The following is a 54404-nucleotide window of genomic DNA, read 5'->3' on the forward strand; positions in this document are numbered from 1 at the left end:
GCGGATCGCCAGCTGGCTCGCGCTCTTCCCGCGCCCCTAGCCCCGGTCGCGCTCACCGGCACCGCTCGGCGCAGCCGAGCCCTCTTCGGCAGCTCCCCCTTCGTCGCTCCAGTCGCGCCGAGCGCCATCAGAGCGCTTCGGGTCCGAGACATGGCCCTTGGATGCCAGACCCTCCCCCGGGACCGGGTGCCCTTTTTCAGGAATGTGCTTTTCTCCCATGGATTCTTCCCTCTCGTTGCGCTAGCGTTCGGGGGCGGTTTCCGGCTCCGGCGGGACCGGCGGAGCGGTCGGATCGAATGGCGGGTCAGTCGGCCCCGTGGGGTCGATGACCGGACCGTCCGGAGCGGTGGGGTCGCTCGGGGGTGCGATGGGCCCGGTGGGGTCAGTGGGATTGATGGGTGGGTCGGTGGGATGGCGGTTGAACATCTTTTCCTCTCCTTGATCATCGCGCCGGCGGTTTGACTCCCGCCGACTGAACGTCTTTTCACGCTACCCACCGTTCGGGCAGGCGAAACGCAAACTTCCGGATTCCAAGGCGATTGCCAGTCTTGGCGCACGCCAGGCCCAGGTGGCGGCCATCCTTTCACGCAACTGCACGTATACCCCCACCCCTATTTTTGACATACCCCCGGGGGTATAGTTTATGGTGGATTCAGACACCCCAACGAAAGGACATCCCATGCTTCTGGAACGCTTCTACGACGAAGACCTGGCACAGGCCAGCTACTTCATCGGCTGCCAGGCCAAAGGCGAAGCAATCGTCATCGATGCCCGCCGCGACATCTCCGAGTACCTGGCGCTTGCAGCCAAGAACGGAATGCGCATCGTTGCGGCAACCGAGACCCACATCCACGCCGACTACCTCTCCGGCACCCGCGAGCTGGCCGCAGCCACCGGCGCCACCACCTACGTCTCGGGCGAAGGCGGAGCCGACTGGCAGTACGGCTTCGAGGCCGAGCGCCTGATGGACAAGGACACCATCAAGCTGGGCAACATCACCGTGACCGCACGCCACACCCCGGGCCACACCCCGGAGCACCTGTCATTCCTCGTCACCGACGGCGCCTTCAGCGACCAGCCAGGCTACATGTTCTCCGGCGACTTCATCTTCGCCGGCGACCTAGGCCGTCCCGACCTCCTGGACGAGGCAGCCGGCGGCGTGGACACCCGCTTCGCCGGAGCCAAGGACCTCTTCGCCTCGCTGAAGAATGTCTTCCTGGAACTGCCCGACCACATCCAGGTCTACCCGGGCCACGGCTCGGGCAGCGCCTGCGGCAAGTCACTGGGCGCAGTACCATCCACCACCGTGGGCTACGAGCGCAACTTCGCCTGGTGGGGCAGCTACCTGGCCAACAACGACGAGGAAGGCTTCATCGCGCAGCTGCTCGACGGGCAGCCGGATGCCCACGCCTACTTCGCCCGCATGAAGCGCCAGAACCGCGACGGTGCCAAGGTGCTCGGCCCCCTGCCTGAGCTGGTCGAGTTCACCGCGGAGCAGATCATCGAGCAGACCGCAGCGAACGACGCGGTCTTCGTGGACACCCGCGGCCACGTGGCAGTGGCTGAAGGCACCGTCGCCGGCGCACTGGCCATCCCTGCCATTTCCAAGATGGCGAACTTCGGCGCCTGGGCCTTCGATCCGGAAGCCGACGACCGCCAGCTGATCCTCTTCGCCGAGAACCTGAAGGCAGCCGAGGAAATGCGCGACCACCTGATGCGCGTGGGCATCGACGCGGTCTCCGGCTACGCCACCACCCTCGAGGGCCTGCCGGCCTTCACCCCGCCGAGCGTGGACCCGGCCGATCTGGAGAACTTCGAGCACGCCCTGCTGCTGGATGTTCGCGGCCGCAGCGAATTCAATGCCGGAGCCATCCCGAACGCCAAGCACATCTCCGGCGGCCGCGCCCTGTGGGCCCTGGACGAGCTGCCTACCGACGGCAAGATCGTCACCTACTGCCAGAGCGGCCTGCGCAACTCGATCGTCGCCAGCGCCCTGCGCGATGCCGGGTACGACGTGGTCGAGCTGACCGGCAGCTACGCCGGCTGGGACGCGGCCATGAACAAGACCAACGCCTAACCCACCCCCACCACGAAGGAAACACCCCCAAGCATGAGCACCCCCATCGATGTCATGGACGCGCCAACCCTGAAGAAGCTGCTGGCTTCAGATGAGTCCGGAGTGGCAGTCCTGGACGTACGCACCCCCGCGGAGTTCGAGACCGTGCATATCCCAGGCTCCTACAACCTGCCGCTGGACCTGGTGTCGGAACACGCCCATGATGTGACCCGCAAGCTGGGCAAGCAGATCGTGCTGGTCTGCCAGTCCGGCACCCGCGCCTCCCAGGCGCAGCAGAAGCTGATCGACATCGAGATCGAAGCCGGCAGCGTGCTGGAAGGAGGCATCGCCGCCTACGAGAAGTCAGGCGGCGAGGTGGTGCGCGGCACCCAGCGCTGGGCCATGGACCGCCAGGTCCGCATGACCGCAGGTTCGCTGGTGCTGCTGGGCTTCCTCGGCTCCAAGCTGATCAGCCCCAAGCTCGGCTACCTGTCGGCGGCCATCGGAGCGGGCCTTGCCTACTCCGCTGCCAGCAACTCCTGCGCCATGGCCAGCCTGCTGTCCAAGATGCCGTGGAACCAGATCAGCACCGCCGGCAAGGCCAACCCCCTGGCCCAGATCCCCAATGCCGGGCAACTGCTGAACCCGAACGGCAAGTAGGAGGCGGCAGTGGAACCAATAATGATTCTGGTCCTGGCCCTGTCGGTTGTCGTCGGTCTGACCCTGGGTCTGCTGGGTGGCGGCGGTTCCATCCTGATGGTTCCACTGCTCACCTATGTCGCGGGCATGGACGCCAAACAGGCCATCACCACCTCGCTGTTCGTGGTGGGTGTGACGTCGCTGGCTAGCCTGCTGCCGCATGCGCGAGCCCGCAACGTCCGCTGGGCCCCGGGCCTGGTTTTCGCTGCGGCAAGCATGAGCGGCGCGTTCCTCGGCGGACTGGCCAGCGCGGCCATTCCCGGCGCGGTGCTGATGGTGGCCTTCGCCGTCATCATGCTGGCCAGCGCCAGGAACATGATCCGCGGGCGGAAGAAGGGCTCCGGTGCCGAGGCCAAGGGCCGTTCGCTGCTGATGTACATTCCCGTCGGCCTGGTGGTCGGCCTGGTCACCGGCCTGGTGGGAGCCGGCGGCGGATTCCTCATCGTCCCGGCCCTGGTGCTGCTGGCAGGCCTGCAGATGAAGCACGCGGTAGGCACCTCCCTGCTGGTCATCTCGCTGAACTCGGCCTCCGGCATGCTGGGGCACCTGAACTCCACCTCCGTCAACTGGCCGCTGACCCTGTCCATTACGGCAGCTGCGATCATCGGCTCGCTGATCGGAGCGCGACTGACCGCCATGGTGCCGGAGAAGAAGCTGCGCCGAGGATTCGGCTACTTCGTCCTGGTCATGGGCGTCTTCGTCCTGTCCCAGGAGCTGCCGCATCCGGCAGGACTCATCCTCGCCATTGCCGCCGCAGTCGCCGCGCTTATCTGGGTGCTCTGCACCAAGATCCCTGCGCTGGCCACGATCTGCCCCTGGCGCAAGGCCCCTGCTCCGCTGGCACCGGCTGCGGACTAGCTCACATCTACCCAAGGAGTACCCATGAAACCGCTAGAATTGACCGAGACGAACTTCGCTGAAACCGTCAAGTCCTCCCCCATGCTGCTGGTCGACTTCTGGGCAGCCTGGTGCGGCCCGTGCCGCAACTTCGCGCCCGTCTTCGACACCGCTGCCGGCCTGCACGAGGACGTGACCTTCGGCAAGGTCAACACCGAGACGCAGCAGAACCTGGCGGCCGCCGCCCAGATCACCTCCATCCCGACGCTGATGGCGTTCAAGGACGGCGTGCTGGTTTACTCCCAGCCCGGCGCACTGGACTCCCGCGGCCTGGAGGAACTGATTACCTCGCTGAAGAACCTGGACATGGAAGCCGTGCACGCCGAAATGGCCGACGCACAGAAGTCCCAGTCTTAATCCCGGGGTCCGCCCCACGGTCTTTTTCGAAATGGAGCACATCATGCGCAACGCAGACGACGCCACACGCAAGCGAATCCTGAACCGCTTGAAGCGGGCCCGTGGCCAGCTTGACGCTGTCATCAACTCGGTTGAGAACGACGGCAAATGCCGCGATGTGGTTACCCAGCTGTCTGCCGTGTCCACCGCGCTGGACCGCGCAGGATTCGCCATCGTCTCCTCGGCCATGCAGCACTGCCTGGTTGATCCGGAGAAGACCGCCGAAGCAGAAGACGGCTTGACCGTCGAAGAGCTGGAAAAGCTCTTCCTTTCACTTTCCTAGTATTTACGGCTTACAAGCCAGAGAAGGAGGCATCTCATGTGCCGACAGGTTTCATGCAAGAAGTGCGGCAAGACCACCTGGGCCGGGTGCGGCCAGCACGTTGACTCGGTCATGCGCGGCGTTCCAGCCCGCGACCGCTGCCAAGGCCACGAGAACGAGCCGAGCAAGGGCTTCTTCGGTCGCCTGTTCGACCGCTAAACCCGGCCTATGCCCCCGTGCGGACCTCCACCCCGAGGTCCGCACGGGGCCGCTTCATTTAAGCGGTTTGCAAGGAGCAGGGGCGCGGCCCGACGACATAGTCAGCTCGCAGTTACCCTGCGCCCGCGTTCTTTGGAATAATCCGAAGCACTGACCAGGTGCGTGCCGCATGCCGGATGCCCGCAAGCGAAGGCGGCATTCACCGCAGGTCCCCGGATGAAACCCCAAAGGAAAACAAGCTCCATGACTGCAAAAATCCGTATTGGCATTGCCGGCTACGGCAACCTCGGCCGCGGCGTACAGGCCGCCATCGCGAAGAACCCCGACATGGAGCTGGTCGGCGTCTACACCCGCCGCGACCCGCAGGAACTGCAGCTGGCCAGCCCCGCGCCGCGTTTCGCCATCACCGAGCTGGAGCGGCACACCGATCAGATCGACGTGCTGATCCTGTGCGGCGGCTCGAAGTCTGACCTGCCGGAGCAGGGCCCGAAGTACGCCGCACTGTACAACACCGTGGACAGCTTCGACACCCACGCACGCATCCCGGAATACTACGAAACCGTGGACGCCCCGGCCAAGGCCGCCGGCAAGACCGCGCTGATCTCCGCCGGCTGGGATCCGGGAATGTTCTCGATCAACCGCGTCTACGGCGAGGCGCTGCTGCCCGACGGCGAGACCTACACCTTCTGGGGCCGCGGCCTGAGCCAGGGGCACTCCGACGCGGTGCGCCGCGTCCCGGGTGTCGCCGGCGGCGTGCAGTACACGATCCCCAGCCAGGAAGCCATCGACAAGGTCCGCGCCGGCCTGCGCCCAACGCTGAGCACCCGCGAAAAGCACCAGCGCGAATGCTTCGTGGTGCTCGAGGACGGCGCCGACGCCGAAGCGGTGCGCGAGGCGATCGTCACCATGGAGCACTACTTCGACCAGTACGACACCACGGTTGAATTCATCGACGCCGAGACCCTGGCCCGCGAGCATGCGGACATGCCGCATGGCGGATTCGTCATCCGCTCCGGCAACACCAGCGATGAGCAGAAGCAGGTCATCGAGTACTCGCTGGCGCTGGGCTCGAATCCCGAGTTCACTTCCAGCGTGCTGGTGGCCTACGCCCGGGCCGTGCACCGCATGAACCAAGCCGGTCTCACCGGTGCGCAGACCGTCTTCGACGTCGCCCCGGGTCTGCTCTCGCCCAAGTCGGCCGCGCAGCTGCGTGCCGAAATGCTCTAAACTCGCACCAGAGGATCACGCCATGCCGGCAACCGGCATGGCGTGGTCTGCTTAAGCTGCGGACCGTCCGCTCAGATCCGGATGTAGGCAGCGCCGTCCAGCTGCCCGGCGGCCAAGGCGACCACCGCCGAGGGCACCGTGCCCAAGCCTTCCTGCAGGTCGTCAGCTGTGATGCCGTTGCGGCTCATGCCCAGTTCGCAGGCGAAAACCTGTGTACGGCTGGCCGGGTCAATGGGCTCGGCATCCTTGCGCACCCCGGCCAGCGCCTTGCCGTTCACGATGACGCTGATCCGGGCATCGGGCAGGGATTCGCCCAGCGTCGCGAGCGCCGCCACGGCCCGCGCGATGTCCTCCGGTCCCTGGGTGGCGTGCAGAAGCACGTGCCGTTCTGCTGGGCCGTTCATCAGACGGCCTCCTTCGTTCGGAAAAGCCGCTCGCTGAGCCAGCTGCGCTCGTTTTCGTTCAGCGGCCGCGGGGTGAGCTTGTCCTCGGCGAGCGCCACCATGACGTTGCTGCCGTCGAACACGGGGGCTCCGTCCTGGAACCCGATATGCCGCACCACGAAGGACTTGGTGCCGATACGCTGGACACCGACCCGCACCATGACGCTGGAGGTGTAGTAGACCGGTCGCAGGTAGTCCAGGTTCATCGAGGCGACCACCAGCCCGTGGGGAAAGAGGTCCGACTCGCCATGGCGGCCCGACCAGCGGATCCGCGCTTCTTCCACGAGTGTCACCACGCGGGCGTTGTTCACATGTCCCAGGCTGTCCTGGTCGCTCCACCGCAGGTGGATTTCCACTTCTTCCCCGTCCTCGGGGAGATTTTCACTTCGACTCATGTGGCTCATTGCAACAAACATTCACTTTCTATGCATCTTCAATGACGTACTGCCGCATCCTTCTCCCAGGCTTCAATGGGCCCCGGGACCACGGTGAATAAGGGATGCAGGGGAATCTGCCCGACACCCAACGAGTCCAAGTAAGTCGCGCGCGGCGGGTCGCGCTGCTGCAGTTTGCGCAGCAGATGCTCCGCCTCGAATCCGATCTGTCCGGTGCTCACTGGCACAGAGCCCGCATGCTCCGGCAGTGCGGGGTACAGGACTTTGGCCGCGTCGAATTTGTAGCCACGCAGCTTCGCTTCTTCCAGCAACCCCTGCAGGTAGCCGCCGACGGTCTCCAGCGGGTCGGATTGCCCGCGCAGCCGGATCAGCTGCGGATGATTTGCATAGCCCTGGGTCTGGCCGGCGAGCACCTTCTGGGCCAACAGGCTTTCGCGCCAGCAGGCTACCAAGCCCTTGGAATCCAATAGGGACGGGTGAAGTGACCACAGGCGCATGCTTCAAGTGTAGTGTCGGCACCCCGCGCCACCACCTGGCCGATCCACCCGCATTTTCGCCGTTCAACCACTCTTCGATTGCCCGAGGGCCACCGGGCCCAGGTCGGCAACCGTCTGGGCGAAGGCCCTCAGGTCGCTGGCGAAGGCTTCGGGCTGTTCCATCGCGCCGAAGTGTCCGCCGGCTTCATGTTCGGTCCAGTGCACCAGCGGGAACCGCCGCTGGTACCACGCCCGGGGTGACTTGAGGATTTCTTGGGGGAAAATGCCAGCCCCGGTGGGGACCACGACCTCGCCGGCCGCCCCGGTCCCGTTTCGCAGCGCCAGGTACTGCTCCCGGTAGAAATGCATGGCCGAGGAAATCGTGTCAGTGAACCAGTACACGGACAGGTTCGCCAAACTTCTCCCGGCTCACCGCATGGCGCACGTCCCTGATGCCGTCGCGTTCGCAGTCGGTCCACTGGTAGAACTTGTCCAGGACCCAGGCGCACCATCCCGCCGGTGAATCGTTCAACGCGAAACCCAGCGTTTCCGGGCGGGTTTTCTGGATCTCGAAGTAGCCGCGGCCATCCAGCGCGTTGAATTCGTTGCCCTTGAGCCACTCCCGTTCGTGGTCCTGCACCAGGGCCATGGCATCCGGCACATCGCCCGGCGGGATTGGGTGCGTCAATGTCACATGCAGTCCCAGCACCCGCTGGGGATAGAGCGATGCGATGTGCGTGGCCAGCAGCGTGCCCCAGTCTCCCCCGTGCACGACGAACTGCTCGTAGCCCAGCTCCCGCATCAGCGCAGCCATCCGATGCGCGATACGGACCGGGGTCATCCCCGGTTCTCCGATCCCGGGAGAAGCCCCGAAGCCCTGCAACGACGGTGCCACCACGTGGAATGATTCCAGTTCCGCCGATTCCGGGGCGGACAGCTTCGGAATGACCTCGAGGAACTCGACGATCGAGCCAGGCCAGCCGTGGAGCAGCAGCACCGGGACGGCGTCCTCCTGCGCCGAGCGGGAGTGCAGGTGGTGGATTGGCAGCCCGTCGATGGACGTCAGGTAGTTGGGGACCGCATTGATCCTGCGTTCGGCGTCCTCGAAGTCGAAGCCGTCGCGCCAGTAGTCCACCACGTCGCGCAGGTAGTCCTGGTCGACTCCGAAATCCCAGTTCTGCGCGGTGAAGCGCCGCGGCCAGCGAGTCTGTGCGATGCGGGTTCGCAGTTCGTCCACCGCGTTTGCCTCGAAGCGGAATTGATAGGGAATGCTCGGCATTCGGTGCACCTCTCGTGGACGGGCGGGGGCGCAGCCCTTGGGGCTGCGTCGTGCCAGCCTAGCGGCTGCCGCCGTTGTGGAGAGCTGGAATACCGGCTATCACGGTTCAAGCCAGCGCCGGCTTGACGCAGGCGCTCGGGCGGAAGCAGGGCATCCCGATACCTGGCGAAGGAACCGGCGCAACTTGGCGATGCAGTTGATGTCCGGCGCACTGCGGGCGCAGACCCGCCGCGCATTGCCCTCGCTGGCTCCGCAAAAAGAGAGAATCCGGCCAGGGCTTTACGTCAGCCGATCAGCTTTGGGGGAATTCGATGATCTCGCTGCGGATCAGGAATCGTTTGCCTTCGGGAGCCTCGACGGAGAAGCCCGAGCCGCGGCCGGCCACCACGTCTACGGTGAGCTTGGTGTGCTTCCAGTATTCGAATTGCTCCTTGGACATCCAGAAATCGATGTCGCCCAGGGTGCCGCCGGAACCGTCGTCAAGACAGAGCACTCCGAGCAGGACGTCGGATCCTCCGGTGCGGAATTCGCCGGCCGGATAGCACATCGGCGAGGAGCCGTCGCAGCAACCGCCGGACTGGTGGAACATCAGCGGGCCGTGGATGCCCCACAGCTTGCGCAGCAGTTGAAGGGACTCATCGGTGAAGGCGACGCGGGAAAATTCCTCACCGGCAATCGCCGCACGGGTTTCGGTAATCGTGCTCATGACTCGCTCCTCTGGTCTTCGGGATCACTGGCCTTGGCTTTAAGCTCAGTGTCCTCCAAACGTCTCCGGGAGTCCATGCCCCTGTGGCCCGGCAGACGATGTCATGCCGGGCCACAGGGATTTGGGGGGAGGTTGGGTTATTCGGTTGGGTTGGGTTGGTTAATCGGTTGGGGTTGGGGGTTGGATGGTTACTTGGTGTAGTCGATCACGACACGGCCATCGATCTTCGCATGGCGCATTTCGTCAAAGACCGCGTTGATGTCTTCCAGCGGGCGGGTGTGGAAAGTCGGCTTGATCTTTCCTGCCGCATAGAAGTCCAGCGCTTCGATCATGTCCTGTCGGGTGCCGACGATCGAACCGCGGATCGTCAGGCCCTTGAGGACGATGTCGAAAATCGGGGCCGGGAAGTCGCCGGCCGGCAGGCCGTTGAAGACGATGGTTCCGCCGCGACGGGTCATGCCAATGGCCTGGCCGAAAGCCGCCGGGTGGACCGCGGTCACGAGCACGCCGTGGGTTCCGCCGATCTTTTCCTGGATCACGGTGGCGGGATCCTGCGCAAAGGCGTTCACCGTGAGTTCAGCTCCGTGCTTGGTCGCCAAGGCCAGCTTGTCATCGGCGACGTCGATGGCGACAACTCGCATGCCCATGGCTACCGCGTATTGAACTGCGATGTGGCCCAGGCCGCCGATGCCGGAGATCGCAACCCATTGGCCGGGGCGCACGCCGGTCATCTTCAGGCCCTTGTAGACAGTCACGCCGGCGCAGAGCACCGGGGCGATCTCATGCGGGTCCGAGCCTTCGGGGATGTGCGCGGCGAACTTCGCGTCCACCAGCATGTACTGCCCGAAGGAGCCGTCCATCGAATAGCCGCCGTTGGACTGGGATTCGCACAAGGTCTCCCAGCCCGTGCGGCAGAATTCGCAGCTGCCGCACGCGCTGGCCAGCCAGGCGTTGCCGACGAGGTCGCCTTCCTTGACCTCGGTGACTCCTTCGCCGACCTTGACGACGGTGCCGACACCCTCATGGCCCGGGATCAGCGGAAGCTTGGGCTTGACCGGCCAGTCGCCTTCGGCGGCGTGCAGGTCGGTGTGGCACACGCCCGAGGCGATGAGCTTGACCAGGGCCTGGCCCGGGCCCGGCTCGGGGATCGAGGTGTCGGCTACTTTGAGTTCTTCGCCGAAGCCTTCAACGATGGCAGCTTTCATGGTGCTCATGGGGAAAGTCCTTTGCAGTGTTTTTCGAAGACCGGGGCCGGTCCTGGAGCTGGTGCTCCGGAACCGCCCCGAGCCTTCGGGGTCTGTGAAACTGTCGGTCGTGCGTGGGGATGGTGACAGAGGATGGGGGATGGGCTGCGTTGGGGTATCGCAGTTTAGAAGAAGCCGAGCTTGTCTTCCGAGTAGGAGACGAGCAGGTTCTTGGTCTGCTGGTAGTGATCTAGCATCATCAGGTGGTTTTCGCGGCCGATGCCCGAGGACTTGTAGCCGCCGAAAGCCGAGTGCGCCGGGTAGGCGTGGTATTGGTTGACCCAGACACGTCCGGCCTGGATGTCGCGGCCTGCGCGGTAGGCGGTGTTGCCGTTGCGGCTCCACACGCCCGAGCCCAGCCCGTAGAGGGTGTCGTTGGCAATGGCCATCGCATCGTCGTAGTCCTTGAACTTCGCCACCGAGACCACCGGGCCGAAGATCTCCTCTTGGAAGATGCGCATGTTGTTGGTGCCTTCGAAGATGGTCGGCTGCACGTAGTAGCCGCCGGACAGGTCGCCGCCCAGGTCCGCGCGCCCGCCACCGGTGAGCAGCTTGGCTCCCTCGGCCTTGCCGATGTCCATGTAGGACAGGATCTTTTCCAGCTGGTCGTTGGAGGCCTGGGCACCCATCATGGTGTCGGTGTCCAGCGGGTTGCCCTGCTTGATGGCCTTGGTGCGGACCACGACCTTTTCCATGAATTCGCCGTAGATGCTTTCCTGGACCAGCGCGCGCGACGGGCAGGTGCAGACCTCGCCCTGGTTCAGCGCGAACATCGTGAAGCCCTCCTGGGCCTTGTCGTAGAAGGCGTCGTCCTTGGCCGCCACGTCCTCGAAGAACACGTTCGGCGACTTGCCGCCGAGCTCCAGGGTGACCGGGATGAGGTTTTCCGAAGCGTACTGCATGATCAGGCGGCCGGTGGTGGTCTCGCCGGTGAATGCGATCTTGCGGATGCGCTTGTTCGAGGCGAGCGGCTTGCCGCACTCGACGCCGAAGCCGTTGATGACGTTCAGCACGCCGGCCGGAAGCAGGTCGCCGATCAGTTCCATCAGCACCAGGATCGATACCGGGGTCTGCTCGGCAGGCTTCAGGACGATCGCGTTGCCGGCGGCCAGCGCCGGGGCGAGCTTCCAGACGGCCATCAGCAGCGGGAAGTTCCACGGGATGATCTGTCCGACAACACCCAGCGGCTCGTGGAAGTGGTAGGCGGTGGTGTTGTCATCGAGCTGCGAGAGGCTGCCTTCCTGGGCGCGGATAGCGCCTGCGAAGTAGCGGAAGTGGTCCACTGCCAGCGGCAGGTCGGCGTTGAGGCATTCGCGGATGGCCTTGCCGTTGTCCCAGGTTTCCGCGACGGACAGCATTTCAAGGTTTTCCTCGATGCGGTCTGCGATGCGGTTCAGGACCAGGGCACGGTCCGCCGGGCTGGTCTTGCCCCAGGCCGGTGCCGCCGCGTGCGCCGCATCCAGTGCGATTTCAACGTCTTCGGCGGTGGATCGTGCGACCTCGCAGAAGGACTTGCCGGTAACCGGGGTGATGTTTTCGAAGTACATCCCCTTGGCCGGAGCAACCCACTGGCCGCCGATGTAGTTCTCATACCGCGACTTGAAGTTGACCAATGCTCCATCGGTGTTCGGGTTTGCGTAGATGCTCATGGCTGCGTGACTCCTTCGTCTCTTCGCTTCGTGCCGGTGGCTGGATGCCTCGCCGTCTTGGTATGTGACTCTAGTCACTTAAACGTTGCGAGAAGGTTGCACAACGTTGCAACGCTGCGCAGCGGTGTCAGGAAGTGCACCGGCTCCACGACATGACCCGACCCGCACTCCCCGCGGCAAGCGCCGTGGCATCGGGCCGTGTCGCGAAAAAAACGCGAACGAACTCCGGGATCGACTACCCGTCCAGCGCTTCAATCTCGGCGACAACCAGTGAACGCGCCGGCGAATCCAGCGGCAATTCACGCAGGGCGGCCAGCAGCAGTTGAGAATCCGCGCTCTGCCTTCCAAGCCGCAGCAACTGCTGTGCGGTGCCGCGATCCAGCACCATTTCCCGCAGGGCAATCTGCGCGCGGTAGCGAAGCGCAACGATGCCAGGGGCCTGCGAGCGCACGAGGATCTCGGCGGGATACAGCTGCAGCGCCCGTTCCAGATCGCCCTCCTCCATGGCCTGCCAGAGCATGGTCAGCGTGGTTTGCAGTTCCCATTCCAGGCGGTAGGGGCGTGCGGCGATGCGGCGGTCAGGCGAATCAGCGAGCGCCTTGCGCAGTCGCACCAGCTCGGAGCGCAGGGTCCCTTCGGAAGCATTGTCGGGCTGCTCGAAAAGCTCTTCGACCAACTGGGCGCTGTTCAGTCCGCGCGGATGGGCCGCAAGTATGGTCAGGATCTCCGCATGGCGTAGGGACAACGGCTTGCCGGAAAGCCGCGGGCCGTCACTGGCGCACAAATCGAGGAAATCCTCATCCGCCCGCTCCTCAGCCAGTGACGGAAGAAGCAGCTGCCCCTCAGCCGCAGCCACCGCCGCCTGAAGCAGCGGCAGCGAATGCACGGCAATCGCATCAGCACCGCCGGTCAGATCAACCGCGCCGATGATGCGGCCGGTCCGCGGGTTGCGGATCGGCACCGCGGAACAGTTCAAGTGGTGCACGTGCTCATAGAGGTGCTCAGCGCCGGAAACCTGGACGCCGCTTCCCGTCGCAAGCGCCAGCCCTGGAGCCGACGTGCCCACCGAAGATTCGCCCCAGTTCGCGCCCGCGCTGAACCCGACATTTTCAGCGCCGTCCATGGCTCCGTGGTTGCCGGCAACCCACAGCAGCGTCCCCTGCGCGTCGGCAAGGGCCACCAGAAGATTAGCGTCGCTGGCGGCGGGAACCAGCAGCTTTTCGAAAACAGGCCAAATGCGCTGCAGTTCGCTGCGCTCCCGCGCCAGACGAAGGCTGTCGTCACTGAGCATCGAGGGATAGCTGAATTGCGCAGGGTTCGAGAGGGATCGCCGCCACGACTCGCGAACGACGTTCCTCAATGGAAGCGCGTCAAGGTCAGCAAGATGCGACCCCAAGAGCTCGTGCGCTTTGCGCGCTTGGCTCGCCGCAGCCGACCAGTCCATGCCAGTTTCGCCCACCGTGACTCCAGATACCTGTAAAAATTCAGCGTAACGCAGGTCACTTTCCCATGCGTACCTTACACACTAGGGCATGCGGGTGGGGATTTGTAGTGATCATCCTGTTGATCCGCTCCACGGCCCCTGGACTCCGCGCACGAAACGGCGGCGTCGCCGCTGGTCGGACGCGATCCATAGGAGACTTAACACCTTGCACAATAGGTGATTTATCTCCTCTTTAAACACAATGCTGGCTCCGGAGAACTAATTTGATTCGCCCTCTTCCCTCTGGCGCGCAGCGGGGGTAATATACAACCAAATGGTTGTATATGAGTTGAGCGATGAACAGGTAAACAAGGTCTTCCGCGCCTTGGCAGACGCCACACGACGAGACATCGTGCGGCGGACGTTAAGCGCCGAAGTGCGCGTGAGCGACCTGGCCGCGACCTACGACATGTCGTTTGCCGCGGTGCAGAAGCACGTGGCCGCCCTTGAAGCGGCGGGCCTGGTTACCAAGATCGCACGTGGCCGCGAACGCATCGTCCGCGGGCAGCCGGACACCATCCGACACGTCCAGGAACTGCTAACCGCCTACGAGGACATCTGGCGTCAGCGCATCAGCCGGCTCGATGACTTCCTCGCAGATGAAACCGACTAAGGATTTCGCCATGCCTGTCACCTCCGTACTCAAGGACCCGGAAACGCTGACACTGACCGTTCACGCCAATTTCCCGGTCCCCGTTTCCCGGCTCTGGGATGCCTATCTCGACCCCCGCCAGATCGAAAAGTTCTGGGGCCCGGTTGAATACCCTGCCACCTTCACGCGCCACGACGGCGCGGTCGGAGGCCGGAGCAACTACTACATGACCTCGCCTGAAGGCGAGCAGTTCCACGGATACTGGATCTGGAACGAGGTCGTCGAGCACAAGTTCTTCGAGGTCACCGACGGTTTCGCCCATTCCGACGGATCAGTGAACGAAGACCTTCCCGCCACCCGCACCGTCTTCAGCTTCGACTCCCACGAGGAGGGGTCCAAGCTGACCATCACCGCCAACTTCGACTCGGCCGAGGAGCTCGAGCAGGTGGTCGTCATGGGCATGATCGATGGCACGCGTTCGGCCATGAGCCAGATCGAGCAGGTGCTGATCGACCTGCGCAACTACGCGCAGACCTTCGCCACCGAAGCCCAGCTGCTTTCCGACACCCAGGTGCGCGTCAGCCGCCTCATCCGCGGCACCCAGGAGCAGGTCTGGCGCGCACACCACGATCCGGAGCTCATGAAGCGCTGGCTGCTGGGCCCCGACGGCTGGCAGATGACCGAATGCATCCTGCCCAAGGAGGTGGGAGACAGCTACCGCTACTGGTGGGAGCCGAATTCCGGCGTCGAAGGCCAGGGGTTCGGATTCGCCGGCGTTTGCCTGTCCAGCACCCCGCGCAGCTTCGAATCCTTCACCGAGCAGATGATCGACACCGACTACCCGGCAACAGTCAATGAAACGACGTTCACCCCGGTGCAGTCAGGCACCCTGCTCAGCCTGGTCATCACCTACCCTGACCCCCAAACCCGCGACATGGTGCTGGCCACCGGAATGACCGAGGGAATGGAGGCCAGCTACGCACGCCTTGAATCACTGCTCTGAGCGATACGCCCCACAATCGCGATAAGGGCCGGGGCAAATGTGAAACACTTAGTGTCATGAGTACCCACAATGTGCGCGCAGGCCTGGACAAGCAGGCGAATCAGGTTCAGGAAATGTTCGACAATCTTGCTCCAAAGTACGATCTGCTCAATACCCTGATGACCGGCGGCATTGTGAACTACTGGCGCAAGATCACCACCGAGGCGATCGCCCCGAAGCCCGGAGAGCGCATCCTGGATCTGGCAGCCGGCACCGGTACCTCGTCCGTGCCGTTGGCCAAGGCCGGCGCGCGCGTGACCGCGTGCGACATGTCCCACGGCATGCTCGCCGAGGGCCGCAAGCGCTACCCCGAGCTGGAATTCGTCTACGGCGACGGCCACGATCTGCCATTCGAGGACAACACCTTCGATGCGGTGACCATCTCCTACGGCCTGCGCAACATTGACGACACCGAGAAGGCGCTGTCCGAGCTGCACCGCGTCACCAAGCCCGGCGGACGCATTGTGGTTGCCGAGTTCTCCACCCCGACCGTAACCCCGATCAAGGTCGCCTACCAGCAGTTCCTGCCGCGCGTGATTCCAGCCCTGGGCTACATGGTCTCGCCGAATCCTTCGGCGTACGCCTACCTGGCCGAGTCCATCGCCGCCTGGCCGGGCCAGGAAGAGCTGGGCCGCAAGTTCGTCAACGTGGGTTGGAAGAACGTCGAGTACCGCAACCTGACCGGCGGCATCGTCGCGGTGCACCGCGCGTGGAAGTAAGCTGAACAGCAAGTTGTGAATCGGGGCATGCCTGGCGGCACGCCCCGATTTTTTCTGCCCAGCCCCACGGCCGGGTGCGCCTGTTACACTCGAAACCATGGATCTCATCTGCGCATAGCCTCGAACAGTCTCGCGCCCCATTCAGCGGCGCACGTTCATTCACGGCTTCCGGTGCAGATTTCCGTTTCCCCGGTTCCCCAGCTGTTGCCACGAACCCTCCAACGACGTCTTTTCCCGGTTGCCTCCTCAGCCTTCACAGGAGCCACCATGGCCTTGACCCCACCCATCACCCTGACCTCCCTCAGCTTCTGTTGGCCAGACGGCGAGCAGGTGCTCTCCCAGCTTGACGGCACCTTCCCCGCCGGCGCCAGCGGCTTGATCGGTGCCAACGGCAGCGGAAAATCCACCCTGCTCAAGCTGATCGCCGGGCGCCTGGCCCCCAGCTCCGGACAGGTTTCGGCGGCTGGCGACGTCGCCTACCTGGCGCAGAACATCACCCTGCAATCGGACGCAACGCTTGCGGACCTGCTGGGCATCGCCCCTGCCTACCGCGCGCTGCAGGCCATCGAGGCGGGCAGCGTCGCCCCGGAGGATTTCGACGCCGTCGGCTCCGACTGGGACCTTGAAGCCAGGATCCAGGCCGAACTGACCCCGCTGGGCTTCGGCGGCCTGGACCTGTCGCGCCGGGTCGACGAGCTGTCCGGCGGCGAAACCATGCTGCTGGCGGTCCTCGGGCTGCGCCTGGCGCGCAAGCCCGTCACGCTGCTCGACGAGCCGACGAACAACCTCGATGGCCAGACCCGGCAGCTGCTGTACGGGCTGCTGCGCACCTGGCCCGGAACACTCGTCGTAGTGAGCCACGACCTGCAGCTGCTGGAGCAGATGCAGCACACCATCGAACTGCATCACGGACAGCTGCGCTTCTTCGGCGGCCCGTACAGCCTGTACCAGGAGCAGCTGGCGACCGAGCAGCAGGCGGCGCTGCAGGCGGCCAAAACCGCCAGCTCCGCGCTGAAGGTGGAAAAGCGGCAGCGCGCCGAAGCGGAGACCAAGCTGGCGCGCACCAAACGCAAGGGCCGCGCCGAACAGCTCGGCGGCAACATGCCGCGCATCCTGGCCAACTCCCTGAAGCAGAAGTCCGAGGCGAACGCCGGCAAGACCCGCGCCCAGTACGAGGCGAAAATCGACGCCGCGCAGCAGCACGTCGACCAGGCGCAGTCAAGGATCAGGGAGATCGAGCACATCAACCTCGAACTTCCCGATCCCGGGCTGCCGGCCGGGCGGCGGGTGCTTGAGCTGGACGACGGCACCAGCTGGCATCTGCTGCAGGGCCCCGAGCGCGTGGCGCTGACCGGCCCCAACGGCGCGGGCAAGAGCACGCTGCTGCGGCAGCTGCTCTCCGGAGCCGAGCCCTCCGACGGGATCAGCGGAACTCTGCATGTGGACCGGGTGGGCTACCTGCCCCAGCAGCTGGCGGGACTGGACGATACGCTCAGCGCCCTGGACAACGTCCAGCGCGCGGCTCCGGACGTCCCCTCCGGGACCATCCGCAATACGCTGGCCCGGCTGCTGCTGCGCGGCGCCAGCGTCGACCGCCCGTTGGGAACCCTCTCCGGAGGCGAACGGCTGCGCGTCTACCTGGCCTGCCTGCTGGTAGCGATTCCTGTGAATCAGCTGCTGATTCTGGACGAGCCCACGAACAATCTGGACATCGACAGCGTGCGCCAGCTGGCCGAAGCCCTGAATGCCTACCGCGGCGCCTTGCTGGTAGTCAGCCACGACCAGGACTTCCTCGCGCAGCTGGGACTGGACTACGCGCTCAGCCTTGATTCCGCGCGGAATCTGGCCAAGGTCGAGGTCCCAGGGGCGTGATTCATGCAGGAAGCCCGCGTAGACTTGAATAAAGCACAACGCCCAGGACCGAAAGCAGTTCAACCATGTCCTACCCGCAGCGCACCGTAGAAGTCGTCGACGCCGGCTTGGTCATCGACCAGTCCGCCACCTTGCTCTGGGAGGATATCCGACGAGCTTTCATCTACGACGCGGGGACGGAAGCCGAGGATCTGACCTGCGCCGAGTTCCACCTGGCCGAGGGCTACAGCGTGGAAATCAACAGCCAGATGCCCGGCTGGGCCCACGCCATCGAGCACCTGCCGGCACGCATCGACAACCTGGTCGACGAACGCTGAGCACCGCCGCGGCCCCGCTGGACCGCGGCACCCCCGAATTCCGGCTCGCATCGAGCCGATCCTAGGAGTTTTCCCATGGCAACCATTGTTTTATTCCACCACGTCCAGGGCCTGACCCCGGGAGTCCAGGCAATGGCCGCGGAACTGCGGGCCGAAGGGCACACCGTGCACCCGGTGGACCTGTTCGCCGGCAAGCTTCCCAAGGATCTGGAGGCTGGCATCCTGCTGGCCAACAAGGTCGGCGAGGACAAGATCCAGCAGCGCGTGGACAAGCTGTTCAAGAACCTGCCCGACGAACTGGTCTACATCGGCACTTCCTGGGGCGCGGCCCTGGCCCAGCAGTGCGCGCAGCAGCGTCCGGGCGCGCTGGGCGCCGTCCTGCTCGAGTCATTCGTGGACCTGGATGCCGAATGGAGCTTCGGCCCCTGGCCGACCGCCGTGCCGGTGCAGATCCACGGCATGGACAACGACCCGTTCTTCGCCCGCGAGGGCGACCTGGAGGCGGCCGAACGCTTCGTCAACGACCAGGGCGAGGGGCTCGCGCAGCTGTTCACCTACCCCGGCGACAAGCACCTGTTCACCGACAGCTCGCTGCCGTCCCACGACCCGCAGGCTCGCGCGCTGGTCATGGAGCGCATCAAGAAGTTCCTGGCCGACATCTAGGGCCATCAACCTGCCCGGCAATTCCCCCGCCCACTAGAATCTTGATATGCGAATCGAGCGTTTGTTCCGTTTCCCAGTCAAGGGCCTGCCCGCCGAGGAGCTCACCCGCGCCGCGGTGAGCGCCGAGGGCGGGGTAGCCGGGGACCGCGCCGTCGCACTGGGCAACGGCAGCACCCCTGTCGCGGACGGGCAGTGGCAGTCCTGCGGCTCCTTCACCGCGCTGAAAAACGACACGTCCCTGCAACAGTGGCAGGTCGTCTCCGCTCCCCCATTCATCACGGTGACAGCCCCGGCGGCCACGGGGGCCGCTCCCTTCACCTTCGACTCCTCCGATGCCGGCGAGCGCTCGGCGGCCGCTGACTACATGGCAGTGCACATCCCGGCGCAGGGAGGCCATGCCCGCACCCTGGTCGCCGCCTCCCACGGGATGTTCGATTCCCGCCTCTCTGGCATCTCGCTGATCAACCCCCGCACGGTCGAGGCGCTCTCGAAGGCCGCGGGCGTCACGCTGGATCCGCTACGCTACCGCGGCAACATCCTGCTGGACGGGGTGCCGGCCTTCGGCGAGTTCGAGCTGATCGGCAAGGTCCTGCGTATCGGCGAGACCCGGATCGCGATCACCAAGTCCATCGAGCGCTGCCCTGCCACGTCGGTCAATCCCGCCACCACGCAAGTGGACGTCAACGGGCCGCGGCTGCTGGCAAGCCATTTCGGGCACCTGCACTGCGGCGTCTACGGCACGGTCCTGGCCGGCGGGACGCTGCAGGCAGGGGACGAGATCCGCATTGATTCCGAAGACCGGCGCGCGCTGGCATTGGCGCCTGCCAAGCGCACCCCGCGCTACCTCGAGGTCATCGAGCGCCGGCAGCTGGACGGCGATGCGGTGGAAATTTCGCTGCGCGACCCGCACGGCTGGATCGCGGCCCACGACGAGGCGGGCACCCATCTGCGGGTGCACCTGCCCGACCCGCTGTGGCGCAACTACACCATCACCGCGGTGCACCGGGACGTCATCAGCATCGCCGTGCGCACCGCCGGAACCGTCTCGCAGAAGATGGCCGGCCTGCGGGCCGGGGACAAGCTGCTGGCTTCGGGACCCCACGGCACCATGACCGCACGCCGCGTGCTGCACGGCCGCACCGCGCTGCTCACCGCCGGCATCGGCATCACCCCCGCCCTGGGGCTGCTTCGCGGAGCCGGCCAGGCACCTGAATTGAATGAACTGCGATTGTTCCATGTGGAGCGCGGGCCCGGTGGCGAGCTGTTCACGCGCGCTGGCGCCTTGGCCCGCGGCCTGGGGCTGCCCGCCCGGATCAGCCACGTCGATTCCCGGGCAGGCCGGCCAACCGCGGCGCAGCTGGCCCAGGCCATCGAGTCCTGCGACAGCGTGGTGATCTGCGGCCCGGCCGGATTCACCCAGCTGGCACTGGAGACCTGCGAGCTGGCCGGCATCGCGCCGCAGCACGTCCACCGGGAAACCTTTGCCTCCCCCGCCGCCGACCTGGGCGAGCTGCTGCAGCAGTACGCCCCGGCACGGATTTTCTTCTCCTCCGGCGCGGCGGGATTCACCTGGCGCCCGCAGGACGGCACGCTGCTTGAATCGCTGGAGGCCCGAGGGCTCACCCCGAACAGCTCCTGCCGGGCAGGGTCCTGCGGCGAATGCGCACTGACGCTGCGCCGCGGCAGCGTCGGCTACCCGCTGGATCCCAGCGCCCGGGTGGCGGAGAACCAGATTCTGGCCTGCATGGCGGCTCCCGCCGAGGACCTGGAACTGCAGCTCTAGGCATGCGGAGCTACTCTCTGGGGTCCGGCCTGAGCGAGTCGAAGAATTCGGAAATCGCCTTCATGATCGCCGCTGGTTGTTCGTCGACTATGAAATGCCCGGCGTCCTCGATAATTTCCAAGCGCACATCAGTCCCATAAATGGAAGTATCAGCGAAAGCCCTGCGCACGACTGCCGGTGGGAACCCAGCATCCTTGGTTCCGAAAATGAACAATGATGGCATGGCAAAGCGTTCAGCCCTGTAGCTGCCTCGTATTATCCGCATCAGCTCCGGGAGGACCATACGGCGGCAAAGGGGCACGGCGGCCCGTGCGGAGTTTTCATGGCTCATCATTGCCTGATACTGGTCGACCACTGCCTGGTCCAGGGGCTGGACCATGAAAATCGGCGAGAAGAAATGGCGGGTCATTCGTCCCGAGCGCATGAGCCAGGGACCGAGCTTCGGCATGGACAGCGCTTCCTGGTGCCACAAGTGCCTCATGCCTGGCATCATGCCCAGATCAAATCGCATTTGCGGAGGCGGCACGGCAATCATCACGTGACTGGTTATTCGTTCCGGGTAGTGCATCGCCAGCTGGAATGCAGAAACGGCTCCCATGTCCTGGCTCACCATGCGAACCTCGCCCAGATCCAAAACGTCGAGCAATTCCAGGATGTCTCGAGTTCGGCGGGTCCTATCGATGTCCCGGTACGGCAGGCGAGTCCATCCCTCACCGCGAAGGTCGGGCGCGATGGCCCGATACCCCTGAGCCGCAAGTGCCGGCATGATTTCTCGCCATTGCCACCACGTCTGACCGAATCCGTGCAACAGGAGCACCGGGTCGCCGGACCCCATAGCCGCCACGTGCATCTGCCCACCGGCGACTTCCAGGAATTCGTGGTCGACCCCAGCCACCACCGGCATGGCCGGCCATGCTTGGCTTTCCGTAGTCATTTTGTATCCCACCACAGTGAAATTCTTGGGATCCTTCTCACCGCCGTGTTGCCGCGCGCCAAGCAATCACGCATCGGGGACCGCGGGAAGGGACCCAGGCTTATCGACTAACCTTGGCCAAAAGCCAGGGCGCATGCTCGCGCTCGGGTCATTTGGAAGGACCCGCAGGAGCACCCGAGGGTTTCCTGTCGCCTAACGCCCAGACCGGCTCGCGCCAACAACATGGCGTATTCAACTTTGAGAGCTTTGCCCACTCTCACACAATACTACGTCCACAATGAATTGTCACTATGATTATAGTGATGGAGAATGAAATTATGGAGACTTCCACTTCCAACCCAAGTTCCCGGGCAGAGCGGGCCTTGAACGCAGCACTTACGCTCCTCGGCGAGCAAGGAGTGCGGGCACTAAGCCATGCCCGCGTCGACCAGACAGCCGGGCTGCCAGCAGGATCGACATCCAACTATTTTCGTACCAAGCAGGCATTGCTCGAGGGCGTCGCATCGCACCTTGCCCAGCGCGAACGCGAGGATTTCGGCCAAGCTGCGCCAATCCTCGAGCGCGCGGAGGCAGAGGAGGCATTCACCAGAATGCTGGAAACCCAAAGCGGGATTTTCCGCAGCAGGACGCTGGCCCGCTACGCGCTGTTCATCGACTTGGCCCATTCTCCGGAACTTGTTGCGCCGCTGAAGGACAACCGGAGGGTCTTCGAACACTGGACAACCGCGACGCTGGCCGCCCTGGGCGCCAAAGACCCCCTGGGCTGCACGAGATTCATCATGGCCACGCTCGACGGCGCACTGCTGCACCGGATCACGGTCGACGACTCGCTGGATTTCGCGCCGGTCATCCGCCGCGCCCTGGCCGCCTGCCTCGATAGCTAGCCTCCTGCCGGAACACGGAAAACCCCGCCTCCTCCGGTGAAACCGGGGTGGCGGGGTTTTGTCTGGTGCGCCCTGCGGGGATCGAACCCGCGACCAATGGATTAAAAGTCCAGTGCTCTACCAGCTGAGCTAAAGGCGCACGGCCTACGGCCAGAAACCATATTACCTGAAGTGCCCGTCCATCCTTAATCGAGGCCGATCCACGTCGCAAGCAGCGGAAAACGCCAAGGATAAGGGAGTAACCTAGTCGCCATGAGAGGTGCACGTTCCGGATCGCAAACCGCCCACGAGTCGGGGTACCGGCATCACAAACCCCGCCCCTTCGCCCCGATCGACTTCGAGCCCTATGAAGGCGGGGCCGATCCCGCGCGGGTATCGGAGGCCGCGCACCTGTCCGCGCGCGCCTTCGTCCAGCAAGGGCTGGCCAACGACGACCCGGAGGTCACCCGGAGGCTGATTGCCGTCGCCGAGGACGAGGGCATCGAGGTGCTCGCCGAACTCTGGAGCGAGGCCCCGGCGCATTCGCTGCCCGGCGCGCTTTGGCGCCTGTACGCGGTCCGCACCGCCACCTTGAACATGCCCGACGTCATGGCCGCACGGTTCTCCGCCGGAGCCCACCGCGCAGAGGTCGAACGCATCGTCGCCGGCGCCGCCGAGCCGCCCAGCGCCGAGGAGCTGAAGAAGATGACCAGCTCGATTCTCTCAGGGGCCTTCAACGGGGACTTCGCCCACGCCCTTGAGCGCACCGCCGCCTACTGCAGAGTGCTGGCCCTGGGCATGACCGAGCACGCCGACGCCGCGGACCTGGCCAGCAGCGAGCGCGGCACCAACCTGACCTTGCGGGCGCGCTCGCTGGACAACACCGCCAAGGATCTGGAGATCTGCGCCCGAATGTGGCGCCAGGGCACGCTGGACTAGCAACAAAAATCGGCTCCGCCTCCCTGTGGCCTTAGGATTGGGACGGCAGAATTCCTCAAGCGAAGGGCCGGTGCGTGGGCGCAAACAACAAGGCGGCATCCTCGGGCGCCATGCGCTGGCTCCTGGTGCTGATTGCCACCGCGCTGCTGTCCCAGACGGCCTTGAACGTAATCCGCCCGGTCACGACCTACAAGCTCATTGCGCTGGGTTCCGGTCCGGTGACGGTTGGCGCGGCCACGGCCGCCTTCGCGCTGCTGCCCTTGGTGACAGCGATTTCCATGGGCCGGCTCAGCTCCCGCATGCGCCAGATCCGCTACCTGATGCTGGGCGGCGTCGTCCTGCTGGCGCTCGGCGGCGCTGGCATCGCCCTGTCCCCCAACGCGCTGCTGGTCGCGGCCGCCAGCGCGGTGCTGGGCATGGGGCACCTGATGTTCACCATCGGCGGCCAGTCCTCCATCGCACGCTTTTTGCCCGACAGCGAACTGGATAAGGGATTCGGCTGGTTCACCGCCGCGTATTCCGCCGGCCAATTCCTCGGTCCGCTGGCCGCAGGCCTGATCCTGGGCACCGGCACCGCGGCCGACTCCCCAGAGCGCATCGCCAGCATCAGCCTGTCACTGTGGATCGGTGCCGGCTGCTCGCTGCTGGCGGCCCCGCTGCTGCTGGCCAATTTCCAGCCGTCGACCACCAAGAACACCGCTTCCGCGGCATCGGCCCGCCCCAAGACCTCCGCCTGGGCCATCCTGCGGGTGCGCGGCATGACCTCCCACATGCTCGCGGCGCTGACACTGCTGTCCATGCTGGACATCCTCACCGCCTTCCTGCCGCTGGTCGCCGAGCAACATAACGTCACACCTGTGGCAGTTGGTGTGCTCTTGGCCATCCGCGGCTGCGCCTCGGTGGTCTCGCGCCTGGTGATCCCGCAGCTATCCGCGCACTTCAGCCGCCCGGCCCTGCTCACCACCAGCTTGTACCTGGCGGCCGCCACCATCGCCATCGCGCCGTTCTTCATCGACTCGCTGTGGATCTCGGGCGCCGCGATGCTGGTCGGCGGTTTCTTCCTGGGACTTGGCCAGCCGCTGACCATGACCATGATCTCCACCTCGGTGGAACCGGCCGACCGGGGTGCCGCGCTGGCCCTCCGGCTCATGGGAAACCGGCTCGGACAAGTAGGTTTGCCGATTATCGCAAGTACCGTGGCGGCTGGCATGGGCCCTGCCGGGGCGATCTGGTTCTGCTGCGCGCTGCTGGGGATCAGCGGAATCGAGAAGTCGCTGCGGCGATAACGTGAGAAACGGCACGCCGTCGGGCAGGCGGTTGACAGCAAGCGCTTCAAGCGAGAAAACTAGGAGTCGGTGCCGGGCTGCTGGTAACCCCGGGCTCCAAAACTCTGCCGCCTAGAGCGGCCTTCCGCCGAGAGGCGTTCCCGGTCCGGCACCACCACAATTCTTGTGTTCACTTCAACGACGTAAACTGTTCTGCATTGGTACCTGCCCGCATGCCCTAGTCGAATGGTGCGCCGTACAAAGTGAAGTTCCAGATTTTTCCCTCAGCCTCTCGCGGCATTGAGCTGCTGCGCGACCTCGCCGCAACGATTCGACGCTCGGTCGCCAGCGTTTCCGAGATGATCGGCAACCCCGAGGGGCGCCCCCAGCAGCTGCGCGACCTGGCCGCGGCGGAGGCCGAGGCCTCCGACCTGGTCCACGCGGTGCTGACCCACCTGCGAACCAGCTACATCAGCCCCTTGCCCCGCGAGGACATGTACACGCTCTCGAGGCTGCTGCACGAAACCATGGAACAGCTGCGCGGCACCGGAGAGCTGATCATGAACATCGGCACCACCCCGCTTTCTGAGCGCTCCTCGGAGCAGCTTGAGCTCATCTCGCAGCTGGCCGACCTGGCCTCCGACTCCGTCCAGCACCTTGGCAACCTGGACGACCTGGAAGACAACTGGCTGCAGATGGTGCAGTCCTCCAAACGCGCGGCGAGGACCCACCTGGTGTGGGTGGATGAAATCGCGGGCTTCTCCAAGGCCAGCACCATCCACCGCCACCAGCGCGTGGCCGACCACCTGATGCTCACCGCCAACACCCTGCGCCAGTTCGCCGATCACCTGGGCCGCGTGCTGGTCAAGGAGTCCTAAGACCCATGACCGTTATTTCGTCCCTTACCGCCGTTGCGGTGGTCCTGACCCTGGGCTACGCCGTGCTCAATGGTTTCAGGGACGCCTCCACAGCGGTGGCCGCCGCGGTGCGCACCAGGGCGCTGACCCCGGTGGTGGCCGTCGTGGTGGCATCGTTCTTCGCCTTCCTCGGCACCATCGCCACCTCGGGATTGAGCACCGCGCTGGTCGACGCGCTGAACTTCAACGTCCCGGACGGCATCGACGGGCTGAAGCTGGTGATCTGCGGCCTGCTGACGGCCGGTGCCTGGGGGCTCTACTGCTGGTGGCGCGGCCTGCCCATGAGCTCGACCCATTCGCTGCTCTCCGCCCTGGTGGGCGCCAGCGGCGCCGCGGCCTTCATGGGGGATGCGTCGATGTCCGGGGCCTGGGCGCTGCTGGTTGGCTCGGTCCTGCTGCCGCTGCTGATCTCCCCGATCATCGCCTACACCCTGTCGTACCTGGTGGTGATCCCGGCGATGTGGCTGGTTCGGCACGACACCTCGCGCACCGTGAACGAGGTCTCGCGCGCCGGCCAGGCGGTCACCGCCTGCGCCTCGGCCCTGGGGCTGGGCCTGCAGGACGGCCAGCGCACCGGCGCGCTGATCGCGCTGGTGCTGATCACCGGGGACGCCATGGACCCAGGGCCGGTCACCTGGGCCATCCAGCTGTCCGCCGGCGCCGCGTTGTCCTTCGGCGTGCTGCTGGGCGGCTGGCGCATCACCCACACGCTGGGACGCCGCCTGGTGAACTTCGACCCGATGCGCGGAATGATCGCCCAGGGCGTCTCCGCCATCATGCTGTTCGTCGGCTCGCTGGTCTTCCATCTGCCGCTGTCCACCACCCAGACCGTCACCAGCGGCATCGTCGGCGCCGGCAAGAACCAGGCCTTCGAGTCGGTCTTCTGGCGCAATGTCGCCAGGGTGGCCTGGCACTGGGTACTGACGCCCGTGGTGTGCGTCTTCGGCGGCGCGGTGCTCACGCTGGCCATCAGCCCGCTGTTCTAGCGGTTTTCCCGGCGACTGGCCGGGCTAGTCCGGATCCGGCGTGAACAGGTCCTCGATGGGGCACCCGAACAGCGCGGCCAGCTTGAACGCCAGCGGCAACGAGGGGTCGTAGCGGCCCTTCTCCAAGGAGATGATGCTTTGGCGCGAGATCCCCAGCTCGTCGGCGAGCGCCTGCTGCGACAATCCCCTGTCCTTGCGCCGTTCGGCCAGTGAATTGCGCACTAGCCCTCAGCCCGCTTGCTCAGCTGCATCCGGATGCCGAAATCCACCATCGCCAGGACCACCAGGCCCGCGAGCACCAGGTGCAGCGGCCAGCGCAGCGTCAGGTCGATGGCGACCTCCAAGACGCTGAGCACAGCCGCGCCCGCACCCAGCAGCACCAGCATGTCGCGGAACACCCCTGCCGAAGCGCGTTCGCTCCAGCGGTATTCCACCGAGTCCTCGACGTTGCGCGGCGCGTCGCGCATGGTCCCGCGGTCAACCAGCAGCACCCAGAGCAGCGCGGAGAACGGGAGCCAGAAGCTGAACCCGAAGGCCAGCAGCGTGGCAAGGAACCGCTCCTCGGGCCCCGCGGCGGCAACGAGCGCGGCAACACCCAGCGCGGCGGCCAGGCCTCCTCCGAAGCTCAGCAAAAGCAGTGTGCGGGTGTTCCCGCCCGAACGCATGCGGCCCCAGGCCGACTTCTTGATCTCGGTCATCGCTCTTCCTCCTGTCGGTTCTTCCTCGTGGCATCAATCTATAGTTAAGCTTCCTTTACAGTCAAGGTTGCTTTACATCAAGGTTTAAAAACCAGCGGCGCACCTTTCGGTGCGCCGCTGGCGGTGATCCCCTCCAGGATCCCCGGAAGACCCCCCTTCCGGTTCACCTACCGGCCTGCTGACGGCAGGCGGTAGACGAAATCTTTATCCGAAGCGTCCTGAGACGTAGTCTTCGGTGGCCTTCTGCTCCGGGTTGGAGAAGATGGCGGCGGTGTCGTTGTACTCGATGAGCCTGCCCGGCTTGCCGGTGCCCGCGATGTTGAAGAAGGCGGTCTTGTCGCTGACGCGCGCGGCCTGCTGCATGTTGTGGGTCACGATCACCACGGTGTAGTCGTTCTTCAGCTCATTGATCAGGTCCTCGATGGCCAGGGTGGAGATCGGGTCCAGGGCGGAGCACGGCTCGTCCATCAGGATCACGTCGGGCTTCACCGCGATGGTGCGGGCGATGCACAGGCGCTGCTGCTGGCCGCCGGAGAGGCCCGAGCCCGGCTTGTCCAGGCGGTCCTTGACCTCGTTCCACAGGTTCGCGCCGCGCAGCGACTTCTCCACCAGCGCGTCGGCGTCGGACTTGGAGATCTTCTTGCCGTTCAGCTTCACGCCGGCCAGCACGTTGTCCTTGATGGACATGGTCGGGAACGGGTTCGGGCGCTGGAAGACCATGCCGATCTGGCTGCGCACGGTCACCGGGTCGACGCCCGGGCCGTACAGGTCGTCGCCGTCCAGCAGGACCTCGCCCTCGACGCGGCCGCCGGGGATGACCTCGTGCATGCGGTTCAGGGTGCGCAGGAAGGTGGACTTGCCGCAGCCCGACGGGCCGATGAAGGCGGTGACCGACTTCGGCTCGATGTTGATGGACACGCCCTCAACTGCGCGGAACTTGGAGTAGTAGACGTTCAGGTCGTTGACGTCGATGCGTTTTGCCATGGTGTTTATCCTTGAAAATTCTTGGGGTGTCGAGGGCCGGAGCGCTGGCTCAACGGCCCTTCTTTGGAGCGAAGAGCTTGGCGATCAGCCGGGCGGCCAGGTTCAGCGCCATGACCATGAGGATCAGCAGCAGGGCAGCTGCCCAGGCGCGCTGGATCGACGGGTCGACGTTGGTCGGGCTGGTCGGCGTCATGATCTGGTAGTAGATGAACGTGGGCAGCGTGGACATCCAGTTGGCGAACACGTTCAGGTTGATGTTGCTGGCGATGCCGGCGGTGACCAGGATCGGGGCGGTTTCGCCGATGACGCGGGCGATGGCCAGGGTCACGCCGGAGGCGATGCCGGAGATCGCGGTCGGGATGACCACCTTCAGGATGGTGCGCCAGCGGCGCACGCCCAGCGCGTAGGAAGCCTCGCGCAGCTCGTTCGGGACGATCTTGAGCATTTCCTCGGTGGAGCGGACCACCGTCGGGATCATCAGCACGCTCAAGGCGACGGCCGCGACGATGCCCATGCGCGAGTTCGGGCCCAGGATCAGGCCGAAGAAGGCGGCGGCGAACAGGCCTGCAACGATGGACGGGATGCCGGTCATCACGTCGACGAAGAAGGTGATGGCGCGGGCCAGCGGGCCGTTCTTGCCGTACTCGACCAGGTAGATGGCGGTGAGCATGCCCACCGGCACCGAGATCACGGTGGCCCACAGGGTGATCAGCAAGGTGCCCATCAGCGCGTGGTAGGCGCCGCCGAGCACCGGGGTGCCGTTTTCGACCGTCTGGTTGTCGACCGCGCCGGTCACGCCGTTCATGGAGCTGAACAGGAAGTGCATGTTCATGCCCGGCAGGCCCTTTTCCAGCACGGTGTAGAGCACCGAGGCCAGCGGGATCAGCGCCAGGATGAAGGAAGCGTAGATCAGGTAGGTCCAGGTCGCGTTCTTGCCGCGGCGCTTGCCCTCCACCACCGTGGTGGCCACCGAGGCGGCGATCAGGAAGATGACTGCGGAGTAGATGGCGAAACTCGCCACGTGGAAGCCGGTCAGCGTGGAGCCCGCCGCGCCGAGGATGATCGAGCCGCCGGCGATGGCCGGGATGGCCCACTTGGGCAGCTTGCCCTTGGCCAGCGAATTGCGCTTGCGGCTCGGAGGCGTTGGCTGCGTCGTGGTGTTGCTGCGTTCGGAAGTAGTCATGGCACTCATCAGTTGGCTCCGGAGAATTCCTTGTGGCGGGCGATGATTGCCCGGGCGATCATGTTCACGACCAGGGTGATCAGGAACAGGACCAGGCCGGCGGCGATGAGCTCGGCCAGACGCAGCCCGAAGGCCTCGGGGAAGTTCAGCGCGATCTCGGCGGCAATGGTCTGGTTGCCGGACTTGATCAGCGACGGGATGAGGTTGCCGGTGGAGAGCACCAGCGCCACTGCCATGGTCTCGCCCAGTGCGCGGCCCAGGCCGAGCATGGTGGCTGAGATGATGCCGGGGCGGGCGAAGGGCAGCACCGCGGTGGTGATCATTTCCCAGCGGGTGGCGCCCAGGGCCAGGGCGGCTTCCTCATGCAGCTTCGGGGTCTGCAGGAAGATTTCGCGCGACAGCGAGGTGATGATTGGCAGCACCATCACTGCCAGCACGATGCCGGCGGTGAGCATGGTCTTGCCGGTCTGGCTGGCGGGGCCTTCGAAGATCGGGATGAAGCCCAGGTTGGTGGCCAGCCAGTCGTAGCCGGGAACCAGCGCCGGGGCCAGCACCATGTAGCCCCAGGCGCCGTAGATGACCGACGGGATGGCGGCCAGCAAATCGATCACGTAGCCCAGCGGGCCGGCGATGCGGCGCGGGGCCAGGTGCGAGATGAACAGCGCCACGCCCAGTCCGACCGGGGTGGCGATCAGCAGGGCGATGGCCGCTGCGACGACGGTTCCGACGATGATCGGAGCGATGTAGGAGAAGAAGCCGGCGCCGCCGGAAATATCGGCCGGATCGGCCAAGAACGTCGGCAGGGCCTGGATGAGCAGGAAGACCGCCACCGCGAACAGGGTGATCAGGATCAGTACACCGGCGCCGAGCGCGGCGCCTGAGAAGATCTTGTCCCCGGCGCGGCCGGAAGTCGATGACTTGCTCGTCAAAGCATTGGTAGTCATTGGCTTAAGCCTTTACGGATATTGGAGGGGTGTTGCAGCTTGCGCTGCGGGGGTGGAGGGGGTTTGGTGTGGGCGGTTGCCCGCCCACACCGGATGCCGGTTTCCCGGCGGGGTGCTACTTGGCGACGGTGATGGAATCGATGGCAGCCGCTGCCTTCTCTTCCATGCTCGCCGACAGCGGGGCGTTGCCGGCCGATTCCGAAGCGGTCTTCTGGCCGTCGGCCGAGACGACGTAGTTGCCGAAGGCCTTCACCAGGTCAACGGTCGCCTGGTCCTTGTAGGTGGTGCAGAAGATGTGGTACGAGAGCAGCACGATCGGGTAGGTGCCGGCCTCGGTGGTGTCGCGCTCCAGGTCCAGGGCCAGGTCGTTCTTGGCGGCTCCCTCGACCGGGGTCGCGGTCTCCAGGGCCTTGGCTGCGGCCTCGGAGGAAATCTTGGTGTACTCGTCGCCGACCTTGACGTTCACGGTGGACAGGTCGCCCACCGCGGAGAAGTCGGCGTAGGTGATGGCGCCGTCGGTCGAGCCGGCCGTGGAGACCACGCCGGAAGTGCCCTTGGCGTTCTCCGACTGGATGTCCGATGGCCAGTCGCCGGAGACGTCGTAGGTCCACACGTCGCCTGCGGCGGCCTTCAGGTACTCCACGAAGTTCTCGGTGGTGCCGGACTCGTCATTGCGGTGCACCACGGTGATCGCGGTGTCCGGCAGGGTGGCGTCCGGGTTCTGCTTGGCGATGGCCTCATCGTTCCAGGTGGTGATCTCCTTCTTGAAGATCTTGGCGATGGTGGCCGCGTCGAGGTTCAGCTCCTTCACGCCATCCAGGTTGAAGGCCACGGCGATCGGGGAAACGTAGGCCGGGACGTTGAATGCGCCGTCCGGGCCGCAGACCTGCTTGGCCTCTTCTGCCTCTTCAGGCTTCAGGTAGGCGTCCGAACCGGCGAACTGCGCGCCGCCGGCCAGGAAGGCCTTGCGGCCGGCGCCCGAGCCGTCCGGCGAGTACTGGACGTTGGCCTGCGGGTTTTCGGCCTTGAAGCCGGTGATCCAGGCTTCCATGGCCGACTTCTGGCTCGACGCGCCGATGCCGGTCAGGGTGCCGGTGACTTCGGCGTTGGCGGCCGGGGCTTCGCCCGATGCCGACGCGCCGGCGCCGGTCGGGTTGTCCGAACCGCAAGCGGTCAGCGCGAGAGCTGCGACGGAAAGAACAGCAGCTGCACTGCCAAGACGATTGAGCTTCACGAGAGTTACTCCCCATAAGAGTCGGTAGATAAGAATCTGAACCTTCAGCGGTCATTTGTCCCGCTTCACTTACGAGGCTAAGGAGCCAAAGTAACCAGATCCCCCAGCGAAGGTGAACGAAAGGTTAACAACGCCTTTAACTTGCAGTGATCCTGATCACCGCATCTGCTGTGTCTCTGCCCCGGGAGCCTGCGCGGCTCATGAAAGACTAGGCTCATGGCCACCGCTCGCACCTCCGGCAGCAATCGCCGAGACCTCGTGAACTTCCTGGCGCGGCGCAACGCCGCCGGGCTGGCCCGCGCCGGGAACTCCCTGCCGCGGATCATCCGCATGACCCTCGGCGCGGTCGGCGCCTATTGGGTGGCCGACACGATGCTGGGGCATACCCAGCCGATCTTCGCGGCGACCAGCGCACTGATCTCGCTGGGCTTCGGCGGGGCGACCACCATCCGCCGCACCGCCGAGGTGGCGCTCGGGTGCACCCTGGGCGTGGCCCTGGGCGATACGCTGATGCACCTGCTCGGGCAGGGCATCTGGCAGGCGGCGGTGGTGATGTCGCTGAGCCTGGTGGTGGCCCGATATCTGGACTCGGGCCCGATCTTCTCCACCCAGCTGGGTATGCAGTCGGCGCTGGTGGTGCTGCTGCCGATCAGCGTGGACGGGCCGTTCTCCAGGTCCCTGGACGCGTTGACCGGTTCGGTGCTGGCGTTGCTGATCATCATCCTGTGGCCCTCGGACCCGCGCCGCACCCCGGTGGCAGCGCTCTCGGAACTGTTCAAGGAGCTCTCCGAGGCGATGCTCGAATGCTCCTGGGCGATCCGGGATGACGACCGCCGGGCGGCGTTCCACGCGCTGATCAAGGCCCGCGCCACCCAAAAGCACCTGGACCAGCTGCCCGGAGCGTTCAGGGCGGCCCAGGAAATCGCGATGCTCTCCCCGGCCGGGCGGCGGCACCGCGAGGAGCTCACCCGGCTCTCCGAACGCTTCAACCACTACGACTGGGCCGCCCGCAACGCCCGCGTTTTCGCCCGCAGGCTTTCCTCGGTGCTGAGCAACAGCGCGCTGACCCCGGAAGGATCCGCCAGCCTGGCGCCGCTGCTGCGCGAGATCTCCGAAGGTATCAATGCGCTGGCCCACTCGGTGCGCGAGCCGAATCTGGCCGGTCAGCGCAAGTTCGAGAAGGGCGCCCGCAGCCAGCTGGAGGCCGCCGCCGCGCAGCTCGACCCGCGGGCGCTGGGTGTCGAGGGCCTGCAGGGCGAAGGACTGGTGCTGCTGCTGCGCCCGATGCTGGTGGATCTGCTGGAAGCCGCCGGACGCGACCACGAGGCCGCCATCGAGGTGCTGCCCAAGTTGTCCTAGCCGGTCGCTAGCATTAACCCATGGCCAAAACTTCCACGCGCAGCAAATCCACCGCGAGCTACAAGTGCTCCGAATGCGGCTGGACCACGGTTAAATGGGTGGGACGCTGCGGCGAATGCCAGGCCTGGGGCACCGTGGAAGAGGTCGGTGTGGTCTCCGCGCGCACCGCCCCCGCGGCAAAGGTCGCGCATCCGGCCAAGCCCATTGCCCAGATCGACGGCTCCGAAGCCGCCTTCCGCCCCAGCGGGGTCTCGGAACTTGACCGCGTGCTGGGCGGCGGCCTGGTGCCAGCCGCGGCCATCCTGCTGGCCGGGGAGCCCGGGGTCGGGAAGTCCACGCTGCTGCTGGACGTCGCAGCCAAGGCGGCCCACACCGGGCTGAAGGTGCTCTACCTGACCGGCGAGGAATCCGCAGCGCAGGTGAAGTCCCGCGCCGAGCGCATCAATGCCGTCGCGGACAACCTCTATCTGGCGGCCGAAACCGACCTCTCGCTGGCGCTGGGCCAGATCCAGGAGATCAACCCGCAGCTGCTCATCCTCGACTCGGTGCAGACCTTCTCCTCCGCAGAGGTCGACGGCGCAGCCGGCGGCGTCTCCCAGGTGCGCGAGGTGGCGGCCTCCATCATCAACTCGGCCAAGACCCGCGGCATGACCACCATCATGGTCGGGCACGTGACCAAGGAAGGCTCGGTGGCGGGTCCGCGCCTGCTGGAACACCTGGTTGACGTGGTGTGCCAGTTCGACGGAGAGAAGCATTCCCGCCTGCGCATACTTCGCGCATTGAAGAACCGCTACGGGGCAACGGACGAGGTCGGCTGCTTCGACCTGAACGAGGACGGCATCGAATCGCTGACCGACCCCTCCAAGCTCTTCGTCACCCGCACCCGGAACCCGGTTCCGGGGACCTGCATCACGGTCACGCTGGAAGGCCGGCGGCCGCTGGTCGCCGAGGTGCAGACCCTGCTCTCGCGCGGCAGCGGGCCAGCCCCGCGGCGTGCCACCAGCGGGCTGGATGCGGCGCGCGCCCAGATGGTGGTCGCGGTGCTGCAGGCCCGCGCCCACATGGACCTGTCCTCCATGGATTCATACATCGCCACGGTCGGCGGGGTGAAGATCAGCGAGCCGGCCGCGGATCTGTCCTGCGCGCTGGCACTGGCCTCCTCGCTGAATGAGTTCCCGCTGCCGCAGGACTTCGTCGCCTTCGGCGAGGTGGGGCTGGCCGGCGAGGTCCGCCAGGTTCCGGAAATCGCGCGGCGCATCACCGAGGCCCAGCGTCTGGGCTTCTCCTTCGCCATGGCCCCGGCGACACCCGAGCCGCTGAAGAACATCCCGGACGGCATCCGCGTTTTCCAGGTGGAGAACATTGCCCAGGCACTGGATATCGCGTTCAACCAGAGGCAGAAGCCCACACGATAAAATGGGAGCTGCTGCCCGTTGAAAGGACGCACGTTGAAATCGCATCCCGCCCCCGAACTACTCTCCACCCTGGCCCGGATCGCCCCGGGCACCGAGCTGGCCCAAGGACTGGAACGCATCCAGCGCGGGCGCACCGGCGCGCTGATCGTGCTGGGGCACGACAAGGAGGTCGAATCCATCTGCTCGGGCGGTTTCCGGATCAACACGGACTACACCCCCACCCGACTGCGCGAGCTGGCCAAGATGGACGGCGCGATCATCCTCGACGCTTCGGCCCGACAGATCCTGCAGGCCGGGGTGCAGCTGATGCCGGATGCGGCCATCGAGACCCAGGAATCGGGCACCCGCCACCGCACCGCTGAACGCGTCGCGGTGCAGACCGGTTTCCCGGTGATTTCGGTGTCGCAGTCGATGCAGACCATTACCCTCTACGCCGCCGGCGAGCGCCATGTGCTCGAGCCGGCCGAACGCCTGCTGGCGCGCGGCAACCAGGCGATTGCCACCCTCGAACGCTACCGCCACCGGCTCGACCAGGTGACCAGCGCGTTGTCCGCCGCGGAGATCGAGGACACCGCCACGGTGCGCGAGGTGCTGGCGGTGCTGCAACGCACTGAGATGCTGCGCCGCACCAGCGAAGAAATTTCCCGTTCAGTGCTCGAGCTCGGCGCGGACGGCCGCCTGCTGGCCTCCCAGCACACCGAGCTGCTGGCCGGCATCCAGGTGGACAACCAGCTGCTGCTGCGCGACTACTCCCACGCCGAGGGGCAGGAACTGGACATCGAGGCGGCGCTGGAGAAGCTGCACGAGATTTCCGATGCCCAGCTGATCGAGCCCGAGGCGCTGACCAAGATCCTGTTCCCGAATTCGACAGCAGACCAGGAAGATACGCTCACCCCCAAGGGGTACCGCCTGCTGTCGCAGATCCGCACGGTGCCCAAGGCCATCGGCGAGCGCCTGGTTGCGTCCTTCGACAACCTGCAGCTGCTCATGGCCGCGTCGACCAGCCAGCTGATGGAGATCGAGGGCGTGGGCGAGCAGCGTGCCCGCTCGATCCGCGAGGGACTTGCGCGCATGGCCGAGTCCTCGCTGCTTGACCGCTACATCTAGGCGCGCGCCGGGCGGTCGGCTACTTGAGCACGAATGTCGTCGGGTCGCTGGTCATCTCGCCGATCGCCGCGGTGAACTTGTAGGTTCCCGGCAGCGGTTTGGCGTTGACCGCCTTGCAGCCCGGGGCGGAGCGGTTGCGGTTCCAGGTGAACTTCGCGCTTTCCTTCTGCCCGGCGGCAAAAGCCAGCACGACGTCTTCGCCGTTGCTCAGGCAGTCGACCGTGGAAAAGATCCTGTCCGAGCCGCTGGAAATCAGGAATTCCTGCTGGCTGGTGCCGACATTCAGCTCGCAGTCGCGCTTGGACGTGTTTTCGATTCCCAGGGTGAGCACCGGGTCCTCTTCCGAGGCGTAGGACTGCTTGTCGGTGGATGCCGTAATGGTGATTTCCCCGGCCTTGCAGGCGTTGGATTCCGTTTCCCCGGAGGGCTCGGAGGCATTGGGCGAAGCTTCGACAGGGGTCGGGTTCGCCCCCTTGGGTTCGTCGTCTGCGCCGAACATTCCGACGACCGCGGTGACGCCCCAGACGATGAGTCCGACAAGCACGAGAGCCAAAACAGCCACGGTGATGCGCCGGCGCCGATAGACGCGGGCCGATGGCTTGCCCCCGGATGTGTTGCTCATGGCTTAAGGCTAGTTCATTGCACGCCCGCACCGTGTGATATCCAGCGGTTCTGCACCGTGAATCAGCTGACTTAGAGTGGATGGGTGCAGCAAATTCACGAGAAGATCAATCACTGGTACCTGAACAACCAACGCGACCTGCCATGGCGCCGCCCCGGGGTCACCGGGTGGGAAGTCATGGTCAGTGAATTCATGTTGCAGCAGACTCCGGTGGTGCGGGTGCTTCCGGTCTGGGAAGAGTGGATGGAACGCTGGCCAACTCCGGAAGATCTGGCGGCCGAACCGCTGTCCGAGGCATTGAAAGCCTGGGGCAGGCTCGGGTATCCGCGCCGCGCCCAGCGGCTGCATGCCGCGGCGGTTGAGATCACCACCGAATACAACGGCCAGGTGCCGCAGACCGAAGCCGAACTGCGGGCGCTGCCCGGAGTGGGAGACTACACCGCAGCTGCCATCGCCTGCTTCGCCTTCGGCGAGCCTACCGTGGTGGTTGATACGAACATCCGCCGCGTCCAGGCCAGGGTGTTCGGCGGCATGGCATTGCCCGAACCCAACCCCCGCGCCAGCGAGTTCGCCCGGGCCCGCGAGGTGCAGCCGGACGACCGCCGGGAGGCGAACCTCTGGAACATATCCGTCATGGAGCTCGGCGCGCTGGTCTGTACCGCACGCAGCCCCAAGTGCGAGCTGTGCCCGGTCTTCGATGACTGCGCCTGGATCACTGCAGGAAGGCCGGAACCGCACTACACCCCCAAGGGGCAGGCCTGGCACGGCACGGACCGCCAGGTGCGCGGGGCCATCATGGCAATCCTGCGCGAGCACGAAGATCCGGTGCCGGAGACGACGTTCCTGGCGGATCTTTCTGCGCAAACCCACGCGATGTATGTCGCTTTGGGCAAGCTCGAATCCCCGCTGGAGCAGCGCGAGCGGGCGCTGGCGGGATTGCTCAAGGACGGCTTGGCGGTTGCCGACCCGGAAGGCGTCAGGCTCCCCTCCTGAGCGATGGCCGAAAGCCTGTGCCAGAATACGGATGCGCCCCTAAGCTAGGGTCATGGACATTTCTTCTGCTGCCGGCAAGGCACGCCAGACGGCCCGGAACCCATGGTTCCAACGCGCGGCGCGGCTCGGCTACGTGGCCAATGCGGTGCTGCACGCGACGCTCGGTTTTCTTGCCTTGGTGCTGGCCCGGGGTGGCAGCGCCGAAGCCGACCAGAGCGGGGCGCTGCAGACGCTGGCCGGGCAACCCTGGGGGATCGTGCTCCTGTGGGTCTGCGCGATCGGAGCTGCCCTGCTGGGCCTCTGGTCCCTCGCACAGGCAGCGCTGCCCCAATCCAAAGCGTTCAGAAGGCTTAAATCCGCGGGCACCGGAATAGTTTTCCTCGGGCTCAGCGGGGCATTTTTGCAATTCGCTCTCGGCAACCAGAGCGATTCGGGGCAGACCACCAGCTCCTTCAGCGCCATGCTGATGCGCTCCACCGCAGGCCGCGGAGCCTTGATCGCCTTGGGAGTGGTGCTGATCGGGGTCGGCGGCTATTTCGTATACCGCGGAATAACCCGCGGATTCCTGAAGGACCTGCAGACCACCGGCCATCGCGCCTTGCGCAAGGCGATTACGGTCTCGGGCGTCGTTGGCTATCCGGCCAAGGGCCTGGTGCTGGCAGCGGCGGGTCTGCTGTTCATCGTTTCCACAGTGCAGGGCGATCCCGAGGAATCGACGGGTATCGACGGGGCGTTGAAGGCTCTGGGCGAGCAGCAGTTCGGCCCCTTTGCGCTGGTACTCGTCGGCGCGGGCCTGCTGTCCTATGCGCTGTTTCTGGTCTTCCGTTCCCGGTTCGACACCATGGAGGATTGAGCTAGAGGGAAATAATCATCCGGGTGTTGCCCAGCGTATTCGGCTTGACCCTAGCCAAGTCCAGAAATTCGGCCACACCCTCGTCGCGGGACAACAGAATTTCCTGGTACACCGACGGGTCCACGGCACTCTGGTCGGCCATGACGCTGAAGCCCTGGCGCTCGAAGAACTTCACCTCGAAGGTCAGGCAGAAGACACGGTGCACCCCTACCTGGCGTGCCCTCTGGAGCAGCTCCTTAAGCAGTACGTGCCCCACGCCCTTGCCACGCAGATCTGCGGAGGTGGCCAAGGTCCTGATCTCTGCAATGTCTTCCCAGATCACGTGAAGACCGCCGCAACCGACTACGTTCCCGTCTGCGTCTTCAGCGACCACGAATTCCTGGATGGACTCGTAGTAGGTCACCGCTTCCTTGTCCAGCAGAATGCGCTCCTCGGCCAGTGGTCGCACGAGGTTCCGGATTGCAGGGACATCGGTGGTCTTCGCTGAACGGACGGTAAAAGTATTCACCTTTCAAATCCTATGCCCGCAGGATCATGGATTCGAGCTTCGCGGCCGATATGTCACGGAGCGCACCGTGCCACGTGACCTGTGCCAAACTTGGTGTCGGTGATGACTACCGGCTGAAGTGAAGGATGAGAATGTCGCAGAGCACAGCTCGCCCGGGAATGGGGCTGCTATCCATCCTTCTTGCAGCGGTTGGCATCGCCCCGCTGCTGAACTACGGACTCAGTGCCACCAGCGACCTGGTCATCAGGGATCTGGGCATCAGCGAGACCCAGTTCGGGTTGCTCGCCACCGTGTGCTTCGGCTGCGCAGCCATCGGCAACGTGGCGTTCGGCCAGTTCGCCGATCGGCAACCCGATATCCGGCTGCTCCTGCTGGTCTTCGGCATGGCCGCGCTGGCCATGGGCTTTGCCGCGCTGCCGGCGGGGTACGCCTTCCTGCTGGTTGCTTCCGGCATCTCGGGCTTCGCCCAGTCATTTCCCAACGGGGTCACCAACCGCATTCTCGCCCAGCGGGTGCCGAAGGACCAACGCATCGCCTGGACTGGCATCAAGCAGTCCGGCGTCCAGGTGTCCCAGCTGATCGGCAGCGTGGGTTTCCCTATGCTCGCTGCGGTCATCGGCTGGCACGGCGCGTCGCTGATTGGCGCCGTGGTCGCCGCGTTGCTGGGCGTTCTTGCCATCAAGGTGGTCTCGGCGGTCCCGCTGCTGCAGGCTCCGGCGCCCGCGGCGCCCCGCTCGGTGTCCGGACAGGCGGCCAGCCCGGATACCGCCTCTACCCGCTTCATCGTTTTCGCGCTGGCCCTCTTCGGCTTCATCAACGGCATCGGCGTCCAAGCGACGAATGTCCTTTGTCGTAAACCCCAACGGCGTTTATGCCGCATCATTTACTAGCATTCCGCCGGTCGCCGGTAGTGTAAGAACCATTCATCTCACTTGCGGCCGCTGTGCCACAGTCTCACCGGAGGATCCATGGACGACATCAAGTCACCAGGAATGACCCTACTCAAAATTGCTGGCTGGCTGCTCGGCGGCGGATTGCTCATCCTTTTGCTATCCATGCTCATGAACATCACTACACAAATGTATGTCCAAGCCGCGTTCTTGCTCGGCGCCCTTCCCTTTGGTGTCCTCTTTGGAATCGTTGGTCTCATCATGCACCTTAACTTCCGCACGAAAATGCAGATCATGAAATCCGAACGCGAGTGGTCTGGTCGATATGGTTCGGAAGAGCCTCCAGCCGGTAACTCGCTATGATCCCATCACAATTAGATGGCACAGCGCCGCCTTGTCACTGCGCAGACCCGAGTTTGATCAGCTCATTTTCGGGTGTCGATTTACTCATGGATTCACTGGCCATCGTCATCCCAGCGTTGATCGCGATCGCCGCGGTATTCATTGGTGCTGGCTTGCAGCGTCTTGGCACCATACTTTCTGAACGACGGCTACTGGTTGGGCAACTTGAAGGTCTCGCCGTTGCCGTCATGGAATACGGTGATGCGGTCTCAGCACTACGAGATCCCCAGCACCGGACCTTGTACGAAAACCCAAGTCAAGAAGCTATCGACTACCGCATGCGCGCCTACAGCACCAACTATCGAGTCCGCGAAATAATGAGCGCCCTCAACGGAAACTGCAATTCACTCGGCCGGAAATCTGGCTTGGTCATTCTGGCCAAGGCACAGGACCTAGAAGACGCCATCCTCGAAATCTGCAAGGCCATGTTCGACGTTAATCTCGTCGCGCGCCATCTTCCACGAGGTCTCCCTCAAGTCGACCCGTTCTCATCGCAAACCGTCATCGATAAACTCGACATGGTCGACGAGAGAGTGGACGCTACTGAACAAGCGAGGAAAAACTTGCTTGAAGCAGCTGGAAACTCGTATCGAGTCGCATCTTTCAAGCGAGACCGCAAATAGTCTCCCTTAACCACGAGAACCGCCCCACCCTCGTAATGAGGGTGGGGCGGTTCTGTTTATTCGCTGGTGCCGTCCGAGTCGATCACAACGTCAATCGGCAACGGTTCTTTTTCGACGCCGGTGCCGAGACCGATCTTCGCAAGGAAGCCCTGCGCGTTGGCCAGCGCCATGAGCCGGGTGATCAGAGTGGCAAGGGCAACGAGGAACGCTACCGCAGCGGTGAGCCACGCCGCCCACGATTCAGGCAGGTAGTCGCCCATTACCTCTTGCAGGATCGGCAGGGCAGCCGCAAGGAACGCAATCGCTGCGAGAAGGTAAGCCACAGCTGTGCGGGCGGTCGCTTGCCATGGATGCGCCACCTGAGTCGGGACGCCGGTTGCAATGTGCTTTGCCATGATTACCAGGCCTTCACTTTCTTGAGGTTGTTGATGTACTTCTTGGTGAGGTAGCCGTGCGGGTTGTTCCACCCGTTGCGGCCGGAGGTGTAGCCGGCCCACTTCTTCGAGGTGGCACCCCAGTAGCCGTCGGAGGCCCAGTTGTCAGGGACGCCGAGCATTTTCTTGGTGGCGTTCTGGGCGCGGACGACTTCCTGGTACTTCGCCTCGGTCTTGGACCCCCAGTCGCCGTCTGGGACGAGTCCGTGCCATGCTTGGTACTTCTCTACGTCGCCGGCGTCAGGGTTCTTGTAGCCCATGGCCTTGAGCTTCTTCTTCACATCTGCCGGCACGCTCGGCTTGGCCGCAGGCTTGGAGCCGCCGCCGGAGGGCTTCACCGGGGCGGTGCTCGTACGCTCCGGAGCTGAGCCGATCTTGATCTTGAACTTCTCGAACGCGAGCTCCGGCGCGTAATCAGAATTGGAATTGCGCCAGTCCGCCCACAGTTCGAAGTGCAGGTGCGGGCCGGTCTGGGTGCCAGAGCGGTCGTTGTAGCCGAGCAGCTGCCCCGCGACAACCTTGTCCCCCACCTTGAAGTGATCCAGCGGGCGCATGTGGTTGTAGCCGTTACCCTCGCCGTCCGGGTTGGAGATCAAGCCACCGTTGCCAGTGCGGCGCTGTGCCCAGGTTGAGGACTTGTTTCCAGGCTTGGCGTTGCGGACGATCTCCTGCCACGTACCGGCGAACGCCGCGTAGACGGGCATGCCGACCTGACCCGGCTTCGGCGGGGCAATGTCCAAGCCCTTATGCCCGGGGTAGCCGCCGCGGTCGTTATGATGGCCGGTAAGCCGGCCTTCGAATGGGCTGATCATTCCCTCCGGGTTCTCCTTCTGGTTGGGGTCGGTGAGGTCGAGGAATTCATTCCAGCGGCCCGCAGCGCGCATCTTCGACGGGCAGTCCTTCCCAGTCCAGTGCGCGTGGTCGTACACCTTCGAGCGGCCGATGCCGTGCTGGCGGCGCAGATCCCGGACGACCTTGGCTGCGTTCTCGAATGCCTGGTCGTAGTCGCCGTCCGAGTTGACGCAGATCTCCACCGCGATGGATGACTCCGCAGCTTCGCGGGTGCCGCCGTGCCAGCACTGGGCCGTGTCCGGGTAAGAGCGGATCGCTTCGGTGTCGTCCACGGTGATATGCCAGGACGCTTGCCGGACGTTGCCCGACGTTTGCAGGTCCGCGTGTGCCTGGGCGTCGGCGCCCTTGGACGTGTTCGCGGTTTCGTGGACCGTGATCGACGTGCACCCGTTGGTGCCGTCGTAAATCTTGTCCTTGTGTTTGACCAGCTGCTCGCGCATGGGCCAGCCCTTTCGGTGGGTATGACGAAGCCCCGCCACAAGGACTGTGACGGGGCAAAAGTTATGACCGCTTACGGCGGTCAGTCGATGGTGATGTTCGGGCGCGCTGGCGGATGCTCAGACTGCCGGTAATGCGCCCAACGATGCGTCAGGTCATCCCATGCAGCATGAAAGATCCGAAGCCCTTCACGAAGCGCCTGGATGGTGCGGTTAGCCTCCCGAACCTGCGTCTCTAATGAGTCCACCCTGCCTGCGAGCTTCTGCCGTTCCTCACGCTCATAGGTAACATCTTCACGCAACCGCTCAACGTCCTTGCGTGATTCTTCCGCTACAGCCAGCGCCATCTGCTGCGACTTCTCAGCCACCGCAATATCAGCATCCCGTTTCTTCACGGGTGCTTCACGTTTGAATTGCTTATAACCCCAATAGCCGCCGCCGCCTGCTATCCCCAGCACAGCAATGATGATTGCAACGATTGAGGCTTCACCCATGGTTGTGTTCCTCAACTTCCTTCAGGGTGGCACGCACGGACCGTTCGATCATGATGATGGAGATCGCACGGATCAGTGAGCCGATGCCGAGGGCAAGGGGAACACCCCACGAGAACAACGAGCCAGGGTAATGCCACGACACAGACAGAGCGTAGGTGGCGAATCCGCCGGCGGTGAACCACCAGCCGAACTGCTCAACAGCCCACCCGGTAGACACGTTGTCACCCCACCAGTTCAACCCAATCAGCGACATCATTCCCCCTGTGCCGAGGAACCCCGAAACAAGGATCACAATCGGCCACGGCATCTTGTCCATGCTCTTCGACGGAATGAACTCCGGCACAAACAACGACAAAACCACCAGCACACCGAACAGGACAGCGACCACGGCCACAGTCATATCCAACGGGTGAACCAACAATCTGTCCCACCAGCGCGGCGGGTTACGTGTCGGTTTGAAAACATGCGTAGGCATCACGCCCACCTCCAATCAGCAGGCGCACCTATCGCCGCCCAAGGGATCTGATCCATACGGTCTCCTAGAACGTTTCGACTTGCAACCAATCGATCTCGAACCCGGCGACCGTCCCAGTGCTCGCGATTCCCGCGTAGTTCCCCGACGTCACATCAGAGTCCATCACGGAAGCAAGGACCAGCCCGTTGACCACCAAGGTCACTTCGCCCTCGATGCAGCGCACACTGATCACGTCGCCGGGCTTGATGCTCACCGACCCGGAAAGGTAGGTATGCGCGCCGGCGAAGCGTTTCATCAGTCGGCACGTTGCATCGGTGATTTCCAGACGGTAGCTTGGCGGTGCACCGGTCACCGTGCCACGCAGAACATCCAGATAGAACCCGGAGGTAGTTGGCCGTTTGTTCAGCTTGATCGTCACAGCCACGGCCGCGGCGGTCGTCGCGAGCAACGCCGATGACGTGGCCGCAAGGGACCCCTTCACCAGTTTGCCGGAGGCTGTTGCGAATCCGTTCTCGGTGCCTACCCAGGTGGCGCGCTGGGCAGCCACCGAGGCGTCGGTTTGGCGGCCGATGACACTGGCTGTGTCACCGGTGAACGAATCCTTATAGAGGATCCTCCCCGGAACGACCGGGGTGTTGGCCGGTGGGCTGCTCAGCCCGTCAACTTTCAATGCCAGTCCCTGATTGGCCATATGGGTTCTTCCTTTCTAGTACCAGCCCAGCACGGTCCGCATGTGCCGCATGGCTGCCTTGGCCACCGCAAGGTTTCCCGCGTCGTTGAAATGGCCGGCATCTTGCGAGACCGATGGTGGTTTGATGCGATTGGCTTGTGCCGTGAGGTCCGCCGAGGTCGGGCTGATTCCGGCATCAGCCCATAGCTGTGGAGAAGCGATGTAGGTCTGGACATCGAAGAACAGGTCGCCAAAGAACATTTTCAGTGCAGCGTTGACTGTGGCCACAAAGGTGTGTTGGGCGTTGCCCGCCGTCTGATCTGAGTCCACGAAGTGACCCCACACCATGGACCGTTTCGTTTGCGGGCTCAGCCAGGCGAACATCTTCTTGGTGTAGTCAATGACCAGTGCCGCCCCGCCGCTGTCGGACCAGTTGTTCTTGCCCGCCCACAGGTGTGTGCTGTACTGGCGGTAGGCGGTCCCGAGATCGGAGATGAACGGCGTTCCATTCGGTACGGTAACCGCCGTACCGCTGCCGGTCCGGGTGAACGTCATTGCCGTATTCGTCGCCGACAAGGTGCCCGGCACCCCGTGAAGTGTTCCACTGAACGGTTTCAGAGCAAGCGCGGTCGTCATGTTCGAAGCGGTGACGGTGACCGCCCCCGACGCAGGAATCTGCCCGCCGGTCACGGTCAGCAGGGCCGGGACCGCACCGGAGCGCGCCGCGGTGTGCTGGATCCGTTCTGCGCTCTTGCCTTGCCCGTCAAAGCTGACCGCGACAACGGAGAATTCCGCCCCGAGCGCCGAAGCAATGAACTGAGAGGACGAGGACCCCCAGATGGTGGAAGAACGCATGTCGGTATTCACCGGCACCAGCACCCCATCGACCAGCATCCGGTCGGTAGGCAGGCCCGCCCCGTCGCTCACCTCAAGGTAGGCCTTCATTCGAGCGGCCAGCCGGCGCACCACGAACTCGTCAAACTGGCCGGTCCAGTCCAACGCCAGATCAGTGGCGCGGTTTCGCCGGTCATGAGCCACCAGCATGAAGGCATCGTTAGTCACGAAGTATGGGAGCCTGGCATCGTCTGAGGAGACCTTCTTGTCCGTGTCCTCCTGCAACTTGACCAGTTCCTGATCGGTGACCTTCGCCTGCATTTCAAGGTCGTACCGGATGCTTTCCGGGCTGGACTTGTTCGCGATAAGAGCGACGTCTTTAGGGTATGGGATACCCCGCGACGTGAATTCGTGCGTGTCGTTGAAACTCAATCCGTCCCCCTTCGAGGAGTATCGTCGAAATCTTTGTACGTGCTCACTACGTTCCAGGCGGCGGCGAACGAGTTGTAATCAGCGGTCGGGCCCCACGCGGCGGCGAAGTCCGCGTAGGTGGTGAACGTCGAAGTTGCCTTGATGACGCGCACCGCTACTTCCTGGTCAAACGATCCCCCAGCGCTGGTGTTCAGGCCGACGATTAGGCATTTCAGCTCCACACCCATCAGCGTGTGTGATTGGACGGTGATCACGTCGCCTAACTGTCGGCGCGGGTCGAAGCCCAGCCGCATGCCGGTGATGACCGGTTGTGGCGTGACGACCTGGGTGCTGATGAAGTCGGTCACCGCGTCCACGACCCGGGTCTCGTTGTTATCCAGGTGGCCGGTGCCCCAATGCTTGCAGTCGTGTTCAAGGATCGGCCCGATGTTCCCAACAATGGTCGGGGTGCGGGTCTTGTTCGTCCGCACCGCCTTGCCCTTGCCTCGCAGCACCGGTAGCTGTTTGTCCCACTGGTACGGCCACAGCTCAGTACGGCCGGTGAACGTGGAGGACCAAGTGCGAAGCTCCACCTGGTTGCCGGCGGCCAGCGTGCCGGCGGTGTGCTTGAGCTTCCACGCGCCATCGGAGATCTTCAGCAAGGCCACGTCCAGTTTCTTCGCGGAAGGCAGGGTCGCCCATTCCTCGGTGGTCCCGTCCGTGTAGATGCCTCCAGCGATACTGCCAATGCCCCGGTTCGCGTCGGCCAGCGAGTTCACCCCAGGGACGGTCAGCTGTTCGTCAACTTCAAGCCACGCTTCCCCATCAGGTTCCTCGATCAAGGACACGTGTTCCCCGGCCGAGGACATGACCACCGATTCGGAGGAAGACCAGAGCTCCACCGAATAGGTGGTGGAGCGGTTGATCGTCCAGGTGTCGTAGCTGGTGATGATTTCCGAGCGAGCCCCGAGCAGGTCCTTGCGCCACGACAGGGACCTAATGTCATCCAGCGTCGTGACAGTTTGCACCGAGGCCTGCCCGCGGAGCGCGTCAGACTGGATCGCCTTGGCTACACCGGTTTCGTCGATCCAGAACGGCCACAAAAGGCACTGTCCCACTTCGCTAAGCAGGTCCGCGGCGGACTGGTCCGCCGTGGCGGGGCCAGCCATGAGCGTGTCGTGCATGGTTCCGGTGGTGATCTTCGCAGTCGGGGTGAAGTTGAGCGAGGCGAAGTCGTGCCAAGGCTGGGTCGGGTGGGAAACTTGCACGCCGTTGACCCGGCTTCCCGGGTCGGCGACAAGACGTACCTCAGACATAAGCGTGCTGTTCGTCCAGGCGCCGGCGCCGGTGGCAGTCTGCCCCGCGCTCGTGCGGAGAGTCACTGAACCGTTGACGAATAGGGCTTGGGCGATCACCCCGCCGGTCCACGGCACCGAGCACAAGGTGCCGACCCCGCCGATCAAGAACAACACGTGGGTTGCGGTGGCCCGCAGGATTACGTTGGACCCGCCATAGATGACCTGCACCGACGCGGTCCCGGAATGCTCCGGGGCGATGTTCAAGGTCAGCTGCACCGGCTTGTCACCGGCGCGGGGGCTGGCTGGCCGGTAGGCGGCGTTCGCGTCGGCTACGTGGATCCCGTCAGGCCACAGCGGCGACAGGGCCGCGTCAGTGCCGCGGGCGCAGCGAATCAGTTCGCCCACCAGCGGCCACAGCGAACCAACGGCCGGGAGGTCAACCACACACCCGACCTCTGCCGGGGCGACGACGTTGAACCCGGCCCGGCGCATCGCCGTCGTGACGTAGAAGCGCGGGGACAGACGGAACCGGCGGAACGCAGTCTGCCCCTCGACCGGCGGCATGACATCCACCAAAGCTGGCAGGCGCACCTTGCGGGAGAAATCATCGATCCGGTCAACAATCTTCGACTGGAACCCGCCACCGATATCCCCGGTGGACGAGTCGATGACACCGACGAACTGCGACCACTCACTGGTCCCGTCGCCGGCGAAGATCTGCACCTTGTCGCCCTCAGCCGGGATCCACCCGGTGGACGGGTTCCACGGGTTGCGGCCACCATCAGAGACATCCTCATCCGAAGCCCACACGATGCTGCCCGAAGCCTGCGCGACACCGCCGGCTGCGACAACCTGCTCGGGAAGGTCCCCTACCAGGTCGCGGTCAACCGACCACGAAAGGTGCGGACGGACAACTCCGTTGACCAGGACACGGCTGGTGTATGCCATGACATCCGAACCAACCAAAACGCCACCTTGCACTATCCAACCTCCGTCACAGTAAAACTCAGATCGCCGTAGATCCGGGCCGGCACCGCCATGGTGAGCGACCGCGCCGCGGCGTGGACTACGGCTTTCTGGCATCCCTGCCCGTCCGCGTAGTCCAGCACGCCCTCTGACCATGTGATCGCTGGGCGGGTTGCGTGCTCCACCTCGAAGGCGACCAGCCGGCACCGTACCGCACCGGCGACCGGGAGCCCGGTCACGGATACCCGTGACCAGGTACTGGTTGCTGTTGCCGAGGAGGTTGTGCTTCCCAGGGGCACGGTCGAGTCCGGGCCGTACCAGTACAGGCGGACGCGGCCACCGGCGCGCTTCACCCATGCCGACCCGGTCACGGCCACTCCCTGACGGACAGGGGTGAAGTCCGTGCCCAGCAGGATCTCTTGCCCGTTACCAAATTCGGTAGGAGCCAGTGAGCGCACCGACCGGGCAGCCCACCCATCCGCGCCCAGATCCACTGGGCCACCAGCAAGCAGGTTCGTCACCAGCGGTCCGTACTGCCCGCTGGTCGCCGCCGGGCTGAGAAGGTTCGTGATCGGCGCATCCGCCGACACAAACGTGAACGGCCCTGCACCCCAGTCCCCATTCACGAATCCCATCAGCGCGGCGACCTCACCCGGTGTGGTCGCCGCCGAGGTCTGCAGGGACCATTTCCGGCGGCCAACGGGGCGGGCCTGGCCTTTCAGTTTCCCTTCCAACGTGGGTTCGAAGGTGTATCGATCCTCATGATCGACGCTCTGCGATGACGGGCATTTGATGCCGACCATCCGGCCCGGTGTACCGAGGTAAATCAAGGCGAACTCCTTTTGGAAACAGAAACGGCCCAACCTCGAAAAGGATGGGCCGTTTCTGTGTTTAGCGGCGGTTGCCTACGTTTTGCGCTACTTGAGACATCACGCCGTAGAACTTCCTGCCGTCGATATTGACCATCGGCTGCCAACCCGCCATGCCGTCACGCACAGCCTGGGCGATAGCCTCAGGTGAGACACTGGCCGGCGCGGCCTGAGCCTGCGCGTACTGGGAGACCTCGTACGACGGTGGAACCGCCAGTGCGAGGTTCGGCTGGTACGCTGCGGCCACGTCATGGCCGAGGCCTGCGTATGCGTCGATAACTGCCTGCCGGCGGTCATCATGGCCCACGAGGATCCCGTCCAACGCGTCCCGTCCGCTGACCGCGAGGGTACGCGATGGGGAATGCATGTCCAAGGAGCGGCGGAAGGCTTTCTCCGCGCTCTTGCCGAGCTTGTAGAAAGCGTCCTCCACGCCCTTTTGCTTGGACTCCAGCCCGGCCACCAAGCCTTCGGCCGCGTCGATACCGCCCCGGTACATGGACTTGGTGACTTCGTCGCCAGCCTGCCCGGACCAGTAGTCCATCGACTTGTACGCGTCGTTGAGCTGCTGGCGCTCCTTGCCAGTAGCGGACAGCAGAGCGTTGCCAACCTGTGTTCCTTCCACGGTGCCCAGGTCGGCGATCTCCCGGATGATGGCTTCGCTGTAGCCCTTCTTCCTGAGGCGTTCCAGCATCTTGCCGAACCGCTTGAACTGGGCGGCCTTGCCCTGCGCCGACTTCACAAACGAGCCCGCGGACAGCGGGCCCTTTTGCTCACCGGACAGCAGGTTGGACAGCACCCCGCCCAGCGAGTATTCCCCGCGTAGGCCGGACGCTACCGACTTGCTGGCTTCGAGCAGTCGGTCACGAGCCGCGGTCGCCTTGTCCAACTGGGTTTCCAGCTTCTTCGACTGCTTTTCCAGCTTCAGCAGCTGCGATTCCATGCCGTACGCGGTAGACCGCAACGCAGACCGCTTGCCCTTGGACAGGTCCTTGTTCTTGGACTGCTCAAACAGGCGGTCGACCACAGACATGCCGGAACCACTGGTGAACGAGTCGGTAATGTCGCCGCGCTTCAGATCCCTACGCAGATCGAACCGGGCCTCACTCAACCGGCCCTGTCGTTCCCGCTCAGCCTTGCGCGCTTCCTCCGCTTTCTTCTTGGCTTCCTTGGCCACTTTTTCCGAAGCTTTCGTTGAAGCCTTGACGGCTTTCAATTCTTTCTTCGCAGCGTCCAGTTCGTCTTTGAGATCTAGCTTGCGAGCCCGGCTCTTCTTATCCCCGGACATGCGGGAATATTGTCTCTGGAGACGGTCGACCTTCCGCTCTGCCTCGCCGACCCGGCCGCCGGACTTGAGCCCGACGAGCTGCTTCATCATGTCGACGCGGGGATCGTCCCGGTTGATCATGCCGAGCAGCTCGTCATGCTTGTCCGAGCTCCTGCGGTTGATGACCCATTCCAGATCATCCACCCACGAGAGCGGCGTGCCATCCGACGCGATGCCAAGGATCTTGTCAGTACCCAGTCCGGTCCGAGGCAGACGGCCGCCGTCCGCATGCTGTGGCAAGCGACCGCCGGCCTTCTTCTTCCCAAACTGCCCCGTGATCGTACCGTTGTCGATCGAGGTGATTTCCTTGGTGATCGACTGCTTGATCGAGATCGACGAGGCACGGGGACGAGCGACCCAATTGAGCTGACGCTCCACAGTGTCGATACCGGAGGCGCCAACGGTGACGGTCGCGTTTTTGCCCTTGATGCCGTTGATGTCCGCTTGGGTGCCGACTACGGTGCCGTCGTCGGTGACCCAGACCTTGCGGGTGACGCCGTCGATGCTAACGATGGCTTCCTGGACCACCTGTGTGGTGCCGTCCTCGGTCACGAACACGTACTCGGTCTTGCCGGTCACGCCGTTGATCTTGGACTGGACCTCACCTGTGGTGCCGTCCTCGGTGACCGCCACGGTCACCTCTGTGTAGCCGGGGATCTCCGCAATGGACTTGGTGGTTTCCTCCGCGGTGGTCTTGGCGACCTCCGACATCCACGACTCGATGGACACACCGTCGGGCACGCCCAGCACCTCGCGCGCCAGATCCTGCGCCGCGGACTTGGAGAGCCCGAAGGCTTCGCCGGACTTCACCAGGTCCTTGTACGTGGTGCTGAGCTTCTCCTGCAGCTGGTCCTGCCCCAGGCCTTCCTCGGACATTGCACGGACCTCGTCCATGCCGCCCTTGGCCAGCGCTTGGAACTCCTGATTCGCCAGCCGACCGGCCTCGGTGCTCAGGTCGAAATCATCCTTGGCCTTGTTGAGCGCCTTGCCCAGCTTGCCCTCGGCGATTTCCTCCGCGGCCTCCTGAACCGAATCCAGCTGCTCCTCATACGCTGCGGCCGCATCACGCGAATTCATCGTGATCATGCCGGTCTGGAACAACAGATCCAGGAAGTCCGCCATCGAGTCGACGGCGCCCGACGCGGATACGCCCACCTCGGCGAGCGCATCGGCGGTCTCCTTCGCTGCCTGCGCTGCCTGCACAGCTTCGGGCGCCGTGCCGGAGAGAGCCCAGTTCAGCAGTTCTTGTTCGCCTACGACGACCCCTGCAGCGCTTGCTACATCGCGTAGCGAATTGAGGTATTCAGGAGCTTGGCCCTTGATTTCCTGAATTGAAGCTCCGGACTGCAGAGCTGAATCGTGCATCATCGTGAAACCGGCAGCGGCCTGTTCATATGCGCCCGACTGAGCCAGCGTCTTGAGCGCTGAATCCAGTTCGCCGATGTTCTGGCGTACTACCTCAGACCCGGATTCGACGCCGGGTCCAAAGATCGTTCCGAGGAAGTCGTTGAAGTTGTCGAATCCGCTGGGGTTATACAGCCGGTCCATCGCTGATGCCAGATCGTTGACGGCCGTTGGGGCCCCGCCAATGCCGGATCCGCCTCCCGTAACGACGGTGTTTTTGAATACCGCGTCGAGGGCTGCCGCCGAGCTCTCACCCTTGTCCGTGATTTCGGACAGCGCGTTTATGATCTCGGATGCTTTGACAGGCTTGTCCAGATTCGAGCGGATTTCACTGGTGATTGTCGCGGCAGTCGAAAGAGCTGCGAAAGCGGCCCCGAGAATTCCGACTGCTTTTGTCACCTTGCCGAGTTTGCCTGGCATTCGGGAGCCTTCGGCACCAAGGTCCTTGAAAGCTGACCATGTGTCTACTACTGCGGGTGCCAACTTCGTAAACCCGCCGACGGCGAGCGCTGTAGCTCCAGCCACACCAGCAATCGATGTCACCGTTGAGAGTACTGGGCCTGGGATGCGGCCGATGGCATCGACGACCGACTCAGCGCCCTGCACAAGTTCGCGGAGCGCGTCGTTTGCGCCGCTTCCGGATTTGATGAAGACGGTGTCGAAGGCGCCGCCGAGTTTTTCAACGTCACCTGCGAGGTTGTCTTGCATGATGGCAGCCGTTTCGGCGGCATACCCTGCGTCGTTGACCTTGTCAGTCCACTCCTGGATGCCTTCGGCTCCCTGCTGGTAGAGCACGTTGGCAGCACGCACTGCGTCAGACCCGAAGATCGTGGCCATGGCGGCGTCGCGTTCGGCGGCGCTCTTGGTCGAGAGGCTGCTTGCAAGCTGACCGGCGAGCGCATCCATTCCTGCGAATTCGCCGTTGGCGTCGTACATGTTGATGCCGAGCTCATCCATGAGCTTTGCGGATTCTTTAGAAGGTGCCTGGAGCTTTTGCAGCATGGTCTTGAAACTGGTGCCGGCATCAGATCCGGTTAGACCAGCAGAGGCGAAAGCCGCAAGGGTGCCGGTGGTCTCCTCGACGCTAAGCCCAGTTCCGGAGGCTACTAGGCCAGCTTGGTTTAGAGCTTCCCCGAGGTCGTGCACTGATCCCTGAGCCTTACCGGCACCTGCTGCGAGCAAGTCGGCTAGGTGCGGAATCTGGTCGCCTGACAATTTGAACTGGGTCATGGCGCTTGCCGCGATCTCCGCAGCTTCGCCTACCCCAAGATTACCTGCAGCCGCCAGGGACAGTGCGCCGTTGAGACCGCCGCCAAGGATGCTCTCTGTCGACACGCCGGCTTTCGCCAGTTCCTCGATGGCGCCGGCCGCTTCCTCTGCAGAGAATGCAGTGTCTGCTCCTGCGGAAATTGCTGCTTCGCGCAGTTGCAGCATGTTGCCACTGGTCTCATGCGTTGCAGCCTGAACCGCGGACATGGACTTGTCGAAGTCTGCATACTTCTTGACAGCCATACCGACTCCAGCGACGATGCCAGTTCCGGCACCCATCATTACGTTGGAGACGGTTTCCCATGCCGCGGCGCTTTTCGCTGCAGCAGTCTCCGATTCGAACCCGGCCAGGTATGCCGCATCAGAGAACGCTTCGAGGTTATGAGCAGCTGCTTGTGTGGAGGACAGAACTTTGCCGTTTGCATCAGTCAGCTGGCCCTGCGCGTTGTAGAGAAGGCCCGCGGACTTGGCGGCGCGCTGATCGGCCGCGGCGACCTTCTCAATGTCGGCCATACGCCGCTTAGCCGAGTCACCGGCCTCGTCCGCGGACTTGGCCAGCTTCTCGGTTTCCTTCGCGGCATCGGTCATGCCCTGCTTGTACTTCGAGATCTCGGCTTCGAATACGACCTTGACACGACGATCTGCCACCGGTCACTCCTTCACAAAGTTAAAGCCCCGATAGGATCAGAGCCATGAGTAATGAATTGACGCGGCGCCGCCGCAAACCAGGTTCGTTTGTAGTCGGCGCTGGAATCGCTGTGGCTGTCCTAGGCCTGTTGCTTGATTGGTTTTTGAAGTGGTCCGGCGGTCAGGGATCTATCGCCTGGATATTTCTGATCGCCGGAGCCGTCATCGTGATCATTGGCTACCTACGACGGATTGCTGTTGGGATTGAAAACAAGCCCGCTTCCCGTGAGTAGGTCATCATCGATGGGGCGGGAGTAGAGCATCTCGCCCGGTTCCGGTGTGTAGCCGGACTGGGACTGGCGCTCCTGTATGGCGGCCTGCGCCGTGCAGATCGTCGTTTCGGCTTCCCAGATGCCCTTGTTTTTCTCGTTGCGGCAGACGAGCACCGAGCGGCCGCAGGAGGCGCACTTGGTGTCTTCGTACAGCTGGAACGCGAACACGAGCAGGTGGTCACGCGAACCCCAGGTGCGCCCGCCCAGGAATGCCGACGGCGGCCGCTGGAAGTTCGCGGCCGCCTTCAATGCGGAGACTATGCGTCGGTTTCCTGGGTTGTGGAGGGCTTCGGCAAAAAATCTGCGTCCGGCTCATTGATCGACTGGGAAGCCAGCTGGTAGTCATCGACGATGCGCTTGAACTGGGCCTCGCCAACGATGCGGTGCATCTGCTGCAGCTGCTCCACGGTGAACTCCGGCTCCTGGATCGCGTCGGCCAGCAGCCAATAGGTCAAGGTGCTGCCCGACCGGCCGCGGGCCTTGAGCGCCTCGGCCGACTCGTCAGATTCCGGGTACTTCTCCTTGAGGTGCTGGTCCAGCGCTTCGGAGATGTCGAGTTGCTCGTCCTTGGTGTGGCCGGAGGTCTTGACCAGCAGGCCCGAGTCGTGGAACTGCTGGGCGATCTCGGCGTACTGGGCGCGCAGGGTCTCCGCTGACACGTCGGAGATGGAGCGTTCTTCCGCCGGGACCATCTCGGCGATCTCGATCTTCTCCTGCAGGCGGTCCAGCTCGGCGATCAGGTCGCCTCGCTGGTGCACGGTGCTGGACCGGGTGGGCTTGTGGGCGCCGGCGATCCAGTCGGCGAAGTTGAACTCGGTCGGCTCGATGGCCGCGTTCTGGGTGGTCTGCTCGGACATGGTTAGGCTCCCTGCTTCTCGTCGATGACTGGAATGAAGATTTCGTGCGTGACGCACCCGCTGCCGTCTTCGTGCAGCATGCGGCCACCCTCCGGTGTGCGTTCAAACACGGTGGCGTAGATGCCACCGCGGCGGAAGGACAGCTCTTGGGTGTCCTCCGGCTTGATGCCGACGGCGGTGAAAAGGCTGGTGAACTGCTCCCGGGTCAGCGACTCCGGAACGCCTGGAATGGTCTTGCTCATGGTTAGGCTCCTTGAGATGGTGGAAGGCTCTGGAATGCTGGGATGCCGTGTGGGCGGGGAGCCTAAGACCCGCCCACACGGTGGTTTGCTAGGCGCCGGCGGCGACCTTGATGTTCTCGTGCATGCGCTGGGCTTCCAACGGGACACGACGCTTGATGAAGCCGGAGCCCTCGGTGCGCTGAGGCGAGTCGGTGACGACCTCACCACCCAGGTAGATCTCGTCTTCCGCTTCCACCTCGTCGGCCGAGGCCTTGCCGGTCTCCCGCACGTAGATCCAGACAGTCGCGCCCTTAGCCTTGAGCGCTTCCCACAGCTTCTCGCTGGTCAGATCCGGCGCTCCGGTGGTCGGGTCGAACTTACGCCACAGGGTCAAGCCTGTGTTGTAGTTCGAAGCACCAATCGCGTTGGCGTTGCCGTCGGCGTCCAGAGGCTTCTCAGCGATCTTGTCCGAGTCCGAAGTGGACCAGTTGA

58 protein-coding genes, 1 tRNA gene and 1 pseudogene (2 of these 60 running past the window's edge) are annotated in these 54404 nt (G+C 64.3%); 28 read left to right on the top strand and 32 right to left on the bottom strand.

Translation table 11 applies throughout. From position 1 onward, the window contains the following. The 8 genes from ATC04_RS17300 to ATC04_RS17335 all read left to right on the top strand — a co-directional run. Positions 1–40, top strand: the 3' portion of a protein-coding gene (locus ATC04_RS17300) for a hypothetical protein (protein WP_047117694.1). 413 nt of this gene lie to the left of the window's left edge; the window shows 40 of its 453 coding nt (coding positions 414–453); its start codon lies off the left edge, out of view; the stop codon is at positions 38–40. Positions 41–679: 639 nt separating this feature from the next. Then, positions 680–2077 (top strand): MBL fold metallo-hydrolase, encoded by a 1398-nt coding sequence (locus tag ATC04_RS17310; protein ID WP_047117692.1) that lies wholly within the window; start codon positions 680–682, stop codon positions 2075–2077. Positions 2078–2110: 33 nt separating this feature from the next. Next, positions 2111–2716, top strand: a complete 606-nt coding sequence (locus tag ATC04_RS17315; RefSeq protein ID WP_047117691.1) for a rhodanese-like domain-containing protein — start codon at positions 2111–2113, stop codon at positions 2714–2716. Between the two features lie 9 nt (positions 2717–2725). Beyond that, positions 2726–3613 (top strand): sulfite exporter TauE/SafE family protein, encoded by an 888-nt coding sequence (locus ATC04_RS17320; protein ID WP_047117690.1) that lies wholly within the window; start codon positions 2726–2728, stop codon positions 3611–3613. 24 nt (positions 3614–3637) lie between these two features. Then, complete coding sequence (gene trxA / locus ATC04_RS17325) at positions 3638–4009, top strand: thioredoxin (RefSeq protein ID WP_047117689.1); 372 nt, start codon at positions 3638–3640, stop codon at positions 4007–4009. Between the two features lie 43 nt (positions 4010–4052). Next, entirely contained in the window at positions 4053–4331 is a 279-nt protein-coding gene (locus ATC04_RS17330) for a metal-sensitive transcriptional regulator (RefSeq protein WP_047117752.1), read from the top strand. Positions 4332–4367: 36 nt separating this feature from the next. Then, positions 4368–4529: a hypothetical protein gene (locus tag ATC04_RS19790; RefSeq protein WP_197413549.1), complete on the top strand. Its 162-nt coding sequence runs from the start codon at positions 4368–4370 to the stop codon at positions 4527–4529. 243 nt (positions 4530–4772) lie between these two features. After that, positions 4773–5756, top strand: a complete 984-nt coding sequence (locus tag ATC04_RS17335; protein ID WP_047117688.1) for a diaminopimelate dehydrogenase — start codon at positions 4773–4775, stop codon at positions 5754–5756. 71 nt (positions 5757–5827) lie between these two features. On the opposite strand, the gene ATC04_RS17340 is transcribed toward ATC04_RS17335, so the two are convergent. The 9 genes from ATC04_RS17340 to ATC04_RS17380 form a co-directional block, all read right to left on the bottom strand. Then, entirely contained in the window at positions 5828–6160 is a 333-nt protein-coding gene (locus ATC04_RS17340; protein WP_047117687.1) for a hypothetical protein, read from the bottom strand. Next, on the bottom strand, positions 6160–6594 hold the full coding sequence (locus tag ATC04_RS17345) for a thioesterase family protein (RefSeq protein ID WP_047117686.1): 435 nt from the start codon (positions 6592–6594) through the stop codon (positions 6160–6162). The genes ATC04_RS17340 and ATC04_RS17345 overlap by 1 nt, the downstream gene beginning before the upstream one ends. Before the next feature lie 38 nt (positions 6595–6632). Continuing rightward, on the bottom strand, positions 6633–7091 hold the full coding sequence (locus tag ATC04_RS17350) for a pyrimidine dimer DNA glycosylase/endonuclease V (RefSeq protein WP_047117685.1): 459 nt from the start codon (positions 7089–7091) through the stop codon (positions 6633–6635). 63 nt (positions 7092–7154) lie between these two features. After that, on the bottom strand, positions 7155–7472 hold the full coding sequence (locus ATC04_RS17355) for a hypothetical protein (protein ID WP_152666713.1): 318 nt from the start codon (positions 7470–7472) through the stop codon (positions 7155–7157). Then, complete coding sequence (locus ATC04_RS17360; protein ID WP_052772151.1) at positions 7456–8349, bottom strand: epoxide hydrolase; 894 nt, start codon at positions 8347–8349, stop codon at positions 7456–7458. The genes ATC04_RS17355 and ATC04_RS17360 overlap by 17 nt, the downstream gene beginning before the upstream one ends. A 292-nt stretch (positions 8350–8641) precedes the next feature. After that, positions 8642–9055: a DUF779 domain-containing protein gene (locus ATC04_RS17365; protein ID WP_047117684.1), complete on the bottom strand. Its 414-nt coding sequence runs from the start codon at positions 9053–9055 to the stop codon at positions 8642–8644. Positions 9056–9243: 188 nt separating this feature from the next. Beyond that, complete coding sequence (gene adhP, locus ATC04_RS17370) at positions 9244–10269, bottom strand: alcohol dehydrogenase AdhP (RefSeq protein WP_047117683.1); 1026 nt, start codon at positions 10267–10269, stop codon at positions 9244–9246. Positions 10270–10424: 155 nt separating this feature from the next. After that, positions 10425–11948, bottom strand: coding sequence for an aldehyde dehydrogenase family protein (locus ATC04_RS17375; protein ID WP_047117682.1), 1524 nt, complete (start codon positions 11946–11948; stop codon positions 10425–10427). A gap of 235 nt (positions 11949–12183) precedes the next feature. Then, positions 12184–13407 carry a GAF domain-containing protein gene (locus ATC04_RS17380; RefSeq protein ID WP_120991913.1) on the bottom strand — a complete coding sequence of 408 codons (1224 nt, stop codon included), beginning with the start codon at positions 13405–13407 and terminating at the stop codon, positions 12184–12186. A 298-nt stretch (positions 13408–13705) separates the two neighbouring features. Here ATC04_RS17380 and ATC04_RS17385 point away from each other — a divergent pair, with 298 nt between their 5' ends. The 7 genes and pseudogenes from ATC04_RS17385 (at position 13706) to ATC04_RS17415 (ending at position 20419) form a co-directional block, all read left to right on the top strand. Continuing rightward, the gene (locus tag ATC04_RS17385; RefSeq protein WP_047117680.1) at positions 13706–14044 is read left to right on the top strand and encodes a metalloregulator ArsR/SmtB family transcription factor; all 339 of its coding nucleotides are present in this window, start codon (positions 13706–13708) and stop codon (positions 14042–14044) included. A 10-nt stretch (positions 14045–14054) separates the two neighbouring features. Beyond that, on the top strand, positions 14055–15026 hold the full coding sequence (locus ATC04_RS17390) for an SRPBCC family protein (RefSeq protein ID WP_047117679.1): 972 nt from the start codon (positions 14055–14057) through the stop codon (positions 15024–15026). A gap of 56 nt (positions 15027–15082) precedes the next feature. Continuing rightward, entirely contained in the window at positions 15083–15784 is a 702-nt protein-coding gene (locus ATC04_RS17395) for a class I SAM-dependent methyltransferase (RefSeq protein ID WP_047117678.1), read from the top strand. A 267-nt stretch (positions 15785–16051) separates the two neighbouring features. Continuing rightward, a complete protein-coding gene (locus tag ATC04_RS17400) occupies positions 16052–17656 on the top strand; it encodes an ABC-F family ATP-binding cassette domain-containing protein (protein ID WP_047117677.1) in 1605 nt (534 codons plus the stop codon). A gap of 65 nt (positions 17657–17721) precedes the next feature. Further along, positions 17722–17973 (top strand): hypothetical protein, encoded by a 252-nt coding sequence (locus ATC04_RS17405; RefSeq protein WP_047117676.1) that lies wholly within the window; start codon positions 17722–17724, stop codon positions 17971–17973. Between the two features lie 66 nt (positions 17974–18039). Further along, positions 18040–18636: pseudogene (locus ATC04_RS17410) on the top strand (dienelactone hydrolase family protein); the annotation flags it as partial. A gap of 46 nt (positions 18637–18682) precedes the next feature. After that, positions 18683–20419 carry a 2Fe-2S iron-sulfur cluster-binding protein gene (locus ATC04_RS17415; RefSeq protein WP_047117674.1) on the top strand — a complete coding sequence of 579 codons (1737 nt, stop codon included), beginning with the start codon at positions 18683–18685 and terminating at the stop codon, positions 20417–20419. 10 nt (positions 20420–20429) lie between these two features. On the opposite strand, the gene ATC04_RS17420 is transcribed toward ATC04_RS17415, so the two are convergent. Then, positions 20430–21353, bottom strand: coding sequence for an alpha/beta hydrolase (locus tag ATC04_RS17420; protein WP_052772150.1), 924 nt, complete (start codon positions 21351–21353; stop codon positions 20430–20432). Positions 21354–21655: 302 nt separating this feature from the next. Between ATC04_RS17420 and ATC04_RS17425 the strand changes: the two genes are divergently transcribed. Next, positions 21656–22237: a TetR family transcriptional regulator gene (locus tag ATC04_RS17425; protein ID WP_231736033.1), complete on the top strand. Its 582-nt coding sequence runs from the start codon at positions 21656–21658 to the stop codon at positions 22235–22237. A gap of 63 nt (positions 22238–22300) precedes the next feature. On the opposite strand, the gene ATC04_RS17430 is transcribed toward ATC04_RS17425, so the two are convergent. Continuing rightward, a tRNA-Lys gene (locus ATC04_RS17430) sits at positions 22301–22376 on the bottom strand. Between the two features lie 113 nt (positions 22377–22489). Here ATC04_RS17430 and ATC04_RS17435 point away from each other — a divergent pair. From ATC04_RS17435 to ATC04_RS17450, 4 genes are all read left to right on the top strand, one after another. Continuing rightward, a complete protein-coding gene (locus ATC04_RS17435; RefSeq protein ID WP_047117673.1) occupies positions 22490–23155 on the top strand; it encodes a hypothetical protein in 666 nt (221 codons plus the stop codon). Between the two features lie 74 nt (positions 23156–23229). Continuing rightward, positions 23230–24441 carry an MFS transporter gene (locus ATC04_RS17440; RefSeq protein WP_231736035.1) on the top strand — a complete coding sequence of 404 codons (1212 nt, stop codon included), beginning with the start codon at positions 23230–23232 and terminating at the stop codon, positions 24439–24441. Positions 24442–24683: 242 nt separating this feature from the next. After that, positions 24684–25298, top strand: coding sequence for a hypothetical protein (locus tag ATC04_RS17445; RefSeq protein ID WP_047117672.1), 615 nt, complete (start codon positions 24684–24686; stop codon positions 25296–25298). A gap of 5 nt (positions 25299–25303) precedes the next feature. After that, positions 25304–26323 (top strand): inorganic phosphate transporter, encoded by a 1020-nt coding sequence (locus ATC04_RS17450; RefSeq protein WP_047117671.1) that lies wholly within the window; start codon positions 25304–25306, stop codon positions 26321–26323. A gap of 24 nt (positions 26324–26347) precedes the next feature. Here ATC04_RS17450 and ATC04_RS17455 read toward each other — a convergent pair whose 3' ends face one another. The 6 genes from ATC04_RS17455 to pstS form a co-directional block, all read right to left on the bottom strand. Further along, positions 26348–26545: a helix-turn-helix transcriptional regulator gene (locus tag ATC04_RS17455; RefSeq protein WP_047117670.1), complete on the bottom strand. Its 198-nt coding sequence runs from the start codon at positions 26543–26545 to the stop codon at positions 26348–26350. Then, a complete protein-coding gene (locus tag ATC04_RS17460; protein ID WP_052772149.1) occupies positions 26545–27021 on the bottom strand; it encodes a hypothetical protein in 477 nt (158 codons plus the stop codon). Before ATC04_RS17460 ends, ATC04_RS17455 begins: the two co-directional genes overlap by 1 nt. A 204-nt stretch (positions 27022–27225) precedes the next feature. After that, the gene (pstB, locus tag ATC04_RS17465) at positions 27226–28005 is read right to left on the bottom strand and encodes a phosphate ABC transporter ATP-binding protein PstB (protein WP_047117669.1); all 780 of its coding nucleotides are present in this window, start codon (positions 28003–28005) and stop codon (positions 27226–27228) included. 49 nt (positions 28006–28054) lie between these two features. After that, positions 28055–29188: a phosphate ABC transporter permease PstA gene (gene pstA, locus ATC04_RS17470; protein ID WP_047117747.1), complete on the bottom strand. Its 1134-nt coding sequence runs from the start codon at positions 29186–29188 to the stop codon at positions 28055–28057. Between the two features lie 8 nt (positions 29189–29196). Next, a complete protein-coding gene (gene pstC, locus ATC04_RS17475) occupies positions 29197–30132 on the bottom strand; it encodes a phosphate ABC transporter permease subunit PstC (protein ID WP_047117668.1) in 936 nt (311 codons plus the stop codon). A 115-nt stretch (positions 30133–30247) separates the two neighbouring features. Next, positions 30248–31366, bottom strand: coding sequence for a phosphate ABC transporter substrate-binding protein PstS (gene pstS, locus ATC04_RS17480; protein WP_047117667.1), 1119 nt, complete (start codon positions 31364–31366; stop codon positions 30248–30250). Between the two features lie 216 nt (positions 31367–31582). Here pstS and ATC04_RS17485 point away from each other — a divergent pair, with 216 nt between their 5' ends. The 3 genes from ATC04_RS17485 to disA are packed head-to-tail and all read left to right on the top strand — an operon-like array spanning position 31583 to position 35247. Further along, a complete protein-coding gene (locus ATC04_RS17485) occupies positions 31583–32725 on the top strand; it encodes an FUSC family protein (protein WP_047117666.1) in 1143 nt (380 codons plus the stop codon). A 20-nt stretch (positions 32726–32745) separates the two neighbouring features. After that, entirely contained in the window at positions 32746–34140 is a 1395-nt protein-coding gene (gene radA, locus ATC04_RS17490) for a DNA repair protein RadA (protein ID WP_047117665.1), read from the top strand. Positions 34141–34173: 33 nt separating this feature from the next. Further along, positions 34174–35247: a DNA integrity scanning diadenylate cyclase DisA gene (gene disA, locus ATC04_RS17495; protein WP_047117664.1), complete on the top strand. Its 1074-nt coding sequence runs from the start codon at positions 34174–34176 to the stop codon at positions 35245–35247. A gap of 19 nt (positions 35248–35266) precedes the next feature. Here disA and ATC04_RS17500 read toward each other — a convergent pair whose 3' ends face one another. After that, the gene (locus ATC04_RS17500; protein ID WP_047117663.1) at positions 35267–35869 is read right to left on the bottom strand and encodes a hypothetical protein; all 603 of its coding nucleotides are present in this window, start codon (positions 35867–35869) and stop codon (positions 35267–35269) included. Between the two features lie 84 nt (positions 35870–35953). Here ATC04_RS17500 and ATC04_RS17505 point away from each other — a divergent pair, with 84 nt between their 5' ends. Together ATC04_RS17505 and ATC04_RS17510 are read left to right on the top strand one after the other, a co-directional pair. Next, positions 35954–36862: an A/G-specific adenine glycosylase gene (locus tag ATC04_RS17505; protein WP_047117662.1), complete on the top strand. Its 909-nt coding sequence runs from the start codon at positions 35954–35956 to the stop codon at positions 36860–36862. Positions 36863–36914: 52 nt separating this feature from the next. Then, positions 36915–37715 (top strand): DUF1206 domain-containing protein, encoded by an 801-nt coding sequence (locus ATC04_RS17510; RefSeq protein WP_047117661.1) that lies wholly within the window; start codon positions 36915–36917, stop codon positions 37713–37715. 1 nt (position 37716) lies between these two features. On the opposite strand, the gene ATC04_RS17515 is transcribed toward ATC04_RS17510, so the two are convergent. Then, positions 37717–38223, bottom strand: coding sequence for an amino-acid N-acetyltransferase (locus ATC04_RS17515; protein ID WP_047117660.1), 507 nt, complete (start codon positions 38221–38223; stop codon positions 37717–37719). A gap of 131 nt (positions 38224–38354) precedes the next feature. Here ATC04_RS17515 and ATC04_RS17520 point away from each other — a divergent pair, with 131 nt between their 5' ends. The 3 genes from ATC04_RS17520 to ATC04_RS17530 all read left to right on the top strand — a co-directional run bounded on the left by ATC04_RS17520 (position 38355) and on the right by ATC04_RS17530 (position 40138). Further along, positions 38355–39113 (top strand): MFS transporter, encoded by a 759-nt coding sequence (locus tag ATC04_RS17520; protein ID WP_231736037.1) that lies wholly within the window; start codon positions 38355–38357, stop codon positions 39111–39113. Positions 39114–39191: 78 nt separating this feature from the next. After that, positions 39192–39476, top strand: a complete 285-nt coding sequence (locus ATC04_RS17525) for a hypothetical protein (RefSeq protein WP_047117659.1) — start codon at positions 39192–39194, stop codon at positions 39474–39476. Between the two features lie 86 nt (positions 39477–39562). Further along, positions 39563–40138, top strand: a complete 576-nt coding sequence (locus tag ATC04_RS17530) for a hypothetical protein (protein ID WP_047117658.1) — start codon at positions 39563–39565, stop codon at positions 40136–40138. A 56-nt stretch (positions 40139–40194) separates the two neighbouring features. On the opposite strand, the gene ATC04_RS17535 is transcribed toward ATC04_RS17530, so the two are convergent. From ATC04_RS17535 to ATC04_RS17595, 13 genes are all read right to left on the bottom strand, one after another. Continuing rightward, the gene (locus ATC04_RS17535) at positions 40195–40533 is read right to left on the bottom strand and encodes a hypothetical protein (RefSeq protein ID WP_047117657.1); all 339 of its coding nucleotides are present in this window, start codon (positions 40531–40533) and stop codon (positions 40195–40197) included. A gap of 2 nt (positions 40534–40535) precedes the next feature. Then, positions 40536–41864: an N-acetylmuramoyl-L-alanine amidase gene (locus tag ATC04_RS17540; protein WP_052772148.1), complete on the bottom strand. Its 1329-nt coding sequence runs from the start codon at positions 41862–41864 to the stop codon at positions 40536–40538. Between the two features lie 80 nt (positions 41865–41944). After that, positions 41945–42355, bottom strand: a complete 411-nt coding sequence (locus ATC04_RS17545; RefSeq protein WP_047117656.1) for a hypothetical protein — start codon at positions 42353–42355, stop codon at positions 41945–41947. Then, on the bottom strand, positions 42348–42830 hold the full coding sequence (locus ATC04_RS17550; protein WP_152666712.1) for a hypothetical protein: 483 nt from the start codon (positions 42828–42830) through the stop codon (positions 42348–42350). The genes ATC04_RS17545 and ATC04_RS17550 overlap by 8 nt, the downstream gene beginning before the upstream one ends. Positions 42831–42894: 64 nt before the next feature. Further along, on the bottom strand, positions 42895–43521 hold the full coding sequence (locus ATC04_RS17555; protein ID WP_047117654.1) for a hypothetical protein: 627 nt from the start codon (positions 43519–43521) through the stop codon (positions 42895–42897). A 15-nt stretch (positions 43522–43536) separates the two neighbouring features. Continuing rightward, positions 43537–44766, bottom strand: a complete 1230-nt coding sequence (locus tag ATC04_RS17560; RefSeq protein WP_060617047.1) for a hypothetical protein — start codon at positions 44764–44766, stop codon at positions 43537–43539. Next, positions 44763–46991: a hypothetical protein gene (locus tag ATC04_RS17565; protein WP_047117743.1), complete on the bottom strand. Its 2229-nt coding sequence runs from the start codon at positions 46989–46991 to the stop codon at positions 44763–44765. The genes ATC04_RS17560 and ATC04_RS17565 overlap by 4 nt, the downstream gene beginning before the upstream one ends. 32 nt (positions 46992–47023) lie before the next feature. Next, positions 47024–47743: a hypothetical protein gene (locus tag ATC04_RS17570; protein WP_157359301.1), complete on the bottom strand. Its 720-nt coding sequence runs from the start codon at positions 47741–47743 to the stop codon at positions 47024–47026. Positions 47744–47900: 157 nt separating this feature from the next. Then, positions 47901–52463 carry a phage tail tape measure protein gene (locus ATC04_RS17575; RefSeq protein WP_231736039.1) on the bottom strand — a complete coding sequence of 1521 codons (4563 nt, stop codon included), beginning with the start codon at positions 52461–52463 and terminating at the stop codon, positions 47901–47903. A 281-nt stretch (positions 52464–52744) separates the two neighbouring features. Then, complete coding sequence (locus ATC04_RS17580; protein WP_047117741.1) at positions 52745–53083, bottom strand: hypothetical protein; 339 nt, start codon at positions 53081–53083, stop codon at positions 52745–52747. Between the two features lie 8 nt (positions 53084–53091). After that, a complete protein-coding gene (locus ATC04_RS17585; RefSeq protein ID WP_047117740.1) occupies positions 53092–53691 on the bottom strand; it encodes a hypothetical protein in 600 nt (199 codons plus the stop codon). A 2-nt stretch (positions 53692–53693) separates the two neighbouring features. Beyond that, entirely contained in the window at positions 53694–53933 is a 240-nt protein-coding gene (locus ATC04_RS17590) for a hypothetical protein (protein ID WP_047117739.1), read from the bottom strand. An 88-nt stretch (positions 53934–54021) separates the two neighbouring features. Further along, a protein-coding gene (locus tag ATC04_RS17595; RefSeq protein ID WP_047117738.1) for a hypothetical protein crosses the window boundary here: on the bottom strand, positions 54022–54404 show its 3' portion. The gene runs 136 nt beyond the window's last position; 383 of the gene's 519 nt are visible here — the last part of the coding sequence; the start codon falls outside the window, past its right edge; it ends in the stop codon at positions 54022–54024.

It is taken from the genome of Arthrobacter sp. YC-RL1, assembly GCF_001454985.1.
GTDB classification, from domain to species: domain Bacteria; phylum Actinomycetota; class Actinomycetes; order Actinomycetales; family Micrococcaceae; genus Glutamicibacter; species Glutamicibacter soli.

Excerpts from the sequence above, each read along its gene's own strand:
- ATC04_RS17525 (WP_047117659.1), top strand. The coding sequence starts at position 39,192 with ATGGACGACATCAAGTCACCAGGAATGACCCTACTCAAAATTGCTGGC.
- ATC04_RS17520 (WP_231736037.1), top strand. The coding sequence starts at position 38,355 with ATGTCGCAGAGCACAGCTCGCCCGGGAATGGGGCTGCTATCCATCCTT.
- ATC04_RS17390 (WP_047117679.1), top strand. The coding sequence starts at position 14,055 with ATGCCTGTCACCTCCGTACTCAAGGACCCGGAAACGCTGACACTGACC.
- ATC04_RS17575 (WP_231736039.1), bottom strand. The coding sequence starts at position 52,463 with ATGACCGATGCCGCGAAGGAAACCGAGAAGCTGGCCAAGTCCGCGGAC.
- ATC04_RS17500 (WP_047117663.1), bottom strand. The coding sequence starts at position 35,869 with ATGAGCAACACATCCGGGGGCAAGCCATCGGCCCGCGTCTATCGGCGC.
- adhP (WP_047117683.1), bottom strand. The coding sequence starts at position 10,269 with ATGAGCACCATGAAAGCTGCCATCGTTGAAGGCTTCGGCGAAGAACTC.
- ATC04_RS17450 (WP_047117671.1), top strand. The coding sequence starts at position 25,304 with ATGACCGTTATTTCGTCCCTTACCGCCGTTGCGGTGGTCCTGACCCTG.
- ATC04_RS17555 (WP_047117654.1), bottom strand. The coding sequence starts at position 43,521 with ATGGCCAATCAGGGACTGGCATTGAAAGTTGACGGGCTGAGCAGCCCA.
- ATC04_RS17375 (WP_047117682.1), bottom strand. The coding sequence starts at position 11,948 with ATGAGCATCTACGCAAACCCGAACACCGATGGAGCATTGGTCAACTTC.
- ATC04_RS17335 (WP_047117688.1), top strand. The coding sequence starts at position 4,773 with ATGACTGCAAAAATCCGTATTGGCATTGCCGGCTACGGCAACCTCGGC.
- ATC04_RS19790 (WP_197413549.1), top strand. The coding sequence starts at position 4,368 with ATGTGCCGACAGGTTTCATGCAAGAAGTGCGGCAAGACCACCTGGGCC.
- ATC04_RS17565 (WP_047117743.1), bottom strand. The coding sequence starts at position 46,991 with ATGGCATACACCAGCCGTGTCCTGGTCAACGGAGTTGTCCGTCCGCAC.
- pstC (WP_047117668.1), bottom strand. The coding sequence starts at position 30,132 with ATGACTACCAATGCTTTGACGAGCAAGTCATCGACTTCCGGCCGCGCC.
- ATC04_RS17330 (WP_047117752.1), top strand. The coding sequence starts at position 4,053 with ATGCGCAACGCAGACGACGCCACACGCAAGCGAATCCTGAACCGCTTG.
- ATC04_RS17400 (WP_047117677.1), top strand. The coding sequence starts at position 16,052 with ATGGCCTTGACCCCACCCATCACCCTGACCTCCCTCAGCTTCTGTTGG.
- ATC04_RS17435 (WP_047117673.1), top strand. The coding sequence starts at position 22,490 with ATGAGAGGTGCACGTTCCGGATCGCAAACCGCCCACGAGTCGGGGTAC.
- ATC04_RS17340 (WP_047117687.1), bottom strand. The coding sequence starts at position 6,160 with ATGAACGGCCCAGCAGAACGGCACGTGCTTCTGCACGCCACCCAGGGA.
- ATC04_RS17460 (WP_052772149.1), bottom strand. The coding sequence starts at position 27,021 with ATGACCGAGATCAAGAAGTCGGCCTGGGGCCGCATGCGTTCGGGCGGG.
- ATC04_RS17360 (WP_052772151.1), bottom strand. The coding sequence starts at position 8,349 with ATGCCGAGCATTCCCTATCAATTCCGCTTCGAGGCAAACGCGGTGGAC.
- ATC04_RS17540 (WP_052772148.1), bottom strand. The coding sequence starts at position 41,864 with ATGCGCGAGCAGCTGGTCAAACACAAGGACAAGATTTACGACGGCACC.
- ATC04_RS17550 (WP_152666712.1), bottom strand. The coding sequence starts at position 42,830 with ATGCCTACGCATGTTTTCAAACCGACACGTAACCCGCCGCGCTGGTGG.
- ATC04_RS17405 (WP_047117676.1), top strand. The coding sequence starts at position 17,722 with ATGTCCTACCCGCAGCGCACCGTAGAAGTCGTCGACGCCGGCTTGGTC.
- ATC04_RS17535 (WP_047117657.1), bottom strand. The coding sequence starts at position 40,533 with ATGGCAAAGCACATTGCAACCGGCGTCCCGACTCAGGTGGCGCATCCA.
- ATC04_RS17590 (WP_047117739.1), bottom strand. The coding sequence starts at position 53,933 with ATGAGCAAGACCATTCCAGGCGTTCCGGAGTCGCTGACCCGGGAGCAG.
- ATC04_RS17365 (WP_047117684.1), bottom strand. The coding sequence starts at position 9,055 with ATGAGCACGATTACCGAAACCCGTGCGGCGATTGCCGGTGAGGAATTT.
- ATC04_RS17425 (WP_231736033.1), top strand. The coding sequence starts at position 21,656 with ATGGAGAATGAAATTATGGAGACTTCCACTTCCAACCCAAGTTCCCGG.
- ATC04_RS17310 (WP_047117692.1), top strand. The coding sequence starts at position 680 with ATGCTTCTGGAACGCTTCTACGACGAAGACCTGGCACAGGCCAGCTAC.
- ATC04_RS17485 (WP_047117666.1), top strand. The coding sequence starts at position 31,583 with ATGGCCACCGCTCGCACCTCCGGCAGCAATCGCCGAGACCTCGTGAAC.
- ATC04_RS17315 (WP_047117691.1), top strand. The coding sequence starts at position 2,111 with ATGAGCACCCCCATCGATGTCATGGACGCGCCAACCCTGAAGAAGCTG.
- ATC04_RS17530 (WP_047117658.1), top strand. The coding sequence starts at position 39,563 with ATGGATTCACTGGCCATCGTCATCCCAGCGTTGATCGCGATCGCCGCG.
- trxA (WP_047117689.1), top strand. The coding sequence starts at position 3,638 with ATGAAACCGCTAGAATTGACCGAGACGAACTTCGCTGAAACCGTCAAG.
- ATC04_RS17510 (WP_047117661.1), top strand. The coding sequence starts at position 36,915 with ATGGACATTTCTTCTGCTGCCGGCAAGGCACGCCAGACGGCCCGGAAC.
- ATC04_RS17385 (WP_047117680.1), top strand. The coding sequence starts at position 13,706 with ATGGTTGTATATGAGTTGAGCGATGAACAGGTAAACAAGGTCTTCCGC.
- ATC04_RS17395 (WP_047117678.1), top strand. The coding sequence starts at position 15,083 with ATGAGTACCCACAATGTGCGCGCAGGCCTGGACAAGCAGGCGAATCAG.
- ATC04_RS17415 (WP_047117674.1), top strand. The coding sequence starts at position 18,683 with ATGCGAATCGAGCGTTTGTTCCGTTTCCCAGTCAAGGGCCTGCCCGCC.
- ATC04_RS17350 (WP_047117685.1), bottom strand. The coding sequence starts at position 7,091 with ATGCGCCTGTGGTCACTTCACCCGTCCCTATTGGATTCCAAGGGCTTG.
- ATC04_RS17420 (WP_052772150.1), bottom strand. The coding sequence starts at position 21,353 with ATGACTACGGAAAGCCAAGCATGGCCGGCCATGCCGGTGGTGGCTGGG.
- pstA (WP_047117747.1), bottom strand. The coding sequence starts at position 29,188 with ATGACTACTTCCGAACGCAGCAACACCACGACGCAGCCAACGCCTCCG.
- ATC04_RS17345 (WP_047117686.1), bottom strand. The coding sequence starts at position 6,594 with ATGAGTCGAAGTGAAAATCTCCCCGAGGACGGGGAAGAAGTGGAAATC.
- radA (WP_047117665.1), top strand. The coding sequence starts at position 32,746 with ATGGCCAAAACTTCCACGCGCAGCAAATCCACCGCGAGCTACAAGTGC.
- pstB (WP_047117669.1), bottom strand. The coding sequence starts at position 28,005 with ATGGCAAAACGCATCGACGTCAACGACCTGAACGTCTACTACTCCAAG.
- ATC04_RS17545 (WP_047117656.1), bottom strand. The coding sequence starts at position 42,355 with ATGGGTGAAGCCTCAATCGTTGCAATCATCATTGCTGTGCTGGGGATA.
- ATC04_RS17585 (WP_047117740.1), bottom strand. The coding sequence starts at position 53,691 with ATGTCCGAGCAGACCACCCAGAACGCGGCCATCGAGCCGACCGAGTTC.